This is a genomic window from Erythrobacter sp., assembly GCF_036351135.1.
GTDB lineage: Bacteria > Pseudomonadota > Alphaproteobacteria > Sphingomonadales > Sphingomonadaceae > Erythrobacter.
In genome coordinates this window covers 1-57,539 of record NZ_JAZBON010000027.1, presented here as the reverse complement: position 1 = coordinate 57,539, position 57,539 = coordinate 1, and the positions used below count along the sequence as shown (strand labels likewise).

Below are 57,539 nucleotides of genomic sequence, written 5' to 3'. Positions count from 1 at the left end.
CCGGTGGCGGATCAGCGCCTCCTCCATATTCTCGCGCAGCCAGCCCATCATATGCTCGCGCACGTCGCAGCGAAGTTGGAACAACTCCCCGATCGTATGCGCGCTCATCGACAGGCGCAATTCGATGCTCTCTGGCCAGGTCTCGGTCACGAGGAGCGCCTTGTTGCGCCCGTCGAACAGCTCGTGGGTCTGGACGAAACGTTCGAATTCGGCACGGATCGGCGGTACTTTGGTGATCGGATCGAGATGCAGCATAACCGTGCCCGTCAGCGATTCGTCGAGCCGCGACCAGTTCTCGAAACTGTCGTCGAGGAATCGGCTGGTCGGCACCACCAGCACCCGCTCGTCCCAGGTCCGCACCGTGACGAAGCTCATCTGGATCTCCTCGACCCGGCCCGCCTCTCCATCGACCTTGACCAGATCGCCGATCCGCATCGGCTCGGTCAGCGCCACCTGCAGCCCCGCGATCAGTGATTTGAGTGCCGGCTGCGCTGCGGCACCAATGGCGAGTGCGGCGAGACCGGCCGAGGCCAGCATGGTCGTCCCAATGGAGCGCACCGAGGGGATCGCGAACAGCATCAGCCCGACGGTGATGATGACGATCGCGAACACCGCGATGCGCGAGAGCACCGCGATCCGGGTCCGCTTGCTGCGCGTGGCGACCGGGTCCGAATCCACCAGCCGCATCTCGAGCGCCGCCGTCAGCCCGCGCACGATATTGTAGGCGATCCAACCGAGCAGGGCGGGGCGCAGGAAGCGGGCAAAGGGCTCCCACCACTGGCTCAGATACGGATCGTTCTGCGCCGCGACGGTGATGCCGATCGCGATGAAGGACCATTTGATCGGGTTGCGGATCCGCGAGATGAGCAGGTTGTCGGTGCCGGGCTCGGATAGGCGGACCAGCCGTCCGACGATCGCGAAGACGAGGCGGTAGGCAAGATAGCTGACCGCTACCGCTATCAGCACGGTCAAGCTCGTGAGGGCGAACTGGTCCCAGTCGATGGTGATATCGCCGCTGCGCAGCCGGTCGATCAATGTGCTGCATCCCAGCTGGCGCCAGTGCCGATATCGATGGCGAGCGGCACGTCGAGCGTGACCGCGGGGCGCGCGGCCTCGGCCATAACGCGCTCGATCACCGGCGAGGCGCGTTCGACATCACCTTCGGGCAGCTCGAACACCAATTCGTCATGCACTTGCAGCAGCATCCTTACGTCGTTCAATCCTGCATCGCGGAGCGCCGGCATCATTCGCGCCATCGCCCGCTTGATAATATCGGCGCTGGTCCCCTGGATCGGCGCGTTGATCGCCGCGCGTTCGGAGCCCTGGCGCTCGCCCTGGTTCTTCGAGCGGATCCGCGGAAACCACGTCTTGCGTCCGAACAGGGTTTCCGAATAGCCGCGTGTCCGCACCGTTTCGAGCGTTTCCATGATGTAGCGCTGGATGCCGGGGAAGCGCTGGAAATAGGTGTCGATCATGTCCTGCGCCTCGTCGGGATCGACTTCGAGCCGGCCGGCCAGGCCCCAGCGCGAAATGCCGTAGAGGATCGCGAAATTGATCGTCTTGGCCCGCGCGCGCGTGTCGCGTGTGACTTCGCCGAACATCTCGGTCGCGGTGCGCGCATGGATGTCCTCGCCCTTCGCGAACGCTTCCTTGAGCGTGGCGACATCGGCCATATGCGCGGCCAGTCGCAATTCGATCTGGCTGTAATCGGCGGCGAGCAGGACGTTGCCCTCCTCGGGGACGAAGGCTTCGCGGATGGTGCGGCCGATGGCGGTGCGGATCGGAATGTTCTGCAGGTTGGGATCGGTCGAGGACAGGCGACCGGTCTGCGCGCCGGCCAAGCTGTAGCTGGTGTGGACGCGCCCGGTCTCGGGATTGATCTGCCCTTGCAGCGCATCGGTATAGGTCGATTTCAGTTTGGAGAGATGCCGCCATTCCAGCACCTTTCGGGCGATCGGCTGGGCAGCCGCGTCCTTGGCGAGATTTTCGAGCACCGACTGATCGGTCGAATGTTGTCCGCTTTTGCCCTTCTTCCCGCCCTTGAACCCCATCTCGTCGAACAGCACATCGCCCAGCTGCTTGGGACTGCCGACGGCGAATTCCCGCCCGGCGATGGCGTGAATTTCCTGCTCGAGCGAAGCGGTTTCGGCGGCGAATTCCTCGGACAGTTTGGCGAGGCGCGCTCGCTCGACCTTGATGCCCTCGCGCTCCATGGCGGCGACCACCGGGATGAGCGGGCGATCCACCCGCTCGTAAATGCGGGTCGCACCCTCCTCGGCAAGGCGCGGCTCGAACATGCGGTAGAGCCGCCAGGTGACGTCGGCATCCTCGGCGGCATATTCGGTCGCGCGGTCAAGCGGGACTTCGCCGAAGGGGATCGCCTTCTTGCCCGTACCGCACACTTCCTTGAAGGCGAGCGGCGTATGGCCGAGGTGGCGCTCGGACAGCTCGTCCATTCCGTGACCGCCGCCGATCCCCTCGCCGCGCCCGGCGTCGAGATCGAAGCTCATCACCATCGTATCCTCGATCGGTGAGACGGCGATGGAATGTCGGGCGAGGACGTTGAGATCGTATTTGCCGTTCTGGAAGACCTTGAGCACCGCCGGGTCTTCGAGCATCGGCTTCAGCAGCACGAGCGCCTCCTCCATCGGCACCTGCGGGGGCGGTTCGTCGAACATGTCCGAGCCGCCATGGGCAAGGGGGATGTAGCAGGCATCGCTCGGCCCCACCGCAAGGCTGACGCCGACGAGATCGCATTGCATGCAATCGAGCGAAGAGGTCTCCGTATCGACCGCCACCAAACGCGCGGCGCTCGCACGGGCGACCCAATGTTCGAGGCGCTCCACGTTCTGCACCGTTTCGTAGGCGCTGTGATCGACCTTTGGCAGGTCGGGCAGGGGCTGGCGGTGGGCGCCGGCCTGACCCGTATCCCCCTCCTTGTCCGCTTTTGCGGGATCGAGATTGTTAGGCCTGTCCGGGCTCCCGGCCCCGGCCCCCAGCCGCTTCAACAGCGAGGTGAAGCCGTGCTTTTCGAGGAAAGCGGCGAGCGGCTCGGTCGGGATAGTCTCGATCCGCATGTCTTCGAGCGGGACGGGAAGATCGCAATCCTCCTTGAGTGTCACTAGCACGCGGCTCATCTCGGCATCATCGCGGCCCTCGATCAGGCGCTCCTTGAGCTTCGAGGTCTTCATCGACGGCGCCTGGTCGAGCGCGGCGGTGAGCGAGCCGTGTTCGGCGATCAGCTTGGACGCGGTCTTTGGTCCGACGCCGTAGATGCCCGGGATGTTGTCGACGCTGTCGCCCATCAGCGCGAGGACATCGCCGACCAGCTCCGGGGCGACGCCGAACTTCGCCTCGACCTCGTCCACATAGATGCGCTGCGACTTCATGGTGTCGAGCATATCGATCCGACCCGCGCCCTCATCGCCCTTTGCCTCGCCGACGAGCTGCATCAGATCCTTGTCCGAGGAGACGATGGTCACGTTCCACCCCCGCCGCTGCGCCGCGCGCGCATAGGAGGCGATGAGGTCGTCGGCCTCGAGCCCCTGCTCCTCGATGCAGGGGAGGCTAAAGGCGCGCGTCGCATCGCGAATCAGCGGGAATTGTGGCTGCAGATCCTCGGGCGGATCGGGGCGGTTGGCCTTGTAGTCGGGATAGATCTCGTTGCGAAAACTGGTCGAATCCTTGTCGAGAATGACCGCGAGATGCGTCGGCCCATCGGCCTCGTCGAGATCGTCCGCCAGCTTCCACAGCATGGTGGTGTAGCCATAGACCGCGCCCACCGGCGTCCCTTCCGGGTCGGTCAGCGGCGGCAGGCGGTGATAGGCGCGAAAGATGTAGGACGAACCGTCCACAAGATAGAGATGTTGTTGCTCGGAAGGCATGGCGCGGAGTGCTAGCACCGGGAAACCATGCGCGTAAGCCGGTTTGACGCGCAAAATTGGGGCCGGTGAGGATTGCCACCGTTTGAATGCGCCGCGCGATTGTGGCAAAAAGCAGGCCGAAATTGGACCTTCTGCCACAATTCGCTTGATTTGCCATAATTCGGCCATTATTTGGGATTGGAAGCCGGGGGATCACACGTCTGGCTTCGGCGCCAGCCCTCCTCCATGGGCGCGCCGTTCCTTTGAGTTGAACAAGGATTTCTATTATGCGTAAGATCGTTCTTGCCGCCGCCATCGCCACTTCGGCGCTCGGCCTCGCCGCCTGCAGCGAGACTGCGGACGAAGCTGGCGATATGGACGAGGCGATGGTTGCCGATACCGAAGCCAACGCCGAAGCCATGGATTCCGAAATGGAAGAAGCCGAAATGGCTATCGAAGAAGGCGCTGCCGAAACCGAAATGGCTGCCGAAGAAGCGGCGATGGAAGCCGAAGCCGAAATGGAAGGCGAAGACTAATTCGCCCGATCGTCTTCGGACGATCGATCAGAAAAAGGGCGGCGCCTCCTATCCGGGGGTGCCGCCTTTTTCGTATCTTCGATAGTGCGCGAAAGGCCTAGCTGCCGGTGCCCGGAATGCCGGGCGCGCTGGTCCAGTTGCGGTTCTGCCGGGCGCGCGCGCCGAACCCATCGTAAAGCGCGCGGGCGATGCTGGCGATACGCCTTTCGCGGGCGAGCCGCGAACCCTGGCCGGTCACGTAGATCGCGACCGCGATCGCGCGCCCGTCGGGACTTTCGATGACGCCGATATCGCTCGACGTGTTGTTGAGCGAACCCGTCTTGTGGCCAACCCGCGCCTCGTCCGGCATATTGGCGACGATCCGCCGCTTTCCAGTGACCGTGCGGTTCATTGCCCCCAGGATTACCTGCCGGCTGCGTTCGGACAGGAAGTCGCCGCGATACAGGCCGGCGAGCAGGCGGACCATCGCGTTCGGCGTCGCGGCGTCGCGCGGGTCGATCTGGCTTGCCGGGTCGTATTCGCCATCGTCGCGCACCAACGTCGCGATATCGCGGTCGATCGAAAATTCGGCGATGCCCTGGCGCCGCATCCAGTCGTTCACCGCCTGCGGCCCACCGACGGCGGCAAGCAGCGCATCGGTCGCGGGATTGCTCGAGCGGGTGATCATGATCTCGATAAGATCGATCGCCGGCATGTAATTGCCCTTGCGAACCGGGGCTGCCGGCGAGGAGAACTTGGCCGAACGCACCGGGATCAGCAGCGGAAATTCCGAAGTCAGCGAATATTGGCCCTGCTCGACCATTTCGAGATATTTGGCCGCGACCGCGATCTTGCTGGTCGAGGCCATCGGGAACAGCTGATCGCCCAGAACCGCGACTTTCTCACCAGTCGCCAGATCCCAGGCCGCAACCCCGATGCGCCCCTTGTCACCATTTGCGAGCTCGGCGATGCGCTGTTCGAACGAGTTTGCATAGATCGCCTCGAACGTCTCGGGCTCGCGCATTTGCGTGCCCAGTGCCTGGTCGAAACTCGCATGCAGCTCGGTCGTTTGCGCCGCGGCAGGGGCGGCGGGAAGCGCCAGGGCCAGGGCGGCAATGGAGGCGGCGAAGGGCCGGGCGATTGGAGCAAGAAGGCGGGCTAGCATGCGGGATATATACTCCGTCCGGGATTGCCGTGCGCTTAAACGCCGCATCTTCTAATGCGCGATTCGTCGCAGCAAGCGCTCATTTGGTCGCGTGCGACGAACCGTGCGCATCGCGCGGCAAACTATCGGGCATGTAGCGATCTTCGCGGTTCCCTATCAATCCGCATGCGGAGGATCGGTTCCGGGTCATTGGCGGAAGCGGGCGATGTCACGCTGTCTCGCTGTCCCCTTGACACGTGCCTTTCATCGGGCAGACAGATCGTCAATTCATCTCCAGACAGGACAATCGCACATGCCCCTCATGCCCTCGGCCGCCATCCGCGCCACTCTGACCACCCTCCTCATGAGCGGATCGGCCGTGGCGATGGCGCAGTCCGCCCCGATCCTTCAGCCGGGCGCGCCCGGCCAGCCCGGCAAGATGCTGAGCGCCGATGAAGCAAGCGAAATCGCCCGGTCGAGCTACAGCCCCGCGGACGTCGCCTTCATGCGCGGCATGATCGTGCACCACCAGCAGGCGGTCGCAATGGCGGAGCTGGTCGCGGATCGCACCAATGACGAAGAAGTGGTCACCATCGCCGACAAGATCCTGGCCAGCCAGGCGGACGAGATCGAGTTCATGAACGAATGGCTCGAGACGCGCGGCGAGGCCACCGTGATGGTCGGCATGGACCATGCGGGCATGGATCATGCGGGCATGGACCATTCGCAGCATGGCGGGATGCAGCACGGGGTCGATCATTCGCAGATGGTCGGCATGGCGACGCCGGAGGAAATGGCCGAGCTCGCCACGCTTGAGGGCGCCGAATTCGACCGGATGTTCCTCACATTGATGATCGCGCATCACGAAGGCGCGATCGATATGGTGACCGAGCTGCTCGATCAGCCGGGCAGTGCCGCGGACCCCGTGCTCTATCAGTTCGTCAACGACATCGATGCCGATCAGACCACCGAGATCGAGCGGATGGATGCGGTGCTCGCCGGGTTGTCGAGCGATCCGCGCGCCGGGCTGGCGCATGGTTTCGCCGATGCCGAGGAAGCGATTCTGAACCTGCGCAAGGTCGCGAGCCTGCCCAAGCCGGCAGGCTTCTACAATCCGGACAATCCGGCCGATCTGCGCCCGCCCGTGCCCGAGGACGAGGACAACGAATATGAGGGTGAAGAAGCCGAGAACGACGATGAAATCGCCGAGCCCGACGAGGACGGCGAAACCCTGACCGAATTTGCCGAGCGCGCGCCGCTGCTCGATTTCGCCAACACCGATATCGCTTTCTTCGACGACATCATGGTTGCCGGGAACTATCACGGCTTCAACTTCTATCGCCTCGGCGAAGACGGCGTGCCGAACCTCGTCTCCTCGGTCGTGTGTCCGGGCGGTCAGGGCGACGTGTCGGTGGTCGGCGACCTTCTCGTGATGAGCGTCGAACAGACCCGCGGCCGCGTCGATTGCGGGCTGCAGGGCGTCGAGGGCGATGTCAGCGAGGAGCGGTTCCGCGGCCTGCGCATCTTCGACATCTCCGATCTCAACAATGTGCGCCAGGTCGGCCAGATCCAGACCTGCCGCGGCAGTCATACCCATTCGATCGTCAGCTCCGACGCGGAGCGGATCGTGGTCTATAATTCCGGCACCAGCCGCGTGCGCGATACCGAGGAGCTGGCGCGCTGCATCGACAATCCCGCGGACAGCCGCACGGCCCTGTTCAGCATCGACGTGATCGAAATTCCGGTCGCCAATCCCGCGGCGGCGCGCATTATCAGTAGCCCGCGCGTCTTTGCCGATGCCGAAACGGGCGAGATTGCCGGTCTGTGGAAGGGCGGCGAAAGCGAAGAGGGCGCGCAGGACACGCGCCAGACCAATCAGTGCCACGACATCACCGTCTTCCCCGCGCTCGATCTCGCCGCCGGCGCCTGTTCGGGCAACGGCATCCTGATGGACATCTCCGATCCGATGAACCCGGTGCGGATCGACGCCGTCTTCGACAAGGGCTTCGCCTATTGGCATTCGGCGACGTTCAACAATGACGGCACCAAGGTGATCTTCACCGACGAATGGGGCGGGGGCGGGCGCCCGCGCTGCAAGGCGTCGGACCCGATGACCTGGGGCGCCAATGCGATTTACGACATCGTCGATGGCAAGCTGGAATTCCGCAGCCATTACAAGATGCCCGGGCCGCAGGGAGAGTTCGAGAATTGCGTCGCACATAACGGCTCGATCATCCCGGTGCCGGGCCGCGATATCTTCGTGCAGTCCTGGTATCAGGGTGGGATCAGCGTGATGGACTTCACCGACAGCACGAACCCCAAAGAGATCGCCTTCTTCGATCGCGGCGCGATCGACGACGAGCAGCTGGTGGTGGGCGGCTATTGGTCGTCCTACTGGTATAACGGTCGCATCTACGGCACCGAGATCACCCGCGGGCTCGATGTCTTCGCATTGGAGCCGAGCGAATATCTCACCGCCGCCGAAATCGCCGCGGCGGAAGCGGCTGCTTACGAGAATGCGCGCTTCAACCCGCAGACGCAGACGCAGGTGACGTGGGACCAAAGCGTCGTCGAAGCGGTGGAGGCGAGCCGTTCGGGCGGCTAGGTTCAACGCACGCGGATAAGAGAAGGGCGGCGCAGCGAGGAGCTACGCCGCCCTCTTCTTTCGAGTAGCTCGGTCAGCCCCCCTTGACCGAAGCGATCCAGTTGTCGACCTGCTTCTCCAAGAGCGACAGTGGCACCGAACCGCCGCCCAGCACGGTGTCGTGGAAGCCGCGAATGTCGAAATCCTCGCCTAGCTCGCGTTCGGCCCGCTCACGTAATTGTTGGATGCGAATCATGCCGATCTTGTAGCTGGTCGCCTGCCCCGGCAGCACGAAATAGCGCTGCACTTCGCTCCGCGCGACGGTTTCGGGATTGGGCGAATTTTCGAGGCTGTATTGAACCGCCTCGTCCTCGGTCCAACCCTTGGCATGGATGCCGGTGTCGACCACCAGCCGGATCGCGCGCCACATCTCGGATTGCAGCCGGCCGAAGTCCGAATAGGGGTCTTCATAGCCGCCCATTTCCTTCGCCAGCGCCTCGGAATAGAGCGCCCAGCCCTCGCCATAGGCGGAGATGAAGCCGCCTTTTGAGCGGAAATCGGGCACGCCCTCCAATTCCTGTGCGATCGAGACCTGCATGTGGTGGCCCGGATTGCCCTCGTGATAGGCGATCGCTTCCAGCGGCGGGATCGGCATCGCGGTCATGTCGGAGAGGTGGGCGTAATAGATGCCGGGGCGCGAACCGTCGGGCGTGCCGGGGCGATAATGCTGCGCGGCGCCATCCTGTTCGCGGAAGGATTCGACCCGGCGCACTTCAAGCTCGGCCTTGGGCAGGCGACCGAAGAATTCGGGCAGCCGCGCGGTCAGCTCGTCGATATGCATGGTGGCGCGCTCGATATAGTCCTGCGCGCCTTCCTCGTTGTCGGCGAAATAGAATTGCGGATCGGTGCGGGTGAAGACGAAGAATTCCTGCAAAGTGCCGTCGAAGCCGGTCCGCTCCATGATCGCTTCCATCTCGCCGCGAATGCGCGCGACCTCGGCAAGGCCGAGCTCGTGGATTTCATCCGCGGTGAGATCGGTGGTGGTCATCATGCGCAGCTGATGCTGGTAATAGGCTTCGCCGTTGGGGAGCTGCGTAACGCCCTTGGCCTCCTCGTCGCTGTTGGGGCGGTCGGCGGTGTACCAGTCGATGACCCGCTGGTAGGCGGGCGCGGTTTGCGTCAGGAGCACGCGGCGCGCTTCCTCGCGCAATTCGCCGGCGCGTTCCTCGCTGATTTCGCCGCTTTCGATGAGGCCGGCAAGCCGCTCCTCGGTACCCGTCCAGAGCGCAGAGGGTTCGCCATCGTCGAACGGCGCACCGGTGATCAGCTTGCGTGACTCCTCGATCACCGCGTCATAGCTGAAGCGCGGCGGGCGCACGCCGGCAACCGCATTGGTATAGGCCTCGTCCAGTAGCTGGTTCATCGCCGTGCCGAGCCCACCGAGCCGCGCGATGAACGCCTCCATGTCGGCCTCGGTCTCGACGCCGTGCTGGCTCAAGAGGAAGCTCGGCAGAGCGGAATGCGCCGCGCCCATCTGGTGCAGAATATATTGCTGATCGAGAAACCGGCCCCCGCGCGCGGCGCTGTCGGCGCGATATTCGAACATGTCGTAGGAAAGCTTCGCCTCGGGCGTCAGTGCCTCGTAATCGAAATTCGCCTTCATCTCGGCCGCCGCATCCTGCCACCACTGGATCTGCTCGAGGCTGTCTTCGCGCGTGAAGCTGTCGATCTTGTCGTAATTGGTCTTCATGCCAAGCGAGGTTTGCCGGATCGGGCTAAAGGCTAGTTCTTCCTCCCACTTTGCGGCAAACCACTGCGCGAGGCACTCGCTCTGGCTGGCGGTGCATTCGGCGGCGTCCGTGTGGTTCTCGGCCAGCGCGCCATAGGGCAGCGCGGCGGTGGCAAGCAGCAGGGCGGCAAATTTGGTTTTCATCGTCATCCTCGTGAGCGAAATGCGTTGCCGGGTTCATGCGGGATGGCGCCCGAAATGGGAAGGGCGCTGTTAGGCAAACGAAAAACCCCGCCGGACGAAGGCCCGGCGGGGTTTTGGGTTTGGGGGAGTGGGTCTTATTCGGCAGCCATAATCGCCTGCTCGATTTTATCGACTGGCTGCCCGGTCAGGGTCTTGTCGATCTCGCCCACCACTCTCTTTTCAAGCTCGGAATGATAGTGATTGCGCATCTCGCCCAGCGATTTGGGATCGGCGATGATCAGGACGTCGTGCAGATCGCCCGATATGGCCTTCGCGCTCAGCCATTCGGCGACTGCGGCACCATGCGCCAGTTCGTCGAGCTGTGTGCGGCCGAGCTCGCGTCCGACATCGTCCTGGTGACGCACTCCGGCGCTGAAATTGGTGACGTCGAGGTCGGGGCTCTTCTCCTTCGCGAGCTTGGGTTCGAACAGCTGGCCCTCGTTGCGAAAGAGCAGGAACGTTTCACCGTCGACGACGGCAACATGGGCGTTCTGCGGTAATTTCATGGGTCTGTCTCCTTTTGCATTACAACGCATGAGGCGCCGAATTGTTGCGGGCAAACCGCAGGGGACGGGACGCAAAAAGGCCCCGCCGGACGATGCCGACGGGGCCTTTTGGTGGTACGATAGAGGGGACGGAGGCTTAGAAGCCGCCCATGCCTCCCATGCCGCCCATTCCGCCCATATCGGGCATTGCAGGACCGGCCTTGTCGCCTTCCGGAGCGTCGGTGATCGCCGCTTCGGTGGTGATCAGCAGACCGGCAACCGAGGCCGCATCCTGAAGCGCGGTGCGAACGACCTTGGTCGGGTCGATCACGCCGGCGGCGACGAGGTCTTCGTAAGTGTCGGTCGCGGCGTTGAAGCCTTGGCTTTCGTTGTCCTCGCGCAGCAGGTTGCCCGAGACGACCGCACCGTCATGGCCGGCATTCTGGGCGATCTGGCGAACCGGCGCCATGATCGCGCGGCGCACGATGTCGATGCCGCGGGTCTGGTCGTCATTCTCGCCCTTGAGGCCGTTAAGCACCTTCGTCGCGTAGAGCAGCGCGGTGCCGCCGCCCGGGACGATGCCTTCCTCGACCGCGGCGCGGGTCGCGTGAAGCGCGTCGTCGACGCGGTCCTTGCGCTCCTTCACCTCGACTTCGGACGCACCGCCTACCTTGATCACGGCAACGCCGCCGGCGAGCTTGGCGAGACGCTCTTGCAGCTTCTCGCGGTCGTAGTCGCTGGTGGTATTGTCGATCTGCGTGCGGATTTCACCGACGCGCGCCTTGATGTCGGCTTCGTCGCCCGCGCCATCGACGATGGTCGTGTTGTCCTTGTCGATGGTGACGCGCTTGGCTTCGCCGAGCATGCCGAGCGTGACGTTTTCCAGCTTGATGCCGAGGTCTTCGCTGATCATTTCACCCTTGGTGAGGATCGCGATGTCCTGCAGCATGGCCTTGCGACGATCGCCGAAGCCCGGTGCCTTGACCGCCGCGACCTTCAGGCCGCCGCGCAGCTTGTTCACGACGAGGGTCGCGAGCGCTTCGCCTTCGATGTCCTCGGCGATGATCAGCAGCGGGCGACCGCTCTGGACAGCCGCTTCGAGCACCGGCAACATCGACTGCAGGTTCGACAGCTTCTTCTCGTGGATCAGGATGTAGGGGTTGTCGAGTTCGACAAGCATCTTGTCCGGATTAGTGATGAAGTAGGGCGAGAGGTAGCCGCGGTCGAACTGCATGCCTTCGACGACGTCGAGCTCGAATTCGAGGCCCTTGGCTTCCTCGACGGTGATAACGCCTTCCTTGCCGACCTTCTCCATGGCTTCGGCGATCTTCTCGCCGACTTCCTTGTCGCCATTGGCGGAGATCACGCCAACCTGCGCGATTTCGGAGGAACCGGACACGTCCTTGGAACGGCTCTTAAGGTTCTCGACGACCTTGGCGGTCGCCAGATCGATGCCGCGCTTGAGGTCCATCGGGTTCATGCCGGCGGCAACCGCGGTCATGCCTTCGCGGGCGATCGCCTGGCCCAGAACGGTGGCGGTGGTGGTGCCGTCGCCGGCGATGTCGTTGGTCTTCGACGCCACTTCCTTGAGCATCTGCGCGCCCATATTTTCGAACTTGTTCTCAAGCTCGATTTCCTTGGCGACAGTTACGCCGTCCTTGGTGATGCGCGGCGCGCCGAAGCTCTTGTCGAGCACGACGTTGCGGCCCTTGGGCCCCAGCGTCACCTTGACGGCGTTGGCGAGCGTATCGACGCCCTTCATGATGCCCTCACGGGCTTCGCGGCTGAACTTCACGTCCTTGGCAGCCATGGTAATTTCCTTTCGAAACTTTGGTAATCCCCAGCGCCAGAATTTCCGGGGGCTGGGGTCTCGTACGATATCGAGGGAGGTCCCAGCGTTCGCCGGGACTCACAGGCTCATCAGGCGATCACGCCCATGATGTCGCTTTCCTTCATGATCAGCAGGTCTTCGCCGTCGATCTTGACCTCGGTGCCCGACCACTTGCCGAACAGCACGCGGTCGCCGGCCTTGACGTCCAGCGGAATGCGATCGCCGTCGTCGTCGCGAGCGCCTTCGCCGACGGAGACGATCTCGCCTTCGGACGGCTTTTCCTGCGCGGAGTCGGGGATGATGATGCCGCCAGCGGTCTTCTGGTCGGCTTCGATGCGGCGCACGACGACACGGTCGTGCAGCGGACGAAATGCCATGATGGATGACCTTTCTTTGATAGGGTTCAAAACACGGTTTGGCACTCTCTGGTCCAGAGTGCCAACGAGAGCGCAGATGGTTGCGCCCCGCGCATGAGTCAACCGTTGTTCAGGAAAAAATCGCGCGGATTGTCGCCTACGCGCGCGCGGGTTCGTATGCGCCGCCGGACGAGCGTGCGGTCAGCCCCAATCGCTCCCGCGCCATCCAGCGCCACAAAAGGAGCACGGCGGCGCAAGCAAGCCCGGTCGATAGCCCGATCCAGACGCCGACGCCTTCGAGCCCGAGCGCGAAGGCGAACAGCAACGCGGCGCCGATACCGGGCACCCAATAGCTGAAGATCGCGATCCACATCGGCACGCGCGTGTCCTGCAACCCCCTGAGCGCGCCGGCGGCGACCGCCTGTACCCCATCGACGAGCTGGAACGCGGCGGCAAAGACCAGGAACTTAAGCGCGAAGCCGACCACCGCCGCATTGGCGACGTCGTCCGGATCGACATAGATCGAAAGCAGCGCGCGCGGGAACAGCACCATCGCCGCCGCGGTTATCGTCATGAAGCTAGTGCTGATCGCCAGCGCGGCCCAGCCGGCGCGCCCGATCCCCACCGCATCGCGCGCGCCATAGGCATAGCCGACGCGGATGGTCGCCGCCTGCCCCACGCCGAACGGCACCTGGAAGGCAAGCGCGGCCAGCTGGAGCGCGAGCGCATGTCCGGCGACCTGGGCGGGGCCGAATTGACCGATGAGGAAGGGCGCGGCGCCGAAAATGCCGGCCTCGGCGGTCACGGTAAGGGCGATCGGCGTGCCGACCACGAGGATGCGCCGCATGCGCGTCCAGTCGGGCCGCCATAGCCGGTAGAAGATGCGATAGCGCGCCATGCGCGCATCGAGCGAGATTGCCGCGACATAGGCACCGAGTACCACCGACGCGGTGATATTGGTTGCGATCGCCGCGCCCGCCAGCCCCAGTTCGGGCGCGCCGAAATTGCCGAAGATGAAGGCGTAGTTGGCGATGCTGTTAATGACGATGCCGAGCGCGGTGATCGCGGTCGCGAAGATCGGGCGGCCCAGTGCCGAGACGAAACTGCGCAGCACGCCGGCGAGCAGCATCGGGATCAGCGAGAAGATGACGATGCGGTTATACTGATCGGCGAGCGGGATCAGCTGCGCTTCTTGCCCGCTCAGCCGCATCAGCGGGACGAGCAGCAGGCAAACTGCCATCCCGCCCGCCCCCGAGATGACCGCCAGCCACAATGCCATGCGTGTCGCGCGGCGCACCGGGCGCGGCGTGCGGGCGCGCGCACCGATCGATTCGGCGATCAGCGGGGCGACCGCTCCTGTGAGCGAGGTCAGCGCCCACAGGACCAGGCCGAACAGTGAAACGGCGAGCGTCGAGGCCGCCAGCGGATCCTCCCCCAGCCGGGCGATGAAAATGACGTCCACCGCATAGGTGAGCATTTGCAACAGGTTGGCGAGCGCCAGGGGCGCCGACAGCGCGGCGGTCGCGCGGAACTCTGCGCGCCAGCCGAGCGTAGCCCCTCCCGGCACCGTCGTGGTTTCGTTCGTTTCGCGCATCTTTGTCTCGCCGCTCGCGACAATCCCGGACCGGCCGAAGCGAGCCGGCCCGGATAGAGGGGGCGGCGGGTAAGGGGAAGCACAATATCGTCCCGGTCTGGGCCGCGGCGCGAACGTCGGCGAACAACACCCTTTATTCGCCCCGTCGCGATGTTGTAAGCGGTCGAGACGAGACGGGGTGCAGGGGGATTCTCGAAATGAATGCGCGCGCAACAGGGCGGGACCATGCGGACATATGCTCCGGCAGGATGCCCAGCGGCTTTGCCTATGGCCGCGCGCTGACGAGCATAACGGCGCTGGCCATGGCGCTCACCGTGCCGAGCCTGTCGCTAGGCGCGGTCGGCGTGACCTATTTCAAGCCGGCTTTGCCGCAGCCCGTGGCAGTGATCCCTCTCGCACCGCCGCACAGCGCGCCCGGTGCCGACTGGTCGCTGTCGCTGGCGCCCGAAACGACCGATCCCGCCACTCCCCTGGCGGCACCCCGCCTGCTCGCGGGTTTCGCACCCACAGCAAGTCTTGCGGTCTCGGAGCAATCGGCCGCGCCCGACCCGTTGCCAGGCATGCCGCTATCGCCACCGGAACCTGCGCTTACCGAGCGGGCCGCGCGGCGGATCGATGTGGCGCTGCCCGGTCCGCTCACCGCTCCGGCATTGGAGTTCGAAGCGCCCGCTCCACTGACGCTGCCGCTCCCCGCTCAGCCGCCCGCGCGGATCGCCGCTCTTGCCGCCCCCCGCCGCGCCGGACTGGTCGCGATCGAGCAGATCACGCCTGCCGCCGCGCTCGCTCATTCGCAGGGCTCTGCCGAAAGCCGGGCCGACACCAATCTCGAGGCCGTGGCGGAAGACCGCATCAAGCTCGCCGCAGAGCCGATGCGGCTGGGCGAACTGCCGAAGGAATTGCTCGGCGGGCTATCGGCGCAGGAGCGCGACGTCCTGGCGCTGGCCGAACGGCAGGGTGCGGATGCCTCACGCACGGAAGAAGCCGAGGACGCGCCGTATCCCGAAGCCGCGGCTGGCAGCGCCGAATTCGCCGCCGCGCTGCCGGAGCCCGCCCCCGGATTGGCGCAGAGCCGCCTCGAACAGATCGAACTCGTCTCCAAGACCCGGCTGGATGCGCGGATCAACGGGGTGCTCACCGGCAGCGTCGATTTCGAGCAGCAGGACGGGACGATCGCGATCCGCCTGCGCTCGGTGACCGAGCTGCTGCGCGGCAGATACAGTCCCGAAGAGTATGAAGCGCTGACCGCGAGCAGCGCGATCGACGCCTTAGTCACGCTCGCCGAGCTGCAGAACGCCGGCATCCCGATCTCCTACAATCCCGCCTTCGACGAGGTGAATTTCGGGATCGACTACGAGGACGCAACGGACGCGCACAAGGTCCAGATCGACCAGGTCGGCGCGCCGACGCTGGGCGCCGAGCGCTCGGCGATCGATCAGATCGGGGGGTGATATCGCTGGGCGAGCCGAGGCGATAGTTTTGCGCCGCGCATCTCACCAACCATCCGTGATCGTCTGACGAACCGGCATCGACGATGGCGAGGGATCGGATTTTGCAGGATGCGGATGCGTCCCCGCAATCCCTGTTTTCCTTATCGCGTCTTACCTGCTGCTGGGCGGCGCCCTCAAGCCTCTCTGGCTCCCGCTTAGGATGGTTTTTGGCCCCGAAACCTTGCTAGCGCAAATCGCCGTCTTCCTCGCGCTGCTGGCCGTCGGGCTTTCGTTTCTGCTCATGCGCGTGAAGAGCATACCGGCGCTATGGCGATGGAGCGTGTGGGGACTCGCCGCGATAATAGCGCCCATCACTGCGGTCGCTCTTTACGAAGGCATCGTCAGGGATGTCGCCACCAAGCGGCTGGACCCCGAGGCCGTTTTCGCGCGCCCGCTATTGCATTCCATTCGTCATACTCAGTTCAATGTCGGCACACTCTATGTGCACGGCGCTGCGCTCAAGGACTGCAGGGCCTATCTGTGGAGCTACAGGAGGATGGATTATGTGGAGATTTCGCCGGGAAGAACGGGGAACCTGCTCCCGCGCGAGTGGAAGGAGCGGTGTCCCAATCTCTACCCCGCCTTTATGAGGGAGAGAGACTAGAGAAAAAGGGCGGCGCCATCGCTGGCACCGCCCTTTTTTGCGTCCGACCAGGCGGATCGAGATCCCCGCCTTCGCGGGGATGACGCTGCGACGTAAGGGCCGCGCCGAAGCGCGGCCCAAGTTTCGCGTCACTTCAGTTCGACGGTGCCGCCGGCTGCTTCGATCTTGCCCTTGATCTCTTCGGCTTCGGCCTTGTTCACGCCTTCCTTGAGCGGCTTGGGCGCGCCTTCGACGAGGCCCTTGGCTTCGGTCAGGCCCAGGCCGGTGATGGCGCGGACTTCCTTGATGACCTGGATCTTCTTGCCGCCGTCGCCGGTGAGGATGACGTCGAATTCGTCCTTTTCCTCGGCCGGGGCACCGGCATCGCCGCCACCGGCAGGGCCGGCCACGGCAACCGCCGCTGCGGCGCTCACGCCCCATTCTTCTTCGAGCGCCTTGGCAAGCTCAGCGGCTTCCAGGACGGTCAGCTTCGAAAGTTCTTCAACTAGCTTGGCAATATCGGCCATGATACTTCACTCCAAAATGTGCGGGGCCAGTCTTGGCCCCCATGTTTCGTTGTTCGCGAATTACGTCTCTTAAGCGGCTTCGCTGGCGCCATAGGCACCGAAGACCCGCGCCAGCTTGTTCGCGGGCGCGTTGACGACCTGGGCGATCTTTGTCGCCGGGGCGTTGACCAGGCCAACGATCGTGCCGCGCAGCTCGTCGAGGCTCGGCATCGAGGCAAGCGCCTTGACCCCGGCTTCGTCGAGAACCTGGGTGCCCATCGAACCACCGACGATTTCGAGCTTGTCGTTCGACTTGGCGAAATCGACAGCGGCCTTGGCAGCCGCGACCGGGTCGGACGACCAGGCCAGCGCGGTCGGGCCGGTGAGAAACTCATCGATCCCGGTATAGTCGGTGTCCTTCAGGGCGAGCTTGGCGAGACGGTTCTTCGCAACCTTGTAGGAAGCACCAGCTTCGCGCATCTTCGAGCGCAGTTCGGTGGACTGGTCCACCGTCAGGCCGAGGTTGCGGGTGACGACCACCACGCCGACCTCTTTGAAGACGTCGTTGAGCTGGGCAACCGCTTCGGCTTTCTGCGAACGATCCATGCTTTTGCTCCTTCACTAATGGCCGCGATGCTTGGGACGCATCACGGCCGGCTCACATCGGGCCATGCCGCAAACGGGCAAGGCCACGCGGGTCCAATGATGGGGAAGGAGGGTGAGCCGGGTGGCCCGGTTGCGAGCGCCGATAATGGCAGCGCGCGAGAAATCTCGTTTCCCCGTCTAGGCTGGAAATTAAGCCCCGGACGTGTTCCGGAGCACCAACTGTCTTGGACGGACGAACGGCTCACATTTTCAAGACGTGCAGAATCAAAGATGCCCGCCGTTCGAGGGCGGGCATCTATAGATGTGCGGTGTTATGTCAAGCGCTGCGCAGGGGCGCAGAATGTCAAGCGCTGCGCAGGGGCGCAGAATGTCAAGCGCCGAGCGGGGCGCAGATCAGATGCCGTCGGCCTCTTCCGCGATGGCATCGGCTTCGGCTTCGAGTTCCTCCGAATGCTGCTCAAGCTGCGCTTCCGCGACAGGATCGGCCGTGGCATCGGCGCGTTCATCGGCGAGATCGGCGTGCGCTTCTGCCATTTCGGCGCGTTCTTCGATCATCTCGCCCGCCGCCTCGTTCACTTGTTCGGCATCGTTGTTGCAGGCCGCCAGCGCAAAGGCGAGGGCGAGCGGGGTCGTCAGGGTCAGGGTCTTCTTCATCGTGTGTTTCATCACGGGGTTCCTCCAAAAAGTATTTAGCAATTCCCCAGATCAATGCGTGTGTCGCTCACCTTGTTCCATCTTAATGGGCGAACCGCTCACCCGCCGCGCGCCTCGCGCACCCGCTCGAGCTGATCGAGCCAGGCATTCCAGGCCGGACGCGCGCTGCCGTCGGACCAGCGGCGAAGGCCCACTGTCGCGAGCCATTCTTCGAACCGGTCGGCGAAGGCGGGCAGGCCGGCGGCTCGCAGCGGCTGCGCGAACATGGCGGCCAACTCTGGCGACCAGTCGAACAGCTGGAACGCGGTCGCGGCGCGCAATTGCGGATCTGTGGCGAAGGCTTCGCCGAAGAATTCGAAGAACGCCGCCTGATTGTCGAGCGATCCGCCGATGCCCGATGGCTCGCCGGACGGCCCGTAGCCGACGGGACAGCCGAGCTCCTGGAGGAAAATGTCGCGATCGCCTGCGTCTTCTTTCATGCCATCCAGCCGCGCTTCCCATTCGGCCTCGCCGGTGACGATCAGATCGCCGGTCAGGCAGTAATAGTTGAAGCTGACGATATCCGCGCGCGAACGCGTGGCTTCGAAAAGGTCCGGGATGCCGTCCGGCCCGCCGACGGTGAAGGTCGCGGTAATGCCGATTTCGGGCACCTCGGCATTCCATCGATCCATCGCCGCGGAATAGAAGGCGACCGCATCCGCTTCGGCGGCCCGCTCGTCCTCGATCGGGCCGAGCGGTTCGTTGGCGATGGAAAGCAGCCAGACATCGCGCTGCTCCAGTTGCGGGGCGAGCCAGTCGAGGAATGCAGCGAAGGCGTCCGTCACCTCGGGCGCAGCCAGCGTCAGGCCGCTGCGCAGGTCGACGCCATCCTGCAGATAGGAGGGCAGGGTCAGCCCTTCGCTGTCCAGCGTCGAGACGAGCACGACGAGGTTCATGCCCTCCAGGTTCGGATCGTCGAACAGCTCGGCAAGCGCCTGCGCATCATATTCGCCGGGCGCAGTTTCGAGATCGGCCCAGTCGATCTGCACCCGCCCGATAGACGCCCCCGCGCTGCGCGCCTCGGCATAGCTTTGCGCAGCGATTGCGGCGCGCGTTTCGTTCAGCGCCTCGAAGCCCGTGATCATGCCGAGATGGGGCCCGGGCGCAAGGCGCGGAAGCGAGGCCGAACCGGGGGTCGGAGAAGGGCTGGGCGTAGGACTGGGTGAGGCGATCGGGGTCGGGCTTGGCGTGGGGTTGATCGCAACCTCGTCGATGCCGCACGATGCCAGCGTCAACGCCGGTATAAGCACCGACGGGAGCGAAAACAGGCGAGGTGTCATAGGAGGGCGATACACTATCGCGGCGGCGCAGACCATATGCGGTGTGGACTGCATCGCCGGCGCGCATGCGGGACGAATGAAAAAGGGCCGCCCGGTCGCCCGGACGGCCCTTTTGTTCGTTTGCCGTGCAGCGCGAAGTTTACATCTCGTCGGCGGTTTCCTCGAGCATTTCGGCTTCGGCTTCGAGTTCCTCTTCGCCGGCTTCGGTCGGCGCTTCGTCGGCGGCGTCCTCGAGCGCCTCGGCGCGCTCGTCGATCTGTTCGGCTTCGGCTTCCATGGCCGGATCGCCCGAGCCGCAGGCGGCGAGAGCAAGGGCGAGGGCAAGCGGGGTGGCGATGGTGATGGAGGTCTTCATATCGATTCCTCGTTCATAAAAGAGAAAGGTTCTTTCCTCCCTCAATGATCGGACGGTCTGCCGGTTCCGAAAGATGGCAAAAAAATGGCGACGCCAGTCAGCCGCCCAGTCCGACGCCGCTCACTCGGCGCGGTAGCTCAACAGATCGCCCGGCTGGCATTCCAGTTCGCGGCAGATCGCGGCGAGGGTGGAGAAGCGGATCGCCTTGGCCTTGCCTGTCTTGAGGATCGAGAGGTTGGCGAGGGTCAGCCCCACCCGCTCGGCCAGTTCGGTCAGCGTCATGCGTCGGTCGTGCAGCAGGTCGTCGAGCCTGACCATGATCGTTGCTCCTTCGTCGTCGAAGTCGTGCGGTTTGGGGGGCATCAGACCGTCCCCTCCAGGTCTTCGCGCATCGCGGCACCATGCTTGAACACCCGGGCCAGGATGAACAGGACGATGACGATCAGGACGCCGGTCAGGTCCAGCCCGACTTCGATGGCGAAATCGCCTTCCTCGAAATCCGACGCCCAAGTCGCGACGGTGACCGCAAAGCCTGCGATGGAGATCATGATCGCCTGCACGGCAAGCATCAGCCACGCCATCATGTTCAGCCGCTGGGCATTCTCCGGCACGAAGGGATCGCCTTCGCCGACCGATGCGATGATCGCGCGCAGTTTTCCGAAGAACACGAAAACGAGCAAGACGAGCACCAGAAGCGAGGCGAACAGCGCGATCATCGCAGCAAGAGGCAGGCTGCCTACGGCATCGCCATATTCCGCCGCAATCTCAGCGTTGATGGTTCCGCTAAATATCAGGATGATCGGGATCGCAATGGCGAGGGCGATCGCCGCGATCGCCATGAAGATCTGCATCAGGACGGTAAGGACCTTTCCTGCCAGTAGCAGGAGGTCATTGGGCTTCTCGTTCATCGGCATTACGTCTCCTTTCGATGCTGTCGAAATCAGGCCAGTTCGGGGAGCGGCATGGCGGCGGCGGGCGCCTGCTCGGAAGCGGGCGGCACGTCTACGATGGCGGCCATCGAACTGGTGGCGAGGATCACGGCTGCGAGAGCGGCGAGGGTGTTGGTGAAGTGGCGGGACATATCGTTCTCCTTGATGTGCATTATTGAATTTCGATAATCACCGTCTAGGCGGGCTGCGATTTATCGTCAATCAATAAATATCGAAAAACGATAAGGCGCTGATCGGAAAGCGATATTTTCGGCCATATTGTTTCTCGATATGAGAACACGATGCGGGCCACAGCGGATTTCGCGCCGCGTCTGCCGGCGATTCGGATCGCTGCGCGCCCTGTTGACGGCGCGCCCCGCTATTCCTACATAACCCTCACACGCCAGCTTCGAGCCGGACCGATTCATGCGCGACGGATCGGGCCAAGAATGGAAGCGGCGCACTGCCATATTCGCGACGCCAAGCGTAAGCTGCTGCCAGACGGGCCAGGGGTTCGTTCAGGCTGGCGGCTTTCTTGCGTCCCAGTATGGCCCCGATCTCGCGTCACGACCGACACGAAACTGGCGAGCGCCCCCATCCGCTCGCCAAAGGCAAGAAGAGGCACTTCCCCTCCATGGCAACCAAAGCTCCTGCAAAACGCGTTCGCAGCCGTAAGGCCGAAGGCACCGCGAAGAAGCGTATCCGCAAGATTTTCGGCGACATCCACGAAGTCGTCCAGATGCCCAACCTGATCGAGGTCCAGCGCGAGAGCTACGAACAGTTCCTGCGCTCCGACAAGGAAACGGGTTATGTCTCGGGTCTCGAAAAGACGCTGCGCAGCGTCTTCCCGATCCGCGACTTTGCCGGGACCGCAGAGCTCGACTTCGTGCATTACGAGCTGGAAGAGCCCAAATACGACACGACCGAATGCCGCCAGCGCGGCATCACCTACGCAGCGCCGATGAAGGTGACCCTGCGGCTCATCGTGTTCGAAGTGGACCAGGAAACCGAAACCCGCTCCGTCCTCGATATCAAGGAGCAGGATGTTTACATGGGCGACATGCCGCTCATGACCGAGAACGGCACCTTCATCGTTAACGGCACCGAGCGCGTGATCGTCAGCCAGATGCACCGTTCGCCCGGCGTGCTGTTCGATCATGATCGCGGCAAGACGCACTCGTCGGGCAAGCTGCTCTTCGCAGCGCGCGTGATTCCCTATCGCGGCAGCTGGCTCGATTTCGAATTCGACGCCAAGGACATCGTCAATGTCCGGATCGACCGCAAGCGCAAGCTGCCGGTCACCGCGCTGCTCTATGCGCTGGGCCTCGATAGCGAGGAAATTCTCGATCACTTCTACGACACCGTTACGTGGGAACGCGCGAAGGATGGCTGGAAAATCCCGTTCGTGCCGGAAAATTGGCGCGGGCAGAAGCCGACCTTCCCGCTGGTCGATGCGAAAACGGGCGAGGAGATTTTCCCCGCCAACCAGAAAATCAGTCCGCGCGCTGCCAACAAGGCGGCAAAGGACGGGCTCACCGATCTGCTGCTGCCGACCGAAGAAGTCGTCAGCCGCTATGCCGCCAAGGACATGATCGACGAGAGCACGGGCCGCATCTATGTCGAAGCCGGTGACGAGATCACGCTCGAGCACGTCGAAACCTTCGACGCCGCCGGGATCGACAGTCTCGAGCTGCTCGATATCGACGAGATCAACACCGGCCCCTGGATGCGCAACACGCTCAAGGCCGACAAGGCCGAGAACCGCGACGAGGGCCTCGAAGCCATCTACAAGGTGATGCGTCCGGGCGAACCGCCGACCAAGGAAACCGCCGAGGCGCTGTTCGAAGGCCTGTTCTTCGATGGCGAGCGCTACGACCTTTCCGCCGTCGGCCGCGTGAAGCTCAACATGCGCCTCGACCTTGATGCCGAAGACACCGTGACCACTCTGCGCAAGGAAGACATCCTCGCCGTGGTCAAGGAACTGGTCGGCCTCAAGGACGGCAAGGGCGAAGTCGACGACATCGACAACCTCGGCAACCGCCGCGTGCGCTCGGTCGGCGAGCTGTTGGAAAACCAGTACCGCGTTGGCCTCCTTCGCATGGAGCGTGCGGTCAAGGAGCGCATGAGCAGCGTCGATGTGTCGACCGTCATGCCCAACGACCTCATCAACGCAAAGCCGGCGGTGGCCGCGGTGCGCGAATTCTTCGGCTCTTCGCAGCTGTCGCAGTTCATGGACCAGACCAACCCGCTGTCGGAAGTCACCCACAAGCGCCGCATCTCGGCGCTTGGCCCGGGTGGTCTGACGCGTGAGCGCGCGGGCTTCGAAGTGCGCGACGTTCACCCGACGCATTACGGCCGTATCTGCCCGATCGAGACGCCCGAAGGTCCGAATATCGGCCTCATCAATTCGCTCGCCTCGTTCAGCCGCGTGAACAAGTATGGCTTCATCGAGACGCCCTATCGCCGCGTGGAAGACAACAAGGTGACGGGCGACGTCGTCTACCTTTCCGCGATGGAAGAGCAGAAGCATACGGTCGCGCAGGCGTCCGCCGATCTCAATGACGAGGGCAGCTTCGTCGAGGATCTGGTGTCCGCGCGCCATGCGGGTGACAACCTGATGGCGCCCAACGACCAGATCACGCTTATGGACGTCAGCCCCAAGCAGCTCGTCTCGGTCGCGGCATCGCTCATTCCGTTCCTGGAAAACGATGACGCCAACCGCGCGCTTATGGGCTCGAACATGCAGCGCCAGGCGGTGCCGCTGGTTAAGGCCGAGGCGCCGTGGGTCGGCACCGGGATGGAAGAAACCGTGGCGCGCGACAGCGGCGCGGCGATCGCAGCCAAGCGCGGCGGCATCGTCGACCAGGTTGACGCTACCCGCATCGTCATCCGCGCGATCGGCGATGTCGAACCCGGTCAGTCGGGCGTCGACATCTACACGCTGCAGAAGTTCCAGCGCTCGAACCAGAACACCTGCATCAACCAGCGTCCGCTGGTGAAGGTGGGCGAAACGATCGAGCCGGGCGACATCATCGCCGACGGTCCCTCGACCGATCTCGGTGAGCTGGCGCTGGGCAAGAACAGCCTCGTCGCCTTCATGCCCTGGAACGGCTACAATTACGAGGACTCGATCCTCATCTCCGAGCGTATCGTGAAGGACGATGTCTTCACCTCGATCCATATCGAGGAATTCGAAGTCATGGCCCGCGATACCAAGCTGGGACCGGAAGACATCACCCGCGACATTCCCAATGTCGGCGAGGAGGCCCTGCGCAACCTCGACGAAGCGGGCATCGTCTATATCGGCGCCGAAGTGCATCCGGGCGACATCCTGGTCGGCAAGATCACGCCGAAGGGCGAAAGCCCGATGACGCCGGAAGAAAAGCTTCTGCGTGCGATCTTCGGCGAAAAGGCGAGCGATGTGCGCGACACCTCGTTGCGTCTGCCGCCCGGTGTCGCCGGGACGATCGTCGAGGTTCGCGTGTTCAACCGCCACGGGATCGAGATCGACGACCGTACGCGCGCGATCCAGAACGAGGAGATCGAGCGTCTCAGGAAGGACGCCGCCGACGAGCGCGCGATCCTCAACCGTGCGACCTACAACCGGCTGAAGGACATGCTGCTCGGCCAGACCGCGTCGGCCGCGCCCAAGGGCGTCAAGAAGGGGATCGAGATCAGCGAGCAGGTGCTGGCCGATGTCGAAAAGCACGAGTGGTTCAAGTTCGCCGTTGCCGACGACACGCGCCAGCAGCAGATCGAAGCGATCAAGTCGCAATATGACGAAAGCGCGGGCATGATCGATGCCAAGTTCCACGACCGCAAGGAAAAGCTGGAACGCGGCGACGAACTCGCGCCGGGCGTGCTCAAGATGGTCAAGGTCTTCGTCGCGGTGAAGCGCAAGCTGCAGCCGGGCGACAAGATGGCCGGCCGTCACGGCAACAAGGGTGTGATCAGCCGCATCCTGCCGGTCGAGGACATGCCGTTCCTCGAAGACGGAACGCCGGTCGATCTCGTGCTCAACCCGCTGGGTGTGCCTTCGCGCATGAACGTGGGGCAGATCTTCGAGACCCACCTTGGTTTCGCGGCTCGCAACCTCGGCATGGACATCGCCGACAAGCTCGAGGAATGGCACGCCGCCAACCCGAATGCGCGCGAGGACTACGCCAAGGCGAAGCCGCCCGAGGCCGTCGTGGAGCGTTTGAAGGACGTCTATGGCGAGCAATATTTCGAGGATCTCGAAAGCCGCTCGACCCAGGGCATCGTCGAACTCGCGACCAACCTTTCGGCCGGTGTCCCGATGGGTACCCCGGTGTTCGACGGCGCGCGAGAGGCCGACGTGACCGATTACCTCGTGAAGGCGGGCGTCGATTCGTCGGGCCAGTCGGTGCTCTACGACGGGCGCAGCGGTGAGGCGTTCGACCGCAAGGTGACCGTGGGCATCATCTACATGCTGAAGCTCCACCACCTCGTCGACGACAAGATCCACGCGCGCTCGATCGGTCCTTACTCGCTCGTCACCCAGCAGCCGCTAGGCGGTAAGGCGCAGTTCGGCGGACAGCGCTTCGGCGAGATGGAGGTCTGGGCCCTGCAGGCATATGGCGCCGCCTACACCTTGCAGGAAATGCTCACCGTCAAGTCGGACGACGTGGTCGGCCGAACCAAGGTCTACGAAGCGATCGTCAAGGGCGACGACACCTTCGAAGCGGGCATTCCGGAGAGCTTCAATGTGCTCGTCAAGGAAATGCGCTCGCTCGGCCTCAACGTCGAATTGAAGTCGCTCAGCGACGGTGAGGAAGACGAGGACGAATGGCCGGAGGCAGCGGAATAGCCCGGAAAGGACGCTCATCCTGAGGGGGTGAGGACTTAGTCCGAGCCGTCTCGAAGGACCCGTGGTTCGAGACGGGCCTTCGACAAGCTCAGTCCCTCCTCACCATGAGCGGTTTTAGCTGTCTTGAGATTCACCTCTTTCGAGGAATTGAAGAATGAACGAACTGACCAAATTCACCAACCAGCTGGCCAAGCCGGAAACCTTCGACCAGATCCAGATCGGCATCGCCTCGCCCGAGCGTATTCGCAGCTGGTCGTTCGGCGAGATCAAGAAGCCGGAAACAATCAATTACCGCACGTTCAAGCCCGAGCGTGACGGGTTGTTCTGCGCGCGCATCTTCGGTCCGGTGAAGGATTACGAATGCCTGTGCGGCAAGTACAAGCGCATGAAATACAAGGGCGTCGTGTGCGAAAAGTGCGGCGTCGAGGTCACCGTCACCAAGGTGCGCCGCGAACGCATGGGCCATATCGAACTGGCCGCGCCGGTTGCGCATATCTGGTTCCTGAAATCGCTGCCGAGCCGCATCGGCCTGCTGCTCGATATTCAGCTGAAGCAGCTCGAGCGCATCCTTTATTTCGAAAGCTACGTGGTGGTCGAGCCGGGCCTCACCCCGCTCGAGAAGTACCAGCTGCTGACCGAGGACGAACTGCTCGAGGCGCAGGACGAATATGGCGAGGACGCCTTCACCGCCAATATCGGTGCCGAAGCGGTCAAGACCATGTTGATGGAACTCGACCTCGAACAGGAGCGCGAGGACCTTCTCGAAGAGCTCGCGACCACCAAGTCGGCGCTGAAGCCTAAGAAGATCATCAAGCGTCTGAAGGTCGTCGAAAGCTTCATCGACTCCGGCAACCGTCCGGAGTGGATGATCCTCGAAGTCATCCCCGTGATCCCGCCCGAACTGCGCCCGCTGGTGCCGCTCGACGGTGGCCGTTTCGCGACGTCGGATCTCAACGATCTCTATCGCCGCGTCATAAACCGCAACAACCGCCTGAAACGCCTGATCGAGCTGCGTGCGCCGGACATCATCGTGCGCAACGAAAAGCGCATGCTGCAGGAAGCGGTCGATGCGCTGTTCGACAACGGTCGCCGCGGCCGCGTCATCACCGGTGCGAACAAGCGTCCGCTGAAGTCGCTGTCCGACATGCTCAAGGGCAAGCAGGGCCGTTTCCGCCAGAACCTTCTGGGTAAGCGCGTCGACTATTCGGGCCGTTCGGTCATCGTGACCGGGCCCGAACTCAAGCTGCACCAGTGCGGACTGCCGAAGAAGATGGCGCTCGAACTGTTCAAGCCGTTCATCTACGCGCGCCTTGACGCCAAGGGTCTTTCCATGACCCTGAAGCAGGCGAAGAAGTGGGTCGAGAAGGAGCGCAAGGAAGTTTGGGACATCCTCGACGAGGTTATCCGCGAGCATCCGGTTCTTCTGAACCGTGCGCCGACGCTTCACCGTCTCGGCATCCAGGCGTTCGAGCCTGTGCTGATCGAAGGCAAGGCGATCCAGCTTCACCCGCTCGTCTGCTCGGCCTTCAACGCCGATTTCGACGGCGATCAGATGGCGGTCCATGTGCCGCTTTCGCTGGAAGCCCAGCTGGAAGCGCGCGTGCTGATGATGAGCACCAACAACATCCTCTCGCCCGCCAACGGCAAGCCGATCATCGTGCCCTCTCAGGACATGGTGTTGGGCATCTATTACCTGTCGATGGAGCGGCAGGAAAAGACGCCCGAATATCTCGAGAACGAGGACGGCACCAAGGAAGAGAAACTGCCGCGCTTCGGCGATATGGCCGAGGTGCACCAGGCGCTCGAAGCGAAGTCGGTAACCCTGCATTCCAAGATCATCGCCCGCGTTCCGCAGGCCGATGAGGATGGCAAGGTGGTGATGAAGCGCTTCGTCACAACGCCGGGCCGCATGCTGATCGGCGAATGCTTGCCGAAGAACCACAAGGTGCCCTTCGACATCATCAACCGCCTGCTTACCAAGCGCGAGATCGGCGACGTGATCGACCAGGTCTATCGCCATACGGGTCAGAAAGACACGGTGCTGTTCGCCGACGCTATCATGGTGCTGGGCTTCCGCCACGCCTTCAAGGCGGGCATTTCCTTTGGCAAGGACGACATGATCATCCCCGACGCCAAGGAAGGTATGGTCGAGGAGACCAAGAAGCTGGTCGCCGATTATGAGCAGCAATATCAGGACGGCCTCATCACGCAGCAGGAAAAGTACAACAAGGTGATCGACGCCTGGAGCCGTTGCGGCGACCAGGTGGCCGACGCGATGATGGAGGAGATCAAGGCGCGCCCGATCGACAAGGACGGGCGCGAGGCCGAGATCAACTCGATCTACATGATGAGCCATTCGGGTGCGCGTGGTTCGCCGGCGCAGATGAAGCAGCTTGCCGGAATGCGCGGGTTGATGGCCAAGCCGTCGGGCGAGATCATCGAGAACCCGATCATCTCGAACTTCAAGGAGGGCCTGAACGTCCTTGAATACTTCAACTCGACCCACGGCGCGCGCAAGGGCCTCGCGGATACGGCGCTCAAGACGGCGAACTCGGGCTACCTGACCCGCCGTCTCGTCGACGTGTCGCAGGACTGCACGATCGTCGAGATCGACTGCAAGACCGACAACGCGCTCGAAATGCGCGCCATCGTTCAGGGCGGCAGCGTGATCGCCTCGCTCGGCGAGCGCATTCTGGGCCGCACCGTGGCCGAGGACATCGTCAACGCCTCGACCGACGAAGTGATCGTCAAGGCCGGCACGCTGATCGACGAGCCGATGGTGAAGGATATCGAGGCGGCCGAAGTGCAATCCGCCAAGATCCGCTCGCCTCTGGTTTGCGAGAGCGAAGGCGGCGTGTGCGGGACGTGCTACGGGCGCGATCTTGCGCGCGGAACGCCGGTCAATATCGGCGAGGCTGTCGGCGTTATCGCCGCGCAGTCGATCGGTGAGCCCGGCACCCAGCTGACGATGCGGACCTTCCACATCGGCGGCGCGGCGCAGCTCAACGAAACCTCGCACCTCGAGGCCATTTCGGACGGCAAGGTCGAACTGCGCGACATGCCGACCATCACCGACAAGAAGGGTCGTATCCTTTCGCTTGCCCGCAATGGCGAGATCGCGGTGATCGATGCCGAGGGCCGCGAGCGCGAAATGCACAAGGTGCCCTACGGCACCGTCCTGCACTTCAAGCACGGCGCGAAGGTCAAGGAAGGCGAGCGGCTGGCCGAGTGGGATCCGTTCACCCTTCCGATCATCACCGAGCAATCGGGCGTGGTGAAGTATCAGGATCTGGTCGAGGGCACGACGCTCGAAGAGCAGACCGATGATGCCACCGGTATCGCGCAGCGCGTCGTCACGGAAAACCGTGCGACGGGCCGCAAGAAGAAGGAAGAGCTTCGCCCACGCCTGACCCTGCTCGGGGAAGGCCAGACCGAGGAAGGCGAAACCGACGCGCAGCGCTACATGCTGGCACCGGGCACCACGCTTTCGGTCGAGGACGGTCAGCAGGTCGAGGCCGGCGACATTCTGGCGCGTGCCTCGCGCGAGGCGGCCAAGACCCGCGACATCACCGGCGGTCTGCCGCGTGTGGCCGAGCTGTTCGAGGCGCGTATGCCCAAGGACGTCTCCGTCATCGCCAAGATTTCCGGGAAGATCGAATTCGTCCGCGAATACAAGGCCAAGCGCAAGATCGCGATCGTCCCGGAAGAGGGCGATCCGGTGGAATACCTGATCCCCAAGACCAAGGTGATCGACGTGCAGGAAGGCGACTTCGTGAAGAAGGGAGACACCCTGATTTCCGGCTCGCCCAACCCGCACGACATCCTGGAAGTGCTCGGCGTGGAAGCGCTGGCCGAATATCTCGTCAATGAGATCCAGGAGGTCTACCGACTGCAGGGCGTGAAGATCAACGACAAGCACATCGAGGTGATCGTTCGCCAGATGCTGCAGAAGGTCGAGATCACCAATGGCGGCGACACCACGCTGCTGCCGGGCGAACAGATCGACATGGCCGAGATGCTCGAGGTCAATTCGAAGCTCACCAAGAACAAGCAGCCGGCCGAAGGCATGCCGATCCTTCTGGGGATCACCAAGGCGAGCCTGCAGACCCGCAGCTTCATCTCGGCGGCCTCGTTCCAGGAGACCACCCGCGTGCTGACCCAGGCTTCGGTCGAGGGGAAGAAGGACACGCTGATCGGCCTCAAGGAAAACGTGATCGTCGGTCGGCTGATCCCGGCGGGCACGGGTGCGGGCATGAACCGCATGCGCGTCACCGCCTCGAGCCGCGACGCAGCCTTGAAGGCCGCGTGGAAGAAGCAGCAGGAGAAGCTCGCAGCCGAGCAGGCCGCGGCCAATCCCGAGCCCGAACCCCAGAGCGAACCCGAGCCCGAAGCCGATCCGGTTTCGAGCGAGGAAGCGATGAAGGCCGCGATGGCCGGTTCGGGCGGAGACGGAGACGCCGCCGAGTAAGGCGCGGATCCTTCGACCAGACAAAAAAGGCCCCGGCGATAGCGTTCGCCGGGGCCTTTTGCTTTGCGGCGTCGCGGCGGATAAGGTTGCGACCGTTCACGCAGGACTTGTGCAGATGCGATATTTCCTCCCTTTTCTCACGGTCGCCGGCATGGCTCTGGCCGGCTGTCAGCCCGCGGTTTCGCGTCCTGTCGCGGCGCCGGTGGCCGACACATCACCGGTCCCCGCCGCCGGCGAACTGCCCGGAGAATACCGGGTCGCCGGGATCGACGGAGCGGAGGTGTCGGGCGGGATCGGCATAGCTCTTACCATTACCGACCAACTGATCCGGTTCGATCCGACCTGTGCGGGCTTCAGCTGGACCTACACCTACGAAGCCGGCGCGCTACGCACCGACCGCCCGGAAAAGCCGCGCGAGCCGGGCGCGCCCTATACCGCCAGCATCAAACGCCCCACCTGCCGCATCGCGGTCCACCCAGAACAGCGCCGCCTCGCCGCCGCGCTCGACGCGGTAAGCGAGGTCGCGCGGACCGAGGACAATGCGCTTGTGCTGAGCGGTGGCGGGCATAGCGTCACGCTGTTCACGCAATAAAACGCGTCCCTCGAATCCCCCCAGCGCCCCCCAAGTCATCCCCGCGAACGCGGGGACCCAGGGGCGGCTGAACGCTATCCCACCCTGGGTTCCCGCTTTTGCGGGATTGCCCAAAGGGCGGGAAAGCGCATAAACGCTATTGCGAAGCACTCGCATATCGGGCATCACCTTCGCATCCTCTCAGCCATGCGAGACCTAAATGCCCACCAGCCACCTGTCCCCGCTCACTTCGAAACGCATCATCGCCCGCCTCGCCGCCCCCGCGCCGATCGCCGAAGCCCATCCCATCGCCGCGCGCTTCGTTTATGCGCTGCGCCTGATCGCGGTACACGAGCGGGCGGGGCGCGATCCCGTGCCCGAACTCGCGGCACGGCTGGGCAGCGTCATTGTCGCTGCCAAAGCGCTGACCCTCGCGCAGGCGATCACGACCTGCTGGCCCGACGACATTCACCTCTCGCGCTTCTGTTGCGGGTGGCTGAGCCATGACGAAGCAACGATCGCCCAGCTCGTCGAAGCGGCCGCGGCCCGCGACCGGGCACGCGGGGACCGGGCGCTCGAAGGGTTCGTCCGGCGAAGGCGGATCGAACGTCTCTGGATTGCGGCCAGCGAGCTCGTCATCGCCGAACTCTCCGCCGCCTGAGCCGTGCTTGCAGGCCATCGCCTGCACCTTTACGAGCGAGGCCGATGACCACCACCCGCTTCGCCCCTTCGCCCACCGGCCGCCTGCATGTCGGCAATATTCGCACCGCGCTGCACAACTGGATGCTGGCGAAAAAGGCGGGCGGGCAGTTCATCCTGCGCATCGACGACACCGATGCCGCGCGCAGCCGCGAGGAGTATGTCGAGGCGATCCGCGAGGACCTCGCCTGGCTCGGTCTCGAACCGGATCGCGAGGAGCGTCAGTCGCGCAGGCTGGACGCCTATGAAGCCGCATTCGAGAAGCTGCGCGGCGAAAATCGCATCTATCCCGCGTACGAAACCGCGCAGGAGCTGGAGATCAAGCGCAAGATCCAGCTCGGGCGCGGGAAACCGCCGATCTACGACCGGGCCGCGCTTGCGCTGAGCGAAGAAGAGCGCGCGGCGAAGGAGGCGGACGGCATCGCGCCGCACTGGCGCTTCAAGCTCGATCACGACGAAGCGATCGAATGGGAGGACGGCGTGCGCGGACGGGCGAAATTCGATCCCACGCAGCTGTCCGACCCCGTCATCCGCCGCGCCGATGGCTCGTGGCTCTACATGCTGCCGAGCACCGTCGACGATATCAATATGGGGGTGACGCAGGTGCTTCGTGGAGAGGATCACGTGTCGAACACCGCGGTGCAGATCCAGATGTTCACGGCCTTGCAGGCGACACCGCCCGCCTTCGCGCATGAGGCCCTGCTGGTCGGCAAGGAAGGCAAGCTGTCGAAGCGCCTCGGTTCGCTTGGCTGCGACGCCCTTCGCGCGCGCGCCATCGAGCCGGAGGCGATTGTCGCTCTGCTGGCGCGGCTTGGCACCTCGCAGCCGGTCGAGCCGATCGCCGATCGCCGCGCGCTGGTCGAAGGTTTCGACCTATCCCATTTCGGCCGCGCCCCCGCGAGGTTCGACGAGGAGGAACTCGAGCGGATCAACACCGCCATCGTTCACCAGCTGGATTACGCGCAGGTTCGCGGGCGCCTGCCCGCCGGAATGGACGAGGCGGGCTGGCATGCGGTGCGGCCCAATGTCGCCACGGTCGCCGAGGCGGACGTCTGGTGGCAGCTGGTCACCGGCCCCATCGCGCAGCCGGAATTCGGCGACGAGGACAAGGCCTATCTCGGCGAGGCTGCGAAGGCTCTGGAATGGGGCGAAGACCCGTGGGGCGCGCTGACCGCGAAGCTCAAGACGCAGACGGAGCGCAAGGGCCGCGCGCTGTTTCTGCCGCTACGCCAGGCGCTCACCGGGATGGATCACGGCCCCGATATGGGCGAGCTGCTGCCTTTGATCGGCAAAGAACGCGCGCGCGAGCGGCTGGAACGGGCGGCGGCCTGACGGCGCATCAACCGATGCGTGGTTCGGAACAGCCCCGGACGGCTTCGCGTTAAGTCCGCTATGGCAACGCGCCGACCCCATTCATGACCCATCCACTCGTCCCAAAGTTGACGGTGTCTGGCTATGGCGGCAAGACCGCGCTGGCCGACGCGATCGCGGGGGTGATCCTCGCGATCCTGCTCGTGCCCCAGGCGATGGCCTATGCCCAGCTCGCCGGCCTCCCCGCGCAGGCCGGGCTATACGCAACGCTCGTTCCCCCGGTGCTCTATCTCCTGTTCGGCACCAGCCCGTTCGTTTCGGTCGGACCGGTGGCGCTCATCTCGCTGGTCGTCGCCGAAGCGTCGGGCAGCGCCGATGTCGAGCCGATACAGGCGGCGGCGATCATCGCCATCGAAGCCGGGCTGGTGCTCGCGATGCTGGGCGCGCTGCGGCTCGGACGGCTCATCAATTTCATCAGCGAGCCCGTGTTGCTGGGCTTCACCGCGGCGGCCGCGATCCTCATCTTCATGAGCCAGTTGCCGACGCTGGTCGGAACCGATCCCGACCGGGCGGGCAATCTGATCGATGCGGCTTCCGCCTTCTGGCAGGTCATGCCCGAGATCCGGCCGGCGACCGCCGCCATCGGGACGGGCGCGCTGGCGCTGCTGTTCCTGATCGACTGGCTCGCCGCGCCCGCTTTGTGGAAGATCGGGGTGCGCCCGCCATGGCGCCAGGCGATCGCCAAGTCGCTGCCGCTGCTGGTGATCATCGGCTGCGCCGTCGCTGCGGGCATGGTCGAGAGCGAGGTGCCGCGGGTCGAAGCGCCGCCCGGCGCCATCCCCTCGGTCACGCTGCCGCCGCTCGATCCCGCTGTCTGGCTGCAATTGGCGCCCAGCGCGCTTGCCATCGCGGTGGTGATCTTCGCTACCGCCATCGCGGTCGCCAAATCGCTTGCCGGCGAGGATCGCAGCGAATTCGACACCAGCCGCGAGGCAGTCGCGCTGGGCCTCGGCAATATCGCCGCCCCGCTCACCGGCGGCTATGCCGTGGGGGCCAGCCTGTCGCGCTCGGCACTGGTCGAGGACAGCGGCGGCAAGACCCCGCTCGCCCATGTGGTCGGCGCCGCGCTGGTGCTCGCGGTCATTCTCTTCGTGGCGCCGCTGCTCGCCTATCTCCCCAAGGCCGCGCTTGCCGCCCTGGTGATCAGCGCGGTGTTCGGCCTCGTCAAGACGCGGGCGATGACATCGGTCTGGCGGCACGACCGGTGGGAAGGGGTGCTGATCGGGGTCGCGTTCGTCGCTACGCTGGCGCTGGGGGTGACGCTCGGCCTTGCGGTCGGCGCGCTGGCGGGGCTGGCGCATTATCTGTGGTTTTCCTCGCTCCCGCGGGTCACCCGGATCGGTACCGACGACGGTGGGCATTCCTATCGCTCGGTAGACCGCGACGACGTGCGGCTCAGCACCCTGCCGGTCCTGATCGTGCGGGTCGACCGCTCGCTGTTCTTCGCCAATGCCGCCTATGTCGAGGACGAGATCTTCAATCGGCTCGGCGAGCATGACGAGGCAGAATGTCTGGTGCTCGACATGCGCGCGGTGAACACGGTCGATGCCAGCGGCCTTGCCATGTTCCAGCGGCTGTCCGAACGGCTGCACCGCGAAGGCATCGCGCTGCATTTCGCCGAGGTGCATGAGCCGGTGAGAAAGGCGCTGGGGCGCCTCGACAGCCGCAAATGTGCCTTCCACCGCACAATCAACGACGCGATGGGCGCCTGCGGCACGCCGCAGGACCAGACGATCGCGCCGACGTAATGTGCGGGGTCGACGCCCGCGGCTCAGCCCTCGTTTTGCGTGTCGCGCCGTTCGCGGGGAGACGCAGCGATATTGACGAGCACCCATTCGTTATGGACCCGGCGACCCCGCTGATCGAACACACGGAGCCGAAAGGTGGGCGCAGCCCGTAGCGCGGCCCTGCCGAAATCCAACCCGCGCGGTTGCTCCGCCACGATCGAACAATCGCGAACGCGTTCGTTGCGCAGCACCATGCACATGAGAATGGCGCGCCCCGATGCATTCATGAGCTTGGCCTGGTCCGGGTAGAAACGGTGCAATACGTCGAGATCCATTTGCGGCGCCCATTGCGCTGTCAGATCCGTTCGCAGCTTGCGCCCGGCGCCCGTGCCGGGGCCACCTGGACCCGAGCCGCCTCCTAAAGTGCCGCCTGCGCCCGCCTCCCCCACCGCGCCGGTCTGACGATCGCCTTCGCCGTCCCGTCCATCGAGCGGGAATGGGGTGACGCCGAGCGTTTCGATTTGCGGCACGGTCAGCGGGCTGAGCCGGATCGCCGGGGTTGGCACGATGGTGAGATCGGGCGCCGGCAGGACCGCGGAACGGCGCGCCGCCGGAGCCGACAGCTCGGGTGTATCGGCGATCACAGGTGCGGCATCGGCAGGTTGCGGCGCGGGTCTATCCCGCGGAGATGCGACAATCGAATGCGCGGAAAACAGAACCAGCGCTCTGCTCTCATCCCGCACCGCATCTTTCGCAATCGAAATGCCGAGAAGAAAGACGAACAGGCCAGCGGTCAAGAGAACTGAAAGAACGAGCGCGCGCTTGTCGATCGGCGCACGAGCGCCGGAAAGGACTAATTCCTTTCGATAGGGCGACATGGCCTGCGCCTCCATTTCCGCTGCGTCGGGCATTCGTTCGAAATCTTGTTCAGTTAGGCGAGCTTACGTCAAATGTCCTTCGATCCAAATAGCTGCGACGTAATGCGCGCTACTCGCTGTATTCTAGTCCCGACGGCGTGAACCTTACCTTATGTGGTCCAGCGCGAGGCTCCGCTTACGCCGTAAAATCCGACTTACACTGCAATTCTCGTTGGCGTAGAGGAGCAAATCCTCCTGCCGCGTCATGTGGAGGAACACGTGGGGCTGCCCGTCGCCGCAAAAAGCTCGATCGCTTAAGCTCGAGAATGATCGGCCTCGATATCGGGCATAGCGCCAGCCCGCAGATGTCAGCGAACCCTTTGCCTCGGTGAGGGTCATGCCTTTCTCGACGCCTACAAAGCTCTCTACGTCTCTTTGATCCGCCCTCCACGCCCTGCTCATTATGACAGCCAAACTGGCGAGTATCAGCGTAAGCACGAGCACCCTCATCCGCTATCGGCCCTCATGCTTCTCCAGCTCGTCGCCGCTCAGCGTTACGACGTGCAGCAGATTGGTCGCGCCCGGCGTGCCGAAGGGGACGCCGGCGAGCACCACCTGCTTGCTGCCCGCCTGGCCGAAACCATGGCGCAGGGCCATGCGCTTGCCCTTGCCGATCATCTCTTCGAAGCTGCCGATATCCCGCGTCGCCACGGCATGCGCGCCCCATAGCAGCGCAACGCGCCGGGCGGTGCGCAGGCTGGGGGTCAGCACCAGCATGGGGGTTGCCGGGCGCTCGCGCGCGACCCGCCGCGCGGTCGATCCGCTGGCGGTGAAGACCGTGATCGCGCTGATCGGCACGGTTTCGGCGATGGTCATGCAGCTGTGGGCAAGCGCGTCCGAGGTCGTCGCATCGGGCACCGTCGCAAGCAGGCGGACGCGCTTCTTGTAGCCCTCGTCGCGTTCGACCTGGGCGACGATCCTGTCCATCATCGCGACCGATTCCTCGGGCCATTCGCCCGCCGCGCTCTCGGCCGAGAGCATGACGGCATCGGTTCCGTCATAGACCGCATTGGCGACGTCGGAGACCTCGGCGCGGGTGGGGATCGGGCTCTCGATCATGCTCTCGAGCATCTGGGTCGCGACGATCACCGGCTTGCCCGCCTCGCGGCTCGCATCGATGATCCGCTTTTGCAGCGGCGGCACTTCCTGCGGCTCGAGCTCGACGCCGAGATCGCCGCGCGCGACCATGATACCATCGCTGAGTTCGATGATCGCATCGAGCCGTTCGACTGCCTTGGGCTTTTCGATCTTGGCGCAGAGCGATGGCCCGCCGTTGAAGGAGGCGCCGCCGCGCGCATGGCCGGCGATGAGCTTGCGCGCTTCGGCGAGGTCTTCGGCCCGTTGCACGAAGGACAGCGCAATCCAGTCCGCGCCTTGTTCGACTGCGAAGCCCAGATCGCGGCGATCCTTGTCGGTCAATGCCGGGATCGGCACTTCGGCATCGGGGACGTTGACGCCTTTGCGGTCCGAGATCACGCCGCCGACTTCGGCCGAACAGCGGATCTGAGAATCGTCCGCCTCGCGCACTTCCAGGCGGATCTTGCCGTCATTGATCAGCAGCCGCTGTCCGCGCTCAAGGATGCCGAACAGTTCGGGATGGGGCAGGCAGACGCGGCTGTCGTCGCCGGGCGAGGGATCGCGGTCGAGCGTGAAATGCCCGCCATGTCGGATGACCGCGCTGCCGCCGGCAAATTCGCCGACGCGCAGTTTTGGCCCCTGAAGATCGGCGAGGATCGCGATCGGCCGTGCGAATTCCTTCTCCAGATTGCGGATCGCGGCGATGGCCTTGGCATGATCGGCGTGGGCACCATGGCTCATATTGATCCGAAACGCGTCGGCGCCTGCGCGGAACAGGCGGCGCAGCATCTCGGGCGAGCGGCTGGCCGGCCCGATCGTGGCAAGGATCTTGACCTTGCGCCCGCGCGGGTCGATCCGTGAATTGTCGCGATTTGCCATGCGAAATCCGTATAGTCCGTTGGATGAGCCGCCCGTCGTCGAAGGCCCGGCTATGGCACAGGCGCCCTCCAACTCAAGCCTGCAACGTAAAGGAAAGCTCCAATGTCCGATGTGAACGACCCGCTCGATACGCTCGACGATGCCGTCGCCGCCACCGCGTTTCGCCGCCTGGTGCGCCATCTTCGCCACCGCCACGATGCCCAGAATATCGAGCTGATGGGTCTCGCGGGCTTCTGCCGCAATTGCCTCGCCGACTGGATCCGCGATGCGGGCTATGACGGCGACAAGGCGTCGGCACGCGAACTCATCCACGGCATGCCGGCAGAGGAATGGAAGGCGACGAAACAGCGTCCCGCAACGCCCGGCCAGATCGAGGCGATGGAGAAGAGCCTGTCGATGAACAAGCCCGATCTGCGTTAGACGATTTATCCAGCGACAATGACAGGTCTTGTGGATAGCGGCCTTTGCGCGGCGCAGCCTGCGGCCTAGTCACGCGCCTTTCCACGCGAATCGCGAAACCCGGAGCAACAGAAAAATGGCCGACGCCACCGACGACCGCCTGCGCCTTCTGATCGAGCGCATCGAACGCCTCGAAGAGGAAAAGAAGGGCATCGCCGACGACATCCGCGACGTTTATGCGGAGGCAAAGGCGGTCGGCTACGACACCAAGATCATGCGCCAGGTCGTGCGCCTCAGGAAGATGAAGCCCGACGATCGCAGCGAGCAGGAAACCATTCTCGAAACCTACAAGGCCGCGCTCGGCATGGGTTAAGTTCGGAACCACCCCGCGCCCGGCTGTCTTGTAATATCAGACGCCAGCAAGGGAGCCCGAACCATGTCCGACAAGCTCGAGAAGCATCAGAACGCCGACTTTATCGCCTCCATCGACGAAGAACCCCGGATGCCGGGGCACGAAAGCGAAATGGAGAACAAGCCCGATTGGGAGCCGCGCTACCCCGGCTCGGGTCGGCTGAAGGGAAAGGTCGCGATTATTACCGGCGCGGACAGCGGCATCGGCCGCGCAACCGCGGTGCTGTTTGCACGCGAGGGTGCCAATGTCGCGATCGCCTATCTCAGCGAAGACGACGACGCGGCGAAAACGAAGGAACTGTGCGAGGCCGAAGGCGCGCGCGCCTTGACCCACGCTTGCGATCTCGGCCAGAAGCAGGCTTGCGAGGAACTGGTCGAGCAAACCATCGACTCGTTCGGCCGGCTCGACGTGCTGGTCAACAATGCGGGCGAACAGCATCCCGATTACGAGATCGGCGACATCACCGCCGAACAGCTTCAGCGCACGTTCCAGTCCAACATCTTCTCCATGTTCTACATGGTTCAGGCCGCGCGTCCGCACCTGAAGAAAGGCGCGGCGATCGTCAATTGCACCAGTGTGACGATGTACAAGGGCGCGCCGATCCTGCTCGATTACAGCGCGACGAAAGGCGCGATCACCGCCTTTACCCGTTCGCTGAGCGAGAACCTGGTGGAGGACGGCATCCGGGTCAACGCGGTCGCCCCCGGGCCGATCTGGACCCCGCTCAACCCGTTCGGCGGGCAGCCTCCGCAAGAAATGGACGATTTCGGCGAGAGCACCCCGATGGGCCGCCCGGGCCAGCCCAACGAGGTCGCGCCCGCTTTCCTGTTCCTTGCCTGCAAGGACAGTTCCTATATGTCGGGACAAGTGTTGCATCCCAACGGAGGTATCATCGTAAATGGCTAGGGAATGGAAAGACGCGCGCGGGATCATCGTCACCACCACCCCGACGGTGGAGGGGCAGCCGATCCAGGAATATTACGGCATCGTCGTGGGCGAAGTCATCGTCGGCGCGAACCTCTTCCGCGACCTGTTCGCCAATATTCGCGACATCGTCGGCGGTCGCTCGGGCAGTTACGAGCGCATCCTTTCGAAGGCGCGCACCCAGGCGATCGAGGAATTGCAGGCCGAAGCGGCCAGCCGCGGCGGCAACGCGGTGGTCGGCGTCGATCTCGATTACGAGGTGATCGGCGACACCGGCTCGATGCTGATGGTCAGCGCCAGCGGCACCGCGGTCAGGGTCTAGCTCTCCGCTAGCATGGCGAGCGCGGCGAAGGTCAGGGCGGTGGCGTTGTGGACGGCGTGGAGGAGTATCGCGGCCCACAGGGCGAAGCGCACGCGGACATAGGCGAGGATCATGCCGAGAATGAATTGCGGCAGGACCAGCGGCAGCAGGATTGCCAGCGTGCCCTCCTCGAAATTGGCGATGTGAACCAGCGCGAAGGCGACGGTCGAAAGCCAGAAGAAGGCGGGGAACAGCCGCTCGAACCAGGCGAGGGGTTCGGCATCGCGAAAGCGCACGAGCGCGGCGACGGCGCCCACCAGGCCCGCCAGGGCGAGGCCAACGCCCAGCAGCGGGTTCATCATATGCGCGAATGCCGCTCCGCCAAGCCCAAGCGCAAGCGCAAGCAGCGCCAGCAACACGCCGGGCCTGCCCGACAGCCAGCCGCGAAAGACGATCTCTTCGAAGAGGGGCGCGGCGACCACCACGAGAAACACGATGGTCGGCGTGAACTCGATGCCGGCAAGCGCGGTCGCAGGCAGATAGACGCCGAGCGCCACCGCGATCGTCGCCGCCAGAATCAGCACCAGCATGATCGCCACGTCGAGCGCATAGAGCCGCGCCAAAGCGGTTAGCGGCACGCCGCCCTCGTGGCGCACCGCGAGGCTCGGCCGCTTGATGAACGCCCAAAGCCGGCGCCATTCGGCGATCATGCCGCCGGCAGCCTCGCCGCCCGGCGAAGGATCGGTGAGCGCGCCGGTATCGGGCGCATTTGTATCGGGCGCATCTGCATTGGGCGCGATCGGGCGGGCGGCGGTGGCGTCGTCGGGGCTTGTCGGCATATCGTCCAAGGGTTTAAGGCACGAAGGTATGAATGAGGGGCTAAACGCCCGTCGCACATCCCCGATTCAATGACGAGGTCCCATGGCAGGCCATTCCAAATTCAAGAACATCATGCACCGCAAGGGTGCGCAGGACAAGAAACGCTCCAACCTGTTTTCCAAACTCTCCCGCGAGATCACCGTTGCGGCGAAGATGGGCACGCCCGATCCCGACATGAATCCGCGCCTGAGGCTGGCGGTCAACACGGCCAAGGCCCAGTCCATGCCAAAGGACAATATCCAGCGCGCGATCGACAAGGCGAGCGCGGCGGATGGCGAGAATTACGAGGAGGTGCGCTACGAAGGCTATGGCCCGGGCGGCAGCGCGATCATCGTCGAGGCGCTGACCGACAACCGCAACCGCACCGCCACCGCCGTGCGCACCGCTTTCAGCAAGAACGGCGGCAATCTGGGCACCGAAGGATCGGTCGCGCATGGCTTCGAACGGGTCGGTTATATCGAATATGACGCCGAGGTCGGCGGCGAGGACAAGGTGCTCGAGGCCGCGCTCGAAGCGGGGGCCGAAGACATCCAATCCTCCAAGGACGGGCACGAGATCTGGACCGCGCCAGACGATCTGCACGACGTCGCCGGCGCGCTCGAGAAAAAGCTGGGCGAAGCCAAGGAAGTGAAGCTCGCCTGGAAGCCAAACCTGACCGTCGACATGGACGAGAAGAATGCCGGCACGCTGCTGAAACTGATCGACGCGCTCGACGACGACGACGACGTGCAGACCGTGTGGGGCAATTACGAGATTTCGGATGAGGTGATGGAGACGCTGGACGCTTGACCCCGCCCGGTTTCCCGCGCTTCGAATGGGTCTATCTGACTTTGTTGCTAGCCGCCTTCGCGCTGGCGATCGCGTGGCGGCTGGGCTGGCTGGTGGGTTTATGAATTGGCTTTCCAGACCCGCTCGCCCTGAGCTTGTCGAAGGGTCGTCCTTCCACTTCGGCGCTGCGCAAGAAGAAATGCGGTCGTTGGCGCTTCGCGCCCTCTCCGAGTCCGACAAGCTCAGGACGAGCGGTATTTCCCTGGTGTGACCCTCATCCTCGGCCTCGACCCTTCGCTCACCTGCACCGGCTGGGGCGTGATCCGCGCGGATGGTTCGCGTCTTTCTCACGTCGCCAACGGGCAGATCGCGACGAAATCGAGCACCCCGATGGCCGCGCGGCTCGCGGCGCTGCACGCCGGCATCGGCGAGGTCATTGCCGAGCATGCGCCGATGCGCACGGCCTGCGAGGAAGTCTTCGCCAACGAGAACCCGAAATCGACGCTCAAGCTCGCACAGGCGCGCGGCGCGGTGCTGGCTGCTTGCGGCGCGGCGGGCCTGAACGTGAACGAGCATGCCGCGCGGCTGGTGAAGAAAGCGGTGGTGGGCACCGGCGGCGCGGACAAGAAACAGGTGCAGGCGATGCTGCGGGTGCTGCTGCCCGGCGCCGAAGTCGCGGGCGCCGATGCGGCCGATGCGCTGGCGGTCGCCATAGCGGACGCGCATCTGACGCGCTGATATTCAACGCAAACGATGTCCTACACGCCGTCCGTATGGCAGAAGCATCGGCGCCATGAAGGGCAGGCTGGAAGAGGGCTAAGCTGAATGAAAGTGACAGGTAGACCAGGTGAAAGTTCACACTTTGGCGCTCGCAAATTGACACTTCGCTGCGCGGACAGTGACACTTTTAGTCGAAAAGGTAACACACCAGAGCCTAGAGTGACGCTTTCGCGCGCTAGAGTGACGCAATCGCTTTTCTTCCCCTGGACCGTGTTCCACATGTTCCACCCTGTAGGACTTCGCGCATGATCCACCTCTTCGGTATCCCCAATTGCGACAGTGTCCGGAAGGCGCGCAAATGGCTCGATGCGAACGACCTCGACTACGCCTTTCACGACTACAAGAAGGAAGGAGCGACGCGCGAGGCATTGGAGCGCTGGGCCGACGAGGTCGGCTGGCAGGTTTTGCTCAACAACCGGGGGACCACCTATCGCAAGCTGGACGAGGCGGCTCGCGCCGATCTCACCCGCGAGCGCGCGATTGACCTCATGCTGCAACATACAAGTCTGATCAAACGCCCGGTGCTGACCCGCGAAGACAGCCGCCGGGTGCTGGTCGGCTTCAGCGAAAGCGAATGGGAGAACCAACTGTGCTGACGCGTCTGACGGTGAGCCTCGCCGTGCTGTTCCTGACCCCGGCGCTTCCCGATGCGGCCTTGGCGGCGGATGGCGCAGGCCCGCCTGCTCGCCCGCTCGTCATCGCGCATCGCGGGGCGAGCGACGAACGGCCCGAGCATACGCTCGCCGCCTACGAGCTCGCGATCGATCAGGGCGCAGACTACATCGAGCCCGACCTCGTCGTGACCAAGGATCTGGCACTCGTCGCGCGCCACGAGAACGAGCTGTCGGGCACCACCGACGTCGCGAGCCGCGAGGAGTTCGAGGATCGCAACCGCACCAAGACGGTCGAAGGGCGGCAGGTCGCCGGCTGGTTCACCGAAGACTTCACGCTGGCCGAACTGCGCACCCTGCGCGCGCGCGAACGGGTCGGCAATGTGCGCCCGGCAAGCGCGGCCTATAACGGGCTCTACCAGGTGCCGACCTTCGCCGAGATCGTCCAGCTGGTGCGCGCGAAGGAGGCCGAGACCGGGCGCCGGATCGGCCTCTATCCCGAACTGAAGCACCCAACGCTCATGCTCGAGCAGGAGGGGATCGACATGGTCGACCTGATGGTCGCCGAGCTGCGCAAGCACGATCTCGACGATGCCGACGACATGGTGTTCGTGCAGGTCTTCGAGGTCGGGCCGCTGCAGCGGCTCGATGCCCGGGTGGATACGCCGCTCGTGCTGCTGATCAGTTCGCAAGGCGGGCCTTACGACGAACCGGAGATGCGCTGGGCGGACGTGATGACGCCGAGCGGCCTTGCCGAGGTCGCGCAATATGCAGACGGGATCGGGCCGTGGCTCGGTCATGTGATCGATCAGGAGACGGTGCAGCCCACCTCGCTCGTCGCCGATGCGCATGCCGCGGGGCTTCAAGTGCATCCCTGGACGCTGCGCAAGGAGAACGGCTTTCTCCCCGCGCCGCTGCAGAGCGAGGGCGGACCTGCGGCGGACGGGCAATGGCGGCGTGTGTGGCAGGCCGCGATCGCGAGCGGCGCGGACGGCTTCTTCACCGACAATGTCGACGAGCTCGTCAGCTTGCTGGAGCAGCGTTAGTCGCGGTGGCGGGCGCTGAGGATGTAGTTGAGGCTTTCGTCGTCCGACAGGTACAGCCCCTTGCCCGGACGCCAGGCGATGCCGCGGCGGTGAGTGACCTCGAGCCCGACCTCGGCCAACATGGCCTCGAGCTCTTCGGGGGTGACGAAGTCGCTCCAGCGATGGGTTCCCCGGGGGACATAGCCGACCGCTTCGGCCGCGCCGACCAGCAGCAGACGGCTGGCGGCGGTGCGGTTGGGGGTCGAGAGGATGAGCAGGCCGCCCTGATCGTCCTTAGGGGACGCCAGCCGCGCGGCAACATCGGCGAGGAAGGCGCGCTTGTCGGCAACATGCTCGACCACTTCCAGGCTGACGACGAGATCGAAGCGCCCGATATCGAGCGCGCCGACCTCGCCCGCCATATAGCGGATGTCGAGCCCGCTCCCCTCCGCATGCGCCGCCGCCGCCGCGACGTTCTCGGCCGAGGCATCGACGCCGGTGACATCCGCGCCCAGCCGGGCCAGCGGTTCGCAGACCAGCCCTGCGCCGCAGCCGATGTCGAGCGCGCTGCGCCCTTCCAGCGGTCTGAGGGCGGCCTCGTCGAGGCTCCAATGCGCGTTCACCGCCTCGCGAATGAAGGCGAGGCGCACCGGGTTCGCCTGATGCAGGCTCGCCATCTTGCCCTTGGGGTTCCACCAATCCTTCGCCAGTCCCGCGAAGAACGCGGCCTCTTTCGGGCGGATAGTGGTACCGGTCCCATTGGAGGGGCGGATCGGATCGACATTTGCTTTCGCCATGCCGCCCCGTTAGCAGCCGGAGCATGGGCCCACCAGCGGGAGTTAGCGAGGCCGTGACGCGCGCGAAACAGCGGATCGTGATGAAGTTCGGCGGCACCTCCATGGCCGGGACCGAGCGCATCCGCCGTGTCGCAGGCATCGTGCGCGCGCAGGCGGCGAAGGATTCCGAGGTCGCCGTGGTGGTGAGCGCGATGGCCGGCGAGACCGATCGGCTGGTCAACTTCTGCCGCGAGGCGAACGCGCTTTACGACCCGGCCGAATACGACGTGGTGGTCGCCAGCGGCGAGCAAGTCACGAGCGGGCTCCTCGCGCTGACCCTGCAGTCGCTCGGGTGCAAGGCGCGCAGCTGGCTCGGCTGGCAGGTGCCGGTCGCAACCGAGTCGGCACATGGCAAGGCGCGCATCGCCGCCATCACCGCCGACGCGATGATCGCGCGGCTCGAGGCGGGCGAGATCGCGGTGGTGCCGGGCTTCCAGGGCCTGTCGGAGGAAGGCCGGGTGACGACGCTCGGCCGCGGAGGATCGGACACGTCGGCGGTGGCGGTGGCGGCGGCAATCGATGCGACGCGCTGCGACATCTACACCGATGTCGACGGCGTCTACACCACCGACCCGCGCATCGTCGCCAAGGCGCGCAAGCTGAAAGCGGTGACCTACGAAGAGATGCTCGAACTCGCATCCGTCGGGGCCAAGGTGCTGCAGACTCGCAGCGTCGGCCTTGCGATGAAGGCGGGGGTGCGGCTCCAAGTGCTCTCGAGCTTCGTGGGCGAAGACGCTGTCGCCGCCGATGACCTGCCTGGCACGCTGATCGTGTCAGACCAGGAAATGGACGAACTTGTAAAAGGGGGCGAAATGGAACGCCAGCATGTCACCGGGATCGCGCACGACAAGAACGAGGCGAAGATCATCCTCACCCGCGTGCCCGATAAGCCCGGCGCGGTCGCCGACATCTTCGCCCCGCTCGCGGATGCGTCGATCAATGTCGACATGATCATCCAGAATGTTGGCCGCGACAAGGGCGAGACCGACGTCACCTTCACCGTGCCGCAGGCCGACCTTGCGCGGGCGCAGGCGCTGCTCGAGGATCGGCGCGGCGAGATCGGCTTCAACCGCATCATCACCGACAGCCAGATCGCCAAGATCAGCGTCGTCGGCGTCGGCATGAAAAGCCATGCGGGCGTCGCCTCCACGATGTTTCGCTCGCTGTCCGATCGCGGGATCAACATTCAGGCGATCTCGACCTCCGAAATCAAGATCAGCGTTATGATCGACGAGGACGAAACCGAGCTTGCCGTGCGCGTGCTGCACACCGCCTATGGCCTCGACGCGGAAGACTGAGCGCGCTTTCCTACTCGCCTCGCACATCGTAAGCGCGCGGTTCACCGCGTTGGCAGACGCGTGCTAACTCGATCTTAACCTTCGTCGGCGGAACGTGACCTCGCACATACGGGAGTCACCTCATGGCGCTGAAAGCCCATCTCGAAGAAATGAAAGCCGATGGCGAGCAAAGGCGCCATCCCCGCCGCGCCTTGCGGCTCGAGACCAGCGGCACCCTGCCCGAGGGGGAGGAGGCCAATGTGACGGTTCACAACCTGTCGGCGGCGGGCCTGCTGATCGAAACCGACCTCGAGTTGAAGGAAGGCGACGCGTTGGCGATCGCCATGCCCGATCTGGGGCCGGTGGGGGCGGAAATCGTCTGGGCGAGCGGGCGGCTTTATGGTTGCGCGTTCGAACAGGCGCTGGGCGAAGCGGCGCTTGCCGCGGCGCAGCTGCGCGGCGAGACGCCGCTTATCGCCTCGCAGCCGCAGGGAAGCGAGCCGGCGGGTGAACGCGCCCGCACGCCCTACGCCGGACGCGACGCCGGCGATCCGCTCGGCCTCAAATTGAACCGCCTGCGCCGCGAGCGCGGGCTGACCCTGGCGCAGGTCGCCAGCGCGCTCGACGTCAGCAAGCCGACCGTCTGGGCTTGGGAAAAAGGCAAGGCGCGCCCGCTACCCGAACGCCTCGCCGCAATCGCCGAGGTGCTGGGCGTGGCCGAGGAAGAGCTTGCCGATCCGGTTCCGGGCCAGGCGGGTTCCGGTCTGATCGAAGAGTGTCGGTTACGTATTGCTGCTGAGCTCGGAACCAGCCCCGACAACATTCGTATCATGATCGAAGTTTAAGGCGGCCCCTATCTCGCCGAGGCTTTTTAAAAATCGAAATATTCGCCGAGTATGGTAAACGAAATAGCCCGCTGATTCGTTTTTTAGCGTAGGTAATATAACATAACTAACGCTGTTAGAGGTCGCACTCAGGAGAGAAGGGGTTGTCTCTCCGAATCTACTCTTTAGGTTAGTTTACGTATTGCTTGACGCGATAAGCGGCGAGGCGGGCTCGGTTGTCAAACTGCCGGGGGCAATTCGTATGAACATGCATTTCGAGAATGCAGCCGCGCGCGCGCCGCGTGCCGGGGCCGCATCGCCGAATGAAAGCTGGATGACGGACGGGGACATCCTCGTCCGGCTCGATCACGCGGGATTCGTGGTCCACGCATCGCAGAACGCGGACGTGCTGGGGATCGACCTCTCTTCTCTATTGCTAATGCCGCATATCGCGGACTTCGCCGATCCGGCGTTTCACGATGCGATCGTCGACTATGTCGCCGGCGTTCTGGCGGACGAACCGGTGGCGGATGCGATGGAGTTTCCCGTGCTGAGACGCGCACTGAATCAGGGTGAGCTCAGCGCGCGGGATACGGGCGAAGGCGCCGAACTGGCGCGCCACTGGTACGCGCTGTCGCTGCTGCCGGTCGAACCCGACGATGGCAATGCGCTGCAAGGGGCGATGGGCACCCTGCGATCGGTTCAGGGGAAATATCAGGGCCACGAGGAGTCGGAGAGCGCGGCGGCGCTCGATCCGCATACCGGGCTTGCCACGCGCGCGGCTTTCTGCGGCCACCTGACCCGCGCGATTGCCGCTGGGCAGCAAGCGAGCCTTGCCCTGTTCGCGATCGACAATATGCGCGCGATCTTCATGCAATACGGCCAGACGACGGCCGACGAGATCCGCTGGGGCTTTGCGCGCTTCCTCGAAACGATGACCGACGCCTCGCAGGTGCTGGCTCAGGTCGATGACGAACGCTTCGGCGTGATCCTGCCGGGAATGTCCATATCGACCGCACGGGCCTGGGCGCAAACGACACTGACCACCTTCGCCGGTCTGGCCATGGGCGGCGCCTCGCGCACCAGCGAACTGACCGCGAGCGCCGGGCTCGCGACGCTCGACGTGAGCGCGGACTGGACTTTGCGGCAGGGCGAGCTTGGCCTCGTCATGGCGCGCGCGGGCGGGGGGATGCAGGTCGCCAAGTCGCAGCTGCGGCCCGGCTTTGCGAATGGCGCGTTCGTCGAACGCGAGATGGAGGCGGCCGTCCAGCGCGCGATCCAGCGCTACTCGTAAGACCGCGGCATGTGGCTGCCAGCTTGCCCGCCGGCTTGGCCTCGCCGGGGCGGTCGGCTAGGCGCTGACGATGCCGTTCACCGCCACCATCCTGCTGCTGGGCTCGGGAGAGCTCGGACGCGAATTCGCCATCTCCGCCAAACGCCTGGGCGCGAAAGTCGTCGCCTGCGACGCCTATGACAATGCGCCCGCCATGCAGGTCGCCGACGGGCGCGAGGTCTTCTCCATGCTGGACGGCGATGCACTGATCGACGTAGCCCGGAGGCACCGGCCCGATGTCATCGTGCCCGAGATCGAGGCGATCCGGACTGAGGCGCTGGCGCAGCTCGAAGCCGAAGGCTTTGCCGTCATCCCCTCGGCCAAAGCGGCGCAGGCGACCATGAACCGCGACACGATCCGCGATCTCGCGGCGCACGAGCTCGGTCTTGCCACCTCGCGCTATGCCTATGCTTCGGATCTCGACGAGGTGCGCGAAGGCGCCACGCAGACCGGCTATCCCTGCATCGTCAAGCCGGTCATGTCGTCCTCGGGCAAAGGTCAGAGCAAGGTCGAAAACGAGGCGCAGCTTGCGGAGGCATGGGACCATGCCTGCGCGAATATGCGCGGCGACCGGCGGCGCGTGATCGTCGAGGAGTTCATCGCCTTTGACTACGAAATCACGCTGCTCGCCGTGCGGCATAGGGACGGCATCAGCTTTTGCCCGCCGATCGGGCACCGGCAGGAGCGCGGCGATTATCAGGAGAGCTGGCAGCCACAGACAATGTCCGATCAGGCGCTGCGAAGCGCGCAGGACATGGCGACCCGCATCGTCACGGCGCTGAAGGGCGGGGGCCGAGGCCATGGACTGTTCGGCGTCGAATTCTTCGTGCGTTCTGGCGAGGACGGCGAAGAGGTGATCTTTTCCGAGCTCTCCCCGCGCCCGCATGATACCGGCATGGTCACGCTCGCCTCGCAGGAATTGAGCGAGTTCGACCTTCACGCCCGCGCGGTTCTCGGCCTGCCCATCCCGGCGGAGATCGCCGCACGTCCCGCCGCATCCGCCGTCATTCTGGCCGATCGCGATACGGAAAGCTTCGGCTATGAGGGCCTCGGCGATGCGCTGGCGCTGGACGAGCACGTCGATATCCGCCTGTTCGGAAAGCCCGTCGCCCGCCCCTATCGCCGCATGGGGGTGGCATTGGCGAGGGGCGGCGATACCGATGAGGCACGGCGGCTCGCGAAGGAGGCGGCGGGGCGGATCCGGGTCCGCTACGATTGAGGCGAAGTCTGCATGCGGCCGATGCCGGCAATTGAAATGACGACGGACGGATCGTAACCAGCAGCGCGCGTTTTCTCTTCCCAGACCACCGGAGTTCGATCCCGCATGATCCGCCCAACCTCCTTCCTGCGCATCTTCGTCCTTCTCGCTCTGCTCCTGCCGAGCGCTGCCGCGGCGCACTCCTTCTGGTTGCAACCGGTCGATCACACGCCCGAGGCGGGGGAAGAGGTCAGAATCGAATTCAAGGTTGGCGATGCCGGCGACGTGAACGACTGGGGCCTTTATTGGGAGCGAATCGCGGCGTTGCGGCTGTTCGGCCCCGACGGCGTGAGCGATCAGCAGCGCGGCATTCGGGTGACGGCGGGCGAGGAGCCGGGCAGCGCGCTTATCGCCGTCGCGAAGCCGGGCACGCATATCCTCGCCTTCGCCAGCAATCCGAGCTTTTCCGACCTCGAGGCCGAGCGCTTCGACCGCTATGTCGAACATGAAGGGCTGAGCGCGATTGCACAGCACCGCGCCGCGCTGGGGCAAGGTCGCGGCAACGGCAAGGAGCTCTACGCCAGACGCGCCAAGACGCTGTTGCAGGTCGGCGACGCTCATACCGACAATGCGACCCGCCCCATCGGGCAGACGCTGGAGATCGTGCCGCTCACGAACCCCTTCGCGCTTGACCCGGGCGCTCCGTTGAAGCTGCAAATCCTGTGGCGGGGCGAACCTCTCGCGGGCGCGCAACTGCTCGCCGCCCCGCTCGATGCGACGGGCGACTATGAAAGCTTTCGCAGCGATGCGAACGGCATGGTCAAGGCGCCTGCGCCGGTCGGCGCGGCGATGCTTTATTCGGCGGTGTGGGGCGTTCCGGCGCCGAACGATGCGCGCGCGGACTATTTCACCATCTTCGCCAGCTTGACCGTGGGGACGCGGTGAGCGAGGCGCTGATCCTGACGCTGGCCTGTCCCGATCGCCCAGGCATCACCGCGCGGGTCACCGGCTTCCTGTTCGATCGCGGCTGCAACATCCTCGATGCGCAGCAATACGGCAGCCGGGCCAGCGACAGCGCGACCGCGGACAGCGAGGACCGCTTTTTCATGCGGATCGTGTTCGAGCCCAGCGCGCAGGATGCATCCGCATTGCGCGATGAGTTCGCACCCTTTGCCGAGGAATTCGCGATGCGCTGGCGCCTGTCCGCGCAGGATCGGCCCCGCCGCATGATCATCATGGTCAGCAAGGGCGATCATTGTCTCGTCGACCTGCTCTATCGCCTGCGCACCGGCGAGCTGAATATCGAGGTTGTCGCCATCGTCTCGAACCATGCGCGCGAAGCCGCGATCCGAACCGACATCGGCGATATCCCCTTCCACCACGTGCCGGTCACCGCGCACACGAAGCCCGAAGCCGAGGCGCGGCTACGCGAGATTGCGGAGGAGACGCAGGCCGAACTGATCGTGCTCGCGCGTTACATGCAGATCTTCTCCGACGAGCAAGCGCGCCATTTCGCCGGACGCTGCATCAATATCCATCACAGCTTCCTACCCGGCTTCAAGGGCGCGCGCCCCTATCACCAGGCGCATGATCGTGGGGTCAAGATCATCGGCGCGACCGCCCATTTCGTCACCGCCGATCTCGACGAGGGTCCGATCATCCACCAGGACGTCGAGCGCATCACCCACGCCGACAGCCCGTCCGACCTCGTGCGCAAGGGCCGCGACATCGAACGGCGCGTGCTTGCCGAAGCCGTCCGCCTGTTCGCCAGCGATCGCGTGCTGATCAACGGCAGCCGGACCGTGATTTTCCGCGGCTAGCAATTCGCGAGGTGACGCTAACGCCGGGCGATTTGCTCGGTCTCTAGCGCCTTGTCCTCGTTCGCGCGTTGGATGACATAGGCGCGGATCGCTTCCATCTCCTCGCGCGATAGCGATTGCGAGAAGCTTGCCATGCCGTTGTCTTTCAGGATGCCGTCATGGACGACGGCCATCCAGCTGCGCGCATTGCCGAGCGTCCCCGAGCGCCTGAGATCGGGCAGCACCGTCGAGCCGACCGCGGCGGGCGCGTGGCAGACCGCGCAATATCGCGCATATTTGACCTTGCCGAGCGCGATCGTCTGCGCATCCGAGCGGCTGGGCGGCGGATCGAGCGGGAGGCTGACGAGCTCGCGCTCGGCGGGCAGTTCGCCGTCCGCGCCCAGCTTGAAGACCAGCAGGCGTGACACGTTGCGAACCGGGCCCTGATCGTTGACCAGATGACCGTCGGCGGAGATCGCATAGGCGCCGCCCCATCCGGCGAGAACCGCAATATATTGCTCGCCATCCACGGCGTAGGTGATCGGCGGCGCGACGATACCGGTCTGCGCGGCGAAGCTCCACAGCTTCTCTCCATCGGCAGCATCATAAGCGGCGAATTCGCTGCCCGAATTGCCCTGAAAGACGAGGCCCCCGCCGGTCGCGAGCAGGCCGCCGTTCCAGGGGCCGGGAAACTCGACTTCCCAGCGGGCTTCCTGCGCCACCGGGTCCCAGGCCATCAGCTTCCCCTTCACCGTGCCATAGACCTCGCGTCGGATGCCGAGATCGGGCGGCAAGTCGCCCGCGCCCAGATTGAACCCGACGTTGAAGCCGCGCGCCCGGTCCGGCTTCCAATCGTCCTCGGGATCGTAGACCGTTGCCGCTTCGAAAGCGGGGATATAAACCAGCCCTTCGCCCGGATGATAGGCCATCGGATGCCAGTTGTGCCCGCCGAGCGGTCCGGGCATCACCAGCGCCGCCTCGCCTGTCACATCGATCCGCGTTTGCGGATTGAAGATCGGGCGACCGTTCTCGTCGATCCCCTCGGCCCAGTTCTGCGGGATGTATTCCTCGGCGCTGATGAATTCGCCAGTCGCGCGGTCGAGGACGTAGAAGAAACCGTTCTTGGGCGCCTGCATCAGCACCTGACGCTCTTCGCCGTCGATCTCCATGTCGGCGAGGATGATGTGCTGCGTAGCGGTGTAGTCCCACGTTTCGCCCGGTGTGGTCTGGTAGTGCCAGACATATTCGCCCGTATCGGGGCGCACCGCGACGATGCTGGAAAGATAAAGGTTATCGCCTTCGCCGGTACCGTCCGCACCGGGCGAGCGATAGGCGCGGTTCCAGGGGGATCCATTGCCGACGCCGAAATAAAGCAGGTCGAGTTCGGGATCGTACGCCATCGAATCCCACACCGTGCCCCCGCCGCCGATCGCGTCCGAGCCGCGCAGAACCTCCAGGTTCCAAGTGTCGGCCGCGGCCTTGAGATGTGCCGGCGCGTCCTCACCCTCGGTCCCGTCGGGCACTGTGTAAAAACGCCACAGCTCGCTTCCGTCCGCCGCGTCATAGGCGGCGATATAGCCGCGCACGCCGAATTCGGCCCCGCCATTGCCGATCAACACCTTGCCGTCGATCACGCGCGGGGCGCCGGTTATCGAATAGGCCATCGACTGGTCTACGGTGACAGTTTCCCATTCGACCTCGCCCGTATCGCGGTCGAGCGAGACGAGCCGTCCGTCGAGCGTGCCGAGGAACAACGAATTGCCCCAGCTCGCAAGGCCGCGATTGACGACATCGCAGCACACCTTGACCCCGGTTTCCCCGGGCACCTGAGGGTCGTATTCCCACAGCGGTGCGCCACTCGCCGCGTCGAATGCCTTCACCTTGCTCCACGCGGTCGTCAGGTAGAGCTTGCCGTCGATGACGAGCGGGGTCGCCTCCTGCCCGCGCGCCGTGTCCATATCCGCGAACCAGGCGAGGCCCAGCTCGCCGACATTGCCGGTATCGATCCGGGAAAGCGGGGAATAGCGCTGCTCGGAATAGGTGCGGCCATGCATGATCCAGTTGGCCTCGTCGCTACCGGCGGCCTCGAGCATTGCCGCGGTGACGCCATCCGCCTCGGCTCCGAACGCCGGCACCTCCTCGCACGACGTCAGTGCCAGCATCATCGACGCCGCCGCGGGCACGGCCCAAATCTTCGTTCGCATTCCCATCCATCCTCTCCCAACGCGCTGCTGCGGCGCGCTCTCGTCCTTTGTGCGCATGTTGCCGCGCATGGCGATGCTTGTCCATAAGCCGCGCGCCGCCTAAGCCATGCCTGAAATTATTCGCTCGCCCGCGACCATGCGGGGCGGGGCAGTCAGGAAGGAGACACGAACAGATGTGCGACCGCGATCATCTGCGCCGTTGGGCGAGCGAGGCGCTCGACCGCCGCACTTTCGCCGCGCGCGTCGGCGCGGTTTCGGGCGTGGCCGCGCTCGCCGCCTGCGGGCCGACCGTCAGTAACGAAGGCGCCGCCAGTTCTAAGGACGGGGCGGAGGACATGCTCGCGATCGAAGAACGCGGCGTCAGTTTCGCGACCCCCGACGGTGAGATGGACGCCTTTTTCGCTTATCCGGCGAGCGGCGCGCATCCCGGCGTCCTGTTCTGGCCCGACGTAGCGGGTCTGCGCGAATCCAAGCGCAATATGGCCCGCCGGCTTGCCGGGAAGGGCTATGCCGTGCTGGTGCTCAACCCCTATTATCGCGACGTCGCGGGAGAGCAATTCGCCGATTTCGCGTCTTTCATCGAAGCCGATGGCTTTACCAAGGTAGGCCCATGGCGCGGCAAGCACGACGCCGCCGCCATTGGCCGCGATGCCACGGCTGCGGTCGAATGGCTCGATGCGCAAGACGCGGTCGACACCGCGCGCGGTGTGGGCGTGCAGGGCTATTGCATGGGCGGGCCGCTGGCGATCTGGAGCGCTGCCGGAGTGCCGGGACGGATCGATGCCGCGGCGAGCTTCCACGGCGGCGGATTGGTGCGTGACGACCTGCCCACCAGCCCGCATCGGCTGCTGGACGAAGTGGATGCCGCATTGCTGATCGCCGTGGCGCAGGACGACGATGCGGAAGACCCCGAGGCCAAGCGGACCTTTTCGGAAGCGGCGCAGGAAGCGGACGTGCCGGCGAAAGTGTCGGTCTATGCCGGCGATCATGGCTGGACCGTCCCCGACAGCCCGGCCTACAACGCGCCGGCCGCCGAACAGGCCTATGTCGACCTTCTCAGGCTTTACGACGACAATCTCTGAGCCCGGTCTGCTTGAGGTCCAGGCTGTCCTCGCGGCCTTTTGGCGCTCAGCGTTTTTCGGCGCCCGCTCCGGCCCCGGGCGCTTCGACACCGCGCGCTTCGCGCTCCTTGTTGCGCTCGTTCGAAAGGCCGAACCGCCCGAACCGGCGATAGCGCGTCATCCATCTGTCGAGATACAGGCCTAGGGGCCGCGGCTCGATACCGAGATCGGCGAAGGTGCGATGATCGCCCGAGACGGTACTGTTGGCCTTGAGCAAGGTCCACTGATCCTTGCTCATCGGCGTTCCCGGCAGGCTGGCGAATAGCCCGCTTACGCCGTCGGGCATCGCCAGAAAGCGCCGCTCTCGCCCCTGCGATTTCGCGATCCGCCGGTTGATCTCCATCATCGTCAACACTTCGGGTCCGCCCAACTCGTAGATGTGGCCGCCATGTCCCGCCGGATCTTCGAGCGCGACGGCGACCGCCTCGGCAACGTCGTCGACATAGACCAGCTGCAACTTCGCCTCGGGACCGAAGACCGGCAGAACCGGGAAGGTCTCAATCATCTGCCCGAACATGTTGAGAAATTCGTCGTCCTTGCCGAAGACGATCGAGGGGCGCAGGACGCTCGCCTGCGGGAAGGCGTCAAGAACGCGCCGCTCGCCCTCGGCCTTGCTCTTGGCATAGGCCGTCGGCGAGTTCGCATCGGCGCCGATTGCGCTGACATGGACGAAGCCGAGCGCGCCGCTGTTTTGCGCGATGCGTGCCATCTCTCCGGGCGCCTCGCCCATGAGTTCGCCGAGATCGCCGTCGAAGGCGCCGACGAGGTTCACGACATAGTCGGCGTCGTGAAGCGCGGCCTTCAGACTGTCCTCGCGGGTAATGTCGCAGCGCGCGAATTGCAGCTGGCCCAGATTGGCCAGCGGCTTCAGCGCCCAGGCTTTTTCGGGATTGCGACTGGCGATGCGCACCCGCGCGCCGCGCGCGAGCAATGCCTGCGCGACGTAGTGCCCGATAAAGCCGCTGCCGCCAAAGATCGTGACGAGCCGGTTGGAGAGCGGGGAGGGGAGGGACATGTCGTTGCGTGTTCCGGATCGATGTATCGGGCGGCGAAGATCGCCCCGCCATGCGTCAAGGCGCGGGCGCAGGCAAGGGTCCTCTCGCCCCATCCGTCGGTTGCTAGGGCGCAAAGGATTCGCGTTGACAGTCCGCCGCCCCACCCGCTATTGGCGCGCGCCTACCCGGCAGCGGCGCAGACCCGCGCCAGCCGAAATGGGCCCAGATGGCGGAATTGGTAGACGCACCGTCTTCAGGTGGCGGCGGGGGCAACCCCGTGGAGGTTCGAGTCCTCTTCTGGGCACCATTTGTTCTTCTCACGTTCTCCCAAATAATCTATAAAACCCGCAGAAATCCTAGGGATTTGGCCCTTGGATCGTTCCGGAACGTCCCGCGAAATCTCGGGGGTTCCCGACATTTTTGCGGGCCTTTTGCGGGCCTTTGCGAAAACCACATTGGGAAAAGGCCCGCACATGCCTCTTACCGAGACTCGGCTTCGAGCCCTCAAGACCAAAGATAAGCCTTATAAGGTTGCTGACCAGCGCGGCCTCTATGTCGAGGTCACGCCTGCAGGCAGCAAGCTGTGGCGATTCCGATACCGGATCGGCAAGATCGAGAAGAAGCTCTCGATCGGTAGCTATCCCGAAGTCAGCCTCAAGCAAGCGCGAGACGCGACCTACGAAGCGCGCCAGGCTGTCGCATCCGGCGGCGATCCAGCACTGGAGAAACGCAAGCGTAAGATTCGCGAGGAGTTTCTCACCGCGCAGACATTTGATACGGTGGCGCGCGAGTTCTCCGTAGAGCCTTGCGAGCCATGATCCATTTGCGAGTGATCCATCTGCGAATGGTCCATCCCGCCGTGCTCTGCATCCTTGTCTTTGGGCGGGCATTGGTCGGGCGGCAGATGTCCCATGGCGCAGTGGTCTACCTCGTCCTTCGGCTGCGTATCGGGCTCATAGGTCTGGTGCGCGCCATGCGCCGAGTGGTCCTGCGCGGCAGTGGGGGCGGCGACGAGCGCCGCGCCTGAAAGCAGAAGCGCGCGCATCAGGACAGCGAGCCGTCCGGGAACGGGCGGACGGTCACGACCTGCATCATGCCGGCGTGCATGTGGTAGAGTAGGTGACAGTGAAAGGCCCAGTCGCCCGGCTCGTTCGCGGTCACATCGAAGGTCGCGGTGCCGCCCGGCTGTACCACCATCGTGTGCTTCACCGGTTGATGCATACGGTCCGCGCCGTTGACCATTTCGAAGAAGTGTCCGTGGAGGTGGATCGGATGCGCCATCATGGTCTGGTTGACCAGCTTCACCCGGACGCGCTCGTCGAAGGCGAAGCGGATCGGGTCGTCGGTCACGCTGGTGAACTTCTTCCCGTCGAAGCTCCACATATAGCGTTCCATATTGCCGGTGAGATGGATTTCCATCTCGCGCTCGACCTCGCGGTGAGGGTTCATGCGCTTGGCCCTGAGATCGGTGTAGCGCAGCACTCGGTGCGGTACCTTGTCGAGACCGAGGCCGGGGAAGTCCATCCGGTCGACAGGGCTGGGCGCGACCATGTCGATGCCGGGTCCGACCTTCACGTCGGCGGGCAGTTTCGAAGTGTCGCGCATGTCGTGGTCCATGCCGTCCATCTCGCCCATATCGTGACCCATCGCGGCATGCGCGGAGTGATCCATCATGCCCATGTCGGTCATCGAAAGGGTCACCGGCTCGCGAAGGGCGGGCGGCGTGGCAATATGTCCTTTGTGGCTGGTGAGGCTCGCAACACCCATTCCGCTGCGATCCATCGCCTCGGCCACGATCGCGTGGCTGCCATCCGTCGGCGCGACGATCACGTCGTAGGTTTCGGCGACGCCGATCTGGAACTCGTCGACCTCAACCTCGTCCACATCCTGCCCATCGGCTTGGATGACCGTCATCGGTACGCCGGGAATACGGAAATTGAAGAAGCTCATCGCGCTGCCGTTGATAACGCGCAGGCGCACACGCTCGCCGGGACGGAATTCCAGCTGCAGGTCGTCGGCAGGACCATAGCCGTTGATGAGATAGGTGTAGGTCGAGCCAGTTACGTCGGAAATATCGCGCGGGTTCATGCGCATCTGGCTCCACATGCGGCGCATATCGCCCGGCATGTCGCCATCGGCCACCGACTGCATTTGGCGATTGAAATAGTGCTCGCCGACCTTCAGTTTACGCATGACTTGATGCGGATGAATCGGCGTGAACTCGCTCAGCAGGATGACATAGTCGCGGTCATAGCGCGGGTCGGGCTCGTTGCTCTCCACGATGATCGGGCCGTAATGTCCGGCCTGTTCCTGAAGGCCCGAATGCGAGTGCCACCAATAGGTGCCGTTCTGCCTCACCGGGAATTCGTAGGTGAAGGTTTCGCCCGGTTTGATGCCCGGAAAACTGACGCCGGGAACCCCGTCGAACTGGAACGGCAGCAAAAGGCCATGCCAGTGGATCGAGCTGTCCTCGTCGAGGTTGTTGGTGACGTGCAGGCGAATGTCCTGCCCTTCGCGCAGGCGGATCAGCGGG

At 64.4% G+C, this 57,539-nt stretch carries 50 protein-coding genes and 1 tRNA gene (1 of these 51 running past the window's edge); 28 read left to right on the top strand and 23 right to left on the bottom strand.

Annotated elements, in window-relative coordinates:
- Window positions 1-1,035, bottom strand: the 5' portion of a protein-coding gene (locus V2I30_RS09835; RefSeq protein ID WP_330661985.1) for a mechanosensitive ion channel family protein. 45 nt of this gene lie to the left of the window's left edge; the window shows 1,035 of its 1,080 coding nt (coding positions 1-1,035); its start codon is at window positions 1,033-1,035; its stop codon lies off the left edge, out of view.
- Window positions 1,032-3,884: a DNA polymerase I gene (gene polA, locus V2I30_RS09830; protein WP_330661984.1), complete on the bottom strand. Its 2,853-nt coding sequence runs from the start codon at window positions 3,882-3,884 to the stop codon at window positions 1,032-1,034. Before polA ends, V2I30_RS09835 begins: the two co-directional genes overlap by 4 nt.
- Window positions 3,885-4,150: 266 nt before the next feature.
- Here polA and V2I30_RS09825 point away from each other — a divergent pair, with 266 nt between their 5' ends.
- Entirely contained in the window at window positions 4,151-4,399 is a 249-nt protein-coding gene (locus V2I30_RS09825) for a hypothetical protein (RefSeq protein ID WP_330661983.1), read from the top strand.
- A gap of 97 nt (window positions 4,400-4,496) precedes the next feature.
- On the opposite strand, the gene V2I30_RS09820 is transcribed toward V2I30_RS09825, so the two are convergent.
- On the bottom strand, window positions 4,497-5,543 hold the full coding sequence (locus V2I30_RS09820; protein ID WP_330661982.1) for a serine hydrolase: 1,047 nt from the start codon (window positions 5,541-5,543) through the stop codon (window positions 4,497-4,499).
- A 292-nt stretch (window positions 5,544-5,835) separates the two neighbouring features.
- Here V2I30_RS09820 and V2I30_RS09815 point away from each other — a divergent pair, with 292 nt between their 5' ends.
- On the top strand, window positions 5,836-8,127 hold the full coding sequence (locus V2I30_RS09815) for a DUF305 domain-containing protein (protein ID WP_330661981.1): 2,292 nt from the start codon (window positions 5,836-5,838) through the stop codon (window positions 8,125-8,127).
- Window positions 8,128-8,200: 73 nt separating this feature from the next.
- Here the strand turns inward: V2I30_RS09815 and V2I30_RS09810 are convergent, their stop codons facing one another.
- The 5 genes from V2I30_RS09810 to V2I30_RS09790 all read right to left on the bottom strand — a co-directional run bounded on the left by V2I30_RS09810 (window position 8,201) and on the right by V2I30_RS09790 (window position 14,344).
- On the bottom strand, window positions 8,201-10,039 hold the full coding sequence (locus V2I30_RS09810; protein ID WP_330661980.1) for a DUF885 domain-containing protein: 1,839 nt from the start codon (window positions 10,037-10,039) through the stop codon (window positions 8,201-8,203).
- Between the two features lie 134 nt (window positions 10,040-10,173).
- Entirely contained in the window at window positions 10,174-10,584 is a 411-nt protein-coding gene (locus V2I30_RS09805; protein WP_330661979.1) for a baeRF12 domain-containing protein, read from the bottom strand.
- A 136-nt stretch (window positions 10,585-10,720) separates the two neighbouring features.
- Window positions 10,721-12,373 carry a chaperonin GroEL gene (groL, locus tag V2I30_RS09800; RefSeq protein ID WP_330661978.1) on the bottom strand — a complete coding sequence of 551 codons (1,653 nt, stop codon included), beginning with the start codon at window positions 12,371-12,373 and terminating at the stop codon, window positions 10,721-10,723.
- 110 nt (window positions 12,374-12,483) lie between these two features.
- Entirely contained in the window at window positions 12,484-12,771 is a 288-nt protein-coding gene (gene groES / locus V2I30_RS09795) for a co-chaperone GroES (protein ID WP_330661977.1), read from the bottom strand.
- 136 nt (window positions 12,772-12,907) lie between these two features.
- Window positions 12,908-14,344 (bottom strand): MATE family efflux transporter, encoded by a 1,437-nt coding sequence (locus tag V2I30_RS09790; RefSeq protein WP_330661976.1) that lies wholly within the window; start codon window positions 14,342-14,344, stop codon window positions 12,908-12,910.
- 197 nt (window positions 14,345-14,541) lie between these two features.
- Here V2I30_RS09790 and V2I30_RS09785 point away from each other — a divergent pair, with 197 nt between their 5' ends.
- Both V2I30_RS09785 and V2I30_RS09780 read left to right on the top strand, forming a co-directional pair.
- Window positions 14,542-15,792 carry a hypothetical protein gene (locus V2I30_RS09785; protein ID WP_330661975.1) on the top strand — a complete coding sequence of 417 codons (1,251 nt, stop codon included), beginning with the start codon at window positions 14,542-14,544 and terminating at the stop codon, window positions 15,790-15,792.
- Between the two features lie 220 nt (window positions 15,793-16,012).
- A complete protein-coding gene (locus tag V2I30_RS09780) occupies window positions 16,013-16,435 on the top strand; it encodes a hypothetical protein (RefSeq protein WP_330661974.1) in 423 nt (140 codons plus the stop codon).
- Window positions 16,436-16,563: 128 nt separating this feature from the next.
- Here V2I30_RS09780 and rplL read toward each other — a convergent pair whose 3' ends face one another.
- The 8 genes from rplL to V2I30_RS09740 form a co-directional block, all read right to left on the bottom strand.
- A complete protein-coding gene (gene rplL / locus V2I30_RS09775) occupies window positions 16,564-16,941 on the bottom strand; it encodes a 50S ribosomal protein L7/L12 (protein WP_212449099.1) in 378 nt (125 codons plus the stop codon).
- 69 nt (window positions 16,942-17,010) lie between these two features.
- On the bottom strand, window positions 17,011-17,526 hold the full coding sequence (rplJ, locus tag V2I30_RS09770) for a 50S ribosomal protein L10 (protein ID WP_330661973.1): 516 nt from the start codon (window positions 17,524-17,526) through the stop codon (window positions 17,011-17,013).
- A 393-nt stretch (window positions 17,527-17,919) separates the two neighbouring features.
- Entirely contained in the window at window positions 17,920-18,192 is a 273-nt protein-coding gene (locus tag V2I30_RS09765; RefSeq protein WP_330661972.1) for a hypothetical protein, read from the bottom strand.
- Window positions 18,193-18,278: 86 nt separating this feature from the next.
- Window positions 18,279-19,304, bottom strand: a complete 1,026-nt coding sequence (locus tag V2I30_RS09760; RefSeq protein ID WP_330661971.1) for a hypothetical protein — start codon at window positions 19,302-19,304, stop codon at window positions 18,279-18,281.
- 334 nt (window positions 19,305-19,638) lie between these two features.
- Window positions 19,639-19,854, bottom strand: a complete 216-nt coding sequence (locus V2I30_RS09755; RefSeq protein WP_330661970.1) for a hypothetical protein — start codon at window positions 19,852-19,854, stop codon at window positions 19,639-19,641.
- 120 nt (window positions 19,855-19,974) lie between these two features.
- The gene (locus V2I30_RS09750; protein ID WP_330661969.1) at window positions 19,975-20,217 is read right to left on the bottom strand and encodes a helix-turn-helix domain-containing protein; all 243 of its coding nucleotides are present in this window, start codon (window positions 20,215-20,217) and stop codon (window positions 19,975-19,977) included.
- On the bottom strand, window positions 20,217-20,762 hold the full coding sequence (locus tag V2I30_RS09745) for a DUF2975 domain-containing protein (RefSeq protein ID WP_330661968.1): 546 nt from the start codon (window positions 20,760-20,762) through the stop codon (window positions 20,217-20,219). Before V2I30_RS09745 ends, V2I30_RS09750 begins: the two co-directional genes overlap by 1 nt.
- A 32-nt stretch (window positions 20,763-20,794) precedes the next feature.
- On the bottom strand, window positions 20,795-20,935 hold the full coding sequence (locus V2I30_RS09740; protein ID WP_330661967.1) for a hypothetical protein: 141 nt from the start codon (window positions 20,933-20,935) through the stop codon (window positions 20,795-20,797).
- A 482-nt stretch (window positions 20,936-21,417) separates the two neighbouring features.
- Here V2I30_RS09740 and rpoB point away from each other — a divergent pair, with 482 nt between their 5' ends.
- From rpoB to V2I30_RS09710, 6 genes are all read left to right on the top strand, one after another.
- Window positions 21,418-25,611 (top strand): DNA-directed RNA polymerase subunit beta, encoded by a 4,194-nt coding sequence (rpoB, locus tag V2I30_RS09735; RefSeq protein WP_330661965.1) that lies wholly within the window; start codon window positions 21,418-21,420, stop codon window positions 25,609-25,611.
- A 154-nt stretch (window positions 25,612-25,765) separates the two neighbouring features.
- On the top strand, window positions 25,766-30,079 hold the full coding sequence (gene rpoC, locus V2I30_RS09730; protein WP_330661963.1) for a DNA-directed RNA polymerase subunit beta': 4,314 nt from the start codon (window positions 25,766-25,768) through the stop codon (window positions 30,077-30,079).
- A gap of 202 nt (window positions 30,080-30,281) precedes the next feature.
- Window positions 30,282-30,671, top strand: a complete 390-nt coding sequence (locus tag V2I30_RS09725; protein WP_330661961.1) for a hypothetical protein — start codon at window positions 30,282-30,284, stop codon at window positions 30,669-30,671.
- 199 nt (window positions 30,672-30,870) lie between these two features.
- On the top strand, window positions 30,871-31,311 hold the full coding sequence (locus tag V2I30_RS09720; protein ID WP_330661960.1) for a DNA-directed RNA polymerase subunit beta': 441 nt from the start codon (window positions 30,871-30,873) through the stop codon (window positions 31,309-31,311).
- Between the two features lie 44 nt (window positions 31,312-31,355).
- Complete coding sequence (gltX, locus tag V2I30_RS09715) at window positions 31,356-32,681, top strand: glutamate--tRNA ligase (RefSeq protein WP_330661959.1); 1,326 nt, start codon at window positions 31,356-31,358, stop codon at window positions 32,679-32,681.
- Between the two features lie 83 nt (window positions 32,682-32,764).
- Complete coding sequence (locus V2I30_RS09710; protein ID WP_330661958.1) at window positions 32,765-34,468, top strand: SulP family inorganic anion transporter; 1,704 nt, start codon at window positions 32,765-32,767, stop codon at window positions 34,466-34,468.
- A 23-nt stretch (window positions 34,469-34,491) separates the two neighbouring features.
- On the opposite strand, the gene V2I30_RS09705 is transcribed toward V2I30_RS09710, so the two are convergent.
- Both V2I30_RS09705 and pyk read right to left on the bottom strand, forming a co-directional pair.
- Complete coding sequence (locus V2I30_RS09705; RefSeq protein ID WP_330661957.1) at window positions 34,492-35,358, bottom strand: energy transducer TonB; 867 nt, start codon at window positions 35,356-35,358, stop codon at window positions 34,492-34,494.
- A 459-nt stretch (window positions 35,359-35,817) separates the two neighbouring features.
- Window positions 35,818-37,320 (bottom strand): pyruvate kinase, encoded by a 1,503-nt coding sequence (pyk, locus tag V2I30_RS09700; protein ID WP_330661956.1) that lies wholly within the window; start codon window positions 37,318-37,320, stop codon window positions 35,818-35,820.
- 102 nt (window positions 37,321-37,422) lie between these two features.
- Between pyk and V2I30_RS09695 the strand changes: the two genes are divergently transcribed.
- The 4 genes from V2I30_RS09695 to V2I30_RS09680 all read left to right on the top strand — a co-directional run bounded on the left by V2I30_RS09695 (window position 37,423) and on the right by V2I30_RS09680 (window position 39,377).
- The gene (locus tag V2I30_RS09695) at window positions 37,423-37,740 is read left to right on the top strand and encodes a DUF1244 domain-containing protein (RefSeq protein WP_330661955.1); all 318 of its coding nucleotides are present in this window, start codon (window positions 37,423-37,425) and stop codon (window positions 37,738-37,740) included.
- A gap of 115 nt (window positions 37,741-37,855) precedes the next feature.
- Window positions 37,856-38,092 (top strand): DUF2312 domain-containing protein, encoded by a 237-nt coding sequence (locus V2I30_RS09690; RefSeq protein WP_330661954.1) that lies wholly within the window; start codon window positions 37,856-37,858, stop codon window positions 38,090-38,092.
- A 63-nt stretch (window positions 38,093-38,155) separates the two neighbouring features.
- Window positions 38,156-39,037 carry an SDR family oxidoreductase gene (locus V2I30_RS09685; protein ID WP_442896922.1) on the top strand — a complete coding sequence of 294 codons (882 nt, stop codon included), beginning with the start codon at window positions 38,156-38,158 and terminating at the stop codon, window positions 39,035-39,037.
- Entirely contained in the window at window positions 39,030-39,377 is a 348-nt protein-coding gene (locus V2I30_RS09680) for a heavy metal-binding domain-containing protein (protein ID WP_330661952.1), read from the top strand. Before V2I30_RS09685 ends, V2I30_RS09680 begins: the two co-directional genes overlap by 8 nt.
- Here V2I30_RS09680 and V2I30_RS09675 read toward each other — a convergent pair.
- Window positions 39,374-40,195, bottom strand: coding sequence for a CPBP family intramembrane glutamic endopeptidase (locus tag V2I30_RS09675; RefSeq protein ID WP_330661951.1), 822 nt, complete (start codon window positions 40,193-40,195; stop codon window positions 39,374-39,376). The two genes, V2I30_RS09680 and V2I30_RS09675, sit on opposite strands and share 4 nt — an antisense overlap.
- Window positions 40,196-40,277: 82 nt before the next feature.
- On the opposite strand from V2I30_RS09675, the gene V2I30_RS09670 reads away from it, so the two are divergent.
- The 4 genes from V2I30_RS09670 to V2I30_RS09655 all read left to right on the top strand — a co-directional run bounded on the left by V2I30_RS09670 (window position 40,278) and on the right by V2I30_RS09655 (window position 43,440).
- Complete coding sequence (locus V2I30_RS09670) at window positions 40,278-41,024, top strand: YebC/PmpR family DNA-binding transcriptional regulator (protein ID WP_330661949.1); 747 nt, start codon at window positions 40,278-40,280, stop codon at window positions 41,022-41,024.
- Window positions 41,025-41,270: 246 nt separating this feature from the next.
- Entirely contained in the window at window positions 41,271-41,741 is a 471-nt protein-coding gene (ruvC, locus tag V2I30_RS09665) for a crossover junction endodeoxyribonuclease RuvC (RefSeq protein WP_330661948.1), read from the top strand.
- Between the two features lie 287 nt (window positions 41,742-42,028).
- Window positions 42,029-42,379, top strand: coding sequence for an ArsC family reductase (locus tag V2I30_RS09660; RefSeq protein WP_330661947.1), 351 nt, complete (start codon window positions 42,029-42,031; stop codon window positions 42,377-42,379).
- Complete coding sequence (locus V2I30_RS09655) at window positions 42,358-43,440, top strand: glycerophosphodiester phosphodiesterase (protein ID WP_330661946.1); 1,083 nt, start codon at window positions 42,358-42,360, stop codon at window positions 43,438-43,440. The genes V2I30_RS09660 and V2I30_RS09655 overlap by 22 nt, the downstream gene beginning before the upstream one ends.
- On the opposite strand, the gene ubiG is transcribed toward V2I30_RS09655, so the two are convergent.
- Complete coding sequence (ubiG, locus tag V2I30_RS09650; protein WP_330661945.1) at window positions 43,437-44,216, bottom strand: bifunctional 2-polyprenyl-6-hydroxyphenol methylase/3-demethylubiquinol 3-O-methyltransferase UbiG; 780 nt, start codon at window positions 44,214-44,216, stop codon at window positions 43,437-43,439. The two genes, V2I30_RS09655 and ubiG, sit on opposite strands and share 4 nt — an antisense overlap.
- A gap of 80 nt (window positions 44,217-44,296) precedes the next feature.
- Between ubiG and V2I30_RS09645 the strand changes: the two genes are divergently transcribed.
- From V2I30_RS09645 to purU, 6 genes are all read left to right on the top strand, one after another.
- Window positions 44,297-45,553 (top strand): aspartate kinase, encoded by a 1,257-nt coding sequence (locus V2I30_RS09645; protein ID WP_330662350.1) that lies wholly within the window; start codon window positions 44,297-44,299, stop codon window positions 45,551-45,553.
- Between the two features lie 122 nt (window positions 45,554-45,675).
- Window positions 45,676-46,377: a helix-turn-helix domain-containing protein gene (locus V2I30_RS09640; protein ID WP_330661944.1), complete on the top strand. Its 702-nt coding sequence runs from the start codon at window positions 45,676-45,678 to the stop codon at window positions 46,375-46,377.
- A 241-nt stretch (window positions 46,378-46,618) separates the two neighbouring features.
- Window positions 46,619-47,650 (top strand): GGDEF domain-containing protein, encoded by a 1,032-nt coding sequence (locus V2I30_RS09635; protein WP_330661943.1) that lies wholly within the window; start codon window positions 46,619-46,621, stop codon window positions 47,648-47,650.
- A gap of 70 nt (window positions 47,651-47,720) precedes the next feature.
- Entirely contained in the window at window positions 47,721-48,908 is a 1,188-nt protein-coding gene (gene purT, locus V2I30_RS09630; RefSeq protein WP_330661942.1) for a formate-dependent phosphoribosylglycinamide formyltransferase, read from the top strand.
- Between the two features lie 105 nt (window positions 48,909-49,013).
- Window positions 49,014-49,832 carry a DUF4198 domain-containing protein gene (locus V2I30_RS09625; RefSeq protein ID WP_330661941.1) on the top strand — a complete coding sequence of 273 codons (819 nt, stop codon included), beginning with the start codon at window positions 49,014-49,016 and terminating at the stop codon, window positions 49,830-49,832.
- Entirely contained in the window at window positions 49,829-50,707 is an 879-nt protein-coding gene (gene purU / locus V2I30_RS09620) for a formyltetrahydrofolate deformylase (protein ID WP_330661940.1), read from the top strand. Before V2I30_RS09625 ends, purU begins: the two co-directional genes overlap by 4 nt.
- Window positions 50,708-50,724: 17 nt before the next feature.
- Here purU and V2I30_RS09615 read toward each other — a convergent pair whose 3' ends face one another.
- The gene (locus V2I30_RS09615) at window positions 50,725-52,851 is read right to left on the bottom strand and encodes a PQQ-dependent dehydrogenase, methanol/ethanol family (protein WP_442896928.1); all 2,127 of its coding nucleotides are present in this window, start codon (window positions 52,849-52,851) and stop codon (window positions 50,725-50,727) included.
- A gap of 212 nt (window positions 52,852-53,063) precedes the next feature.
- On the opposite strand from V2I30_RS09615, the gene V2I30_RS09610 reads away from it, so the two are divergent.
- Window positions 53,064-53,972, top strand: coding sequence for a dienelactone hydrolase family protein (locus V2I30_RS09610; RefSeq protein WP_330661938.1), 909 nt, complete (start codon window positions 53,064-53,066; stop codon window positions 53,970-53,972).
- A 46-nt stretch (window positions 53,973-54,018) separates the two neighbouring features.
- On the opposite strand, the gene V2I30_RS09605 is transcribed toward V2I30_RS09610, so the two are convergent.
- The gene (locus V2I30_RS09605) at window positions 54,019-55,026 is read right to left on the bottom strand and encodes a complex I NDUFA9 subunit family protein (RefSeq protein ID WP_330661937.1); all 1,008 of its coding nucleotides are present in this window, start codon (window positions 55,024-55,026) and stop codon (window positions 54,019-54,021) included.
- Window positions 55,027-55,226: 200 nt separating this feature from the next.
- Between V2I30_RS09605 and V2I30_RS09600 the strand changes: the two genes are divergently transcribed.
- The 3 genes from V2I30_RS09600 to V2I30_RS09590 all read left to right on the top strand — a co-directional run bounded on the left by V2I30_RS09600 (window position 55,227) and on the right by V2I30_RS09590 (window position 56,033).
- Window positions 55,227-55,313, top strand: a tRNA-Leu gene (locus V2I30_RS09600).
- Between the two features lie 64 nt (window positions 55,314-55,377).
- The gene (locus V2I30_RS09595) at window positions 55,378-55,824 is read left to right on the top strand and encodes an Arm DNA-binding domain-containing protein (RefSeq protein ID WP_330661936.1); all 447 of its coding nucleotides are present in this window, start codon (window positions 55,378-55,380) and stop codon (window positions 55,822-55,824) included.
- Entirely contained in the window at window positions 55,821-56,033 is a 213-nt protein-coding gene (locus V2I30_RS09590) for a hypothetical protein (RefSeq protein ID WP_330661935.1), read from the top strand. The genes V2I30_RS09595 and V2I30_RS09590 overlap by 4 nt, the downstream gene beginning before the upstream one ends.
- A gap of 17 nt (window positions 56,034-56,050) precedes the next feature.
- Here the strand turns inward: V2I30_RS09590 and V2I30_RS09585 are convergent.
- Window positions 56,051-57,539 (bottom strand): copper resistance system multicopper oxidase (locus V2I30_RS09585; protein WP_330661934.1); only part of this gene is annotated, 1,489 nt, incomplete at its 5' end.

Coding starts and splice junctions, on each gene's coding strand:
- polA (WP_330661984.1), bottom strand. CDS start 3,884: ATGCCTTCCGAGCAACAACATCTCTATCTTGTGGACGGTTCGTCCTAC.
- V2I30_RS09825 (WP_330661983.1), top strand. CDS start 4,151: ATGCGTAAGATCGTTCTTGCCGCCGCCATCGCCACTTCGGCGCTCGGC.
- V2I30_RS09820 (WP_330661982.1), bottom strand. CDS start 5,543: ATGCTAGCCCGCCTTCTTGCTCCAATCGCCCGGCCCTTCGCCGCCTCC.
- V2I30_RS09815 (WP_330661981.1), top strand. CDS start 5,836: ATGCCCCTCATGCCCTCGGCCGCCATCCGCGCCACTCTGACCACCCTC.
- V2I30_RS09810 (WP_330661980.1), bottom strand. CDS start 10,039: ATGAAAACCAAATTTGCCGCCCTGCTGCTTGCCACCGCCGCGCTGCCC.
- V2I30_RS09805 (WP_330661979.1), bottom strand. CDS start 10,584: ATGAAATTACCGCAGAACGCCCATGTTGCCGTCGTCGACGGTGAAACG.
- groL (WP_330661978.1), bottom strand. CDS start 12,373: ATGGCTGCCAAGGACGTGAAGTTCAGCCGCGAAGCCCGTGAGGGCATC.
- groES (WP_330661977.1), bottom strand. CDS start 12,771: ATGGCATTTCGTCCGCTGCACGACCGTGTCGTCGTGCGCCGCATCGAA.
- V2I30_RS09790 (WP_330661976.1), bottom strand. CDS start 14,344: ATGCGCGAAACGAACGAAACCACGACGGTGCCGGGAGGGGCTACGCTC.
- V2I30_RS09785 (WP_330661975.1), top strand. CDS start 14,542: ATGAATGCGCGCGCAACAGGGCGGGACCATGCGGACATATGCTCCGGC.
- rplL (WP_212449099.1), bottom strand. CDS start 16,941: ATGGCCGATATTGCCAAGCTAGTTGAAGAACTTTCGAAGCTGACCGTC.
- rplJ (WP_330661973.1), bottom strand. CDS start 17,526: ATGGATCGTTCGCAGAAAGCCGAAGCGGTTGCCCAGCTCAACGACGTC.
- V2I30_RS09765 (WP_330661972.1), bottom strand. CDS start 18,192: ATGAAACACACGATGAAGAAGACCCTGACCCTGACGACCCCGCTCGCC.
- V2I30_RS09760 (WP_330661971.1), bottom strand. CDS start 19,304: ATGATCACGGGCTTCGAGGCGCTGAACGAAACGCGCGCCGCAATCGCT.
- V2I30_RS09755 (WP_330661970.1), bottom strand. CDS start 19,854: ATGAAGACCTCCATCACCATCGCCACCCCGCTTGCCCTCGCCCTTGCT.
- V2I30_RS09750 (WP_330661969.1), bottom strand. CDS start 20,217: ATGCCCCCCAAACCGCACGACTTCGACGACGAAGGAGCAACGATCATG.
- V2I30_RS09745 (WP_330661968.1), bottom strand. CDS start 20,762: ATGAACGAGAAGCCCAATGACCTCCTGCTACTGGCAGGAAAGGTCCTT.
- V2I30_RS09740 (WP_330661967.1), bottom strand. CDS start 20,935: ATGTCCCGCCACTTCACCAACACCCTCGCCGCTCTCGCAGCCGTGATC.
- rpoB (WP_330661965.1), top strand. CDS start 21,418: ATGGCAACCAAAGCTCCTGCAAAACGCGTTCGCAGCCGTAAGGCCGAA.
- rpoC (WP_330661963.1), top strand. CDS start 25,766: ATGAACGAACTGACCAAATTCACCAACCAGCTGGCCAAGCCGGAAACC.
- V2I30_RS09720 (WP_330661960.1), top strand. CDS start 30,871: ATGCCCACCAGCCACCTGTCCCCGCTCACTTCGAAACGCATCATCGCC.
- gltX (WP_330661959.1), top strand. CDS start 31,356: ATGACCACCACCCGCTTCGCCCCTTCGCCCACCGGCCGCCTGCATGTC.
- V2I30_RS09710 (WP_330661958.1), top strand. CDS start 32,765: ATGACCCATCCACTCGTCCCAAAGTTGACGGTGTCTGGCTATGGCGGC.
- V2I30_RS09705 (WP_330661957.1), bottom strand. CDS start 35,358: ATGCCCGACGCAGCGGAAATGGAGGCGCAGGCCATGTCGCCCTATCGA.
- pyk (WP_330661956.1), bottom strand. CDS start 37,320: ATGGCAAATCGCGACAATTCACGGATCGACCCGCGCGGGCGCAAGGTC.
- V2I30_RS09695 (WP_330661955.1), top strand. CDS start 37,423: ATGTCCGATGTGAACGACCCGCTCGATACGCTCGACGATGCCGTCGCC.
- V2I30_RS09690 (WP_330661954.1), top strand. CDS start 37,856: ATGGCCGACGCCACCGACGACCGCCTGCGCCTTCTGATCGAGCGCATC.
- V2I30_RS09685 (WP_442896922.1), top strand. CDS start 38,156: ATGTCCGACAAGCTCGAGAAGCATCAGAACGCCGACTTTATCGCCTCC.
- V2I30_RS09680 (WP_330661952.1), top strand. CDS start 39,030: ATGGCTAGGGAATGGAAAGACGCGCGCGGGATCATCGTCACCACCACC.
- V2I30_RS09675 (WP_330661951.1), bottom strand. CDS start 40,195: ATGCCGACAAGCCCCGACGACGCCACCGCCGCCCGCCCGATCGCGCCC.
- V2I30_RS09670 (WP_330661949.1), top strand. CDS start 40,278: ATGGCAGGCCATTCCAAATTCAAGAACATCATGCACCGCAAGGGTGCG.
- V2I30_RS09660 (WP_330661947.1), top strand. CDS start 42,029: ATGATCCACCTCTTCGGTATCCCCAATTGCGACAGTGTCCGGAAGGCG.
- V2I30_RS09655 (WP_330661946.1), top strand. CDS start 42,358: ATGGGAGAACCAACTGTGCTGACGCGTCTGACGGTGAGCCTCGCCGTG.
- ubiG (WP_330661945.1), bottom strand. CDS start 44,216: ATGGCGAAAGCAAATGTCGATCCGATCCGCCCCTCCAATGGGACCGGT.
- V2I30_RS09645 (WP_330662350.1), top strand. CDS start 44,297: ATGAAGTTCGGCGGCACCTCCATGGCCGGGACCGAGCGCATCCGCCGT.
- V2I30_RS09640 (WP_330661944.1), top strand. CDS start 45,676: ATGGCGCTGAAAGCCCATCTCGAAGAAATGAAAGCCGATGGCGAGCAA.
- V2I30_RS09635 (WP_330661943.1), top strand. CDS start 46,619: ATGAACATGCATTTCGAGAATGCAGCCGCGCGCGCGCCGCGTGCCGGG.
- purT (WP_330661942.1), top strand. CDS start 47,721: ATGCCGTTCACCGCCACCATCCTGCTGCTGGGCTCGGGAGAGCTCGGA.
- V2I30_RS09625 (WP_330661941.1), top strand. CDS start 49,014: ATGATCCGCCCAACCTCCTTCCTGCGCATCTTCGTCCTTCTCGCTCTG.
- V2I30_RS09615 (WP_442896928.1), bottom strand. CDS start 52,851: ATGATGCTGGCACTGACGTCGTGCGAGGAGGTGCCGGCGTTCGGAGCC.
- V2I30_RS09610 (WP_330661938.1), top strand. CDS start 53,064: ATGTGCGACCGCGATCATCTGCGCCGTTGGGCGAGCGAGGCGCTCGAC.
- V2I30_RS09605 (WP_330661937.1), bottom strand. CDS start 55,026: ATGTCCCTCCCCTCCCCGCTCTCCAACCGGCTCGTCACGATCTTTGGC.
- V2I30_RS09590 (WP_330661935.1), top strand. CDS start 55,821: ATGATCCATTTGCGAGTGATCCATCTGCGAATGGTCCATCCCGCCGTG.